Below are 57,671 nucleotides of genomic sequence, written 5' to 3' on the forward strand. Positions count from 1 at the left end.
GCGGCTCCCTGTCTGGAAATTGCAGCAGATCCGCTGGCTGCCTACAAATATACCGCGCGCGGCAATCTGGTCGCCGTGATCTCTAACGGAACGGCCGTGCTGGGCCTCGGCAATATCGGCGCACTGGCCGGTAAACCGGTGATGGAAGGCAAAGGCGTTCTGTTCAAAAAATTCTCCGGCATTGATGTTTTCGATATCGAAGTCGACGAGCTGGATCCAGACAAACTGATCGACGTGATCGCTGCACTGGAGCCGACGTTCGGCGGTATCAATCTGGAAGACATCAAGGCACCAGAGTGCTTCTACATCGAGAAAAAACTTCGTGAGCGCATGAAGATTCCCGTCTTCCATGACGATCAGCACGGCACAGCGATTATCTGTACTGCTGCGGTTCTGAACGGTCTGCGCGTAGTTGAAAAAAATATCTCTGATGTGCGTCTGGTAGTGTCCGGTGCTGGCGCGGCGTCTATTGCCTGTCTGAACCTGCTGGTGGCGCTGGGTCTCCAGAAGCACAACATCGTGGTGTGTGATTCGCGCGGCGTGATTTTCCATGGCCGTGACGAAAATATGGAAGAGACCAAAGCCGCTTACGCTATTGACGATAATGGCGCTCGCAAGCTGGCAGATGTCATTCCTGATGCGGACATCTTCCTCGGCTGTTCTGGTCCTGGCGTGCTGACGCCGGAAATGGTGAAAACCATGGCACCGCGTCCGCTGATCATGGCGCTGGCAAACCCGGAACCAGAAATTCTGCCGCCGCTGGCGAAGGAAGTGCGCCCAGATGCGATTATCTGTACCGGCCGTTCTGACTACCCGAATCAGGTGAACAACGTACTGTGCTTCCCGTTCATCTTCCGTGGTGCGCTGGATGTGGGCGCGACTACGATTAACGAAGAGATGAAGCTGGCTTGCGTGCATGCGATTGCCGATCTGGCGCTGGCGGAGCAGAGTGAAGTGGTGGCATCTGCCTACGGTGACCAAGAGCTGTCATTCGGCCCAGATTACCTGATCCCGAAACCGTTCGATCCGCGCCTGATCATCAAGATCGCACCGGCGGTGGCGAAGGCGGCAATGGATTCCGGCGTGGCGACGCGTCCGATCGAAGATTTCGATGCCTACATCGAAAAACTGACCCAGTTCGTTTATAAAACCAACCTGTTTATGAAGCCGATCTTCGCACAGGCGCGTCAGCAGCCGAAGCGCGTGGTATTCGCGGAAGGTGAAGATGCGCGCGTGCTGCACGCCACGCAGGAGCTGGTGACGCTGGGTCTGGCGTTCCCGATTCTGATTGGTCGTCCGAGCGTTATCGAAATGCGTCTGCAAAAGCTGGGGCTGCAACTGACCATCGGTAAAGATTTCGAAGTGGTCAATAACGAATCGGATCCGCGCTTTAAAGAATACTGGAGCGAGTATTTCGAGCTGATGAAGCGTCGCGGTGTGTCGCAGGAAAAAGCACAGCGTGCGGTGATCGGTAACCCAACACTGATCGGTGCCATCATGGTTCACCGTGGCGAAGCGGATGCGCTGATTTGCGGCACCATTGGCACGTATGAAGAACATTTCGATGTAGTTGAGAAAGTTTTCGGCTACCGTGAAGGCGTACAGGCTGCGGGCGCGATGAACGCGCTGATGCTGCCAAGCGGCAACACCTTTATTGCCGACACCTATGTTAACGCCGATCCGACGCCGGAACAGCTGGCAGAAATCACGCTGATGGCGGCAGAAAGCGTACGCCGTTTCGGTATCGAGCCGAAAGTCGCGTTGCTGTCGCACTCCAGCTTCGGCACCTCGGATTCTCCGACGGCGCAGAAGATGCGTGCAACGCTGGCGCTGGTCAACAAGCTGGCACCGGAGCTGGAGATCGACGGCGAGATGCACGGTGACGCCGCGCTGGTAGAAGCGATCCGCCGCGAGCAAATGCCGGACAGCCCGCTGAAAGGCTCGGCTAACATCTTGATCATGCCGAATATGGAGTCTGCGCGTATCAGCTATAACCTGCTGCGTGTGTCGTCTTCAGAAGGTGTGACGGTCGGCCCGGTACTGATGGGGATCTCGAAACCAGCACATATCCTGACACCGATTGCCTCGGTTCGCCGGATCGTGAACATGGTGGCGCTGGCGGTGGTAGAAGCACAAACTCAGCCGCTGTAAGTCATTTTCTGTGTTACAGAAAAACCCAGCCGATTTCTGGCTGGGTTTTTTATAAATATTGGTTGTGGTTTTTACGCGAAACTATAGATGATAACTCAGCAGAATTTTCGTAGCGTGCTTTAGTCGTTGCCAAAACGTTAGTTATGCTTTTGCCCGCGTCAGTGAGTAGCCACTGTAGATAGGCTGGGTTTGTGGCTCTGAGAAACCAGCTTCCGTTAGCATTGCTGCCAACTCTGAGGCGCGGAACTGTTTGCCTTTAGTAATATGCAACATAGTGACAGAGAACAATCCTGCGGTAAGAGGGCCAGCCTGATTTTCGTCGATTAACATTTCGTAAATCAGAATCTCACCACCTTTTTTAAGTGACTGTCGGGCATTTTGAAGTAAAAATTGGCACTGTGCCTTATCCCAATCGTGAAAGACATTGGCGGCAAATATCACGTCATATCCGACAGGCCACGGTTGCTTAAACATATCCAATGCGTGTGTTTTTATGTTTTTTTGCATACTGAAACGATTAATGTAGCCCTGTGTCACCATCACATACGATGGGAAGGTCGGCAACGGTAAAGGCGACGGATTTATTTTTTGCCGCCAATGCTATGGAGAAACAAGTAGAACCTCCCCCCAAATCCAAAACCTGACAATTTTCCGGCAATGTGAGTTGTTGCGCTAACCCGAGCGCACTGGCCAATGAGTGGCTGTGCATTGCTGAAGTAATGGTTTGGGCGCGCTCGGCGCTCATCGAGTTTTCCTCCCAACCCGTGGTGAGAGGGACGCCATCACCCATTGTTGCTGGTCTGCGTTGCCTGAGTATCTCTATCAAACTGTCATGGGTGGGTTGAACTTCCTTAAACCAGTTGATCATATGTGTAGTAGCCCCCAATAAAACGGGCTATCACGCAACAGATAACTTCGACCGATAGGTGTCAGTGAAAAGCTGTCAGTGTTGTTTTGTATCAAGCTCGCTCCGCCAAGTGTCGCAGTAAGGGCTTCGGTCGCGTCGCTATTAAGGCCTAACTATGTAGATAGTTCGTGTAAAGATAATGGTTTTAGTGCCAGTGGTTCAAACAAGCCTAGTTCAAGAGATACGGATATGACTGGAGTTAGCGCGTTAGAAAGCCAGATATGCCTAATTAAACTGTCGTCATATTGAGGAAGTTCGATATTTTTCATTGAATTCACCTGTCACTATTTTTCAATAAGGGATGTGCGCTACTATTACGCAATGCACGCTATTAGCACTTTTTTATTTAACTTAATATATACTCATAATATTTCAAGTTGCATGTGCGTTGGCTACGTTAAAATACTCGGCCCATTGTGGGCCTCGCCCTGAAGGGCCGCTGCAAGCAGCGTTCAAATCTGCTCCCGGCAGATTTTTCACCCGAATCACTTACTTGTGTAAGCTGAACGGGATGCCTTCTCTTGCCGTTATTCTGAAACTAGAATTATTTTTAGTATAATATCTTATTTTGTAAGGCATTTATTTTCATAGTGTTATTGGTTGTGACGATTTTCAGTACCTCGATTTACCCAAGATATCTCTTGTGTAGGGGCATGTAATTACTAAGGTTATTGTTTTTTATGTTCATTTTTTTCTTGGGGGTAAATAAGTAAGATATTAATGTATTAATATTTCTGTGTGTTTATTTCATTGGGTAATTATTTTCAAGCTAATTATATTTCAATTAATTCTTGCGAGAAGGGAGTTGTCATGTCGACATCAATATTCAAAATGAATAACGCTCGAGTGTTATTTGTTTCATTTTTATGTCTGTTACTCATATCTTGTTCTACCATATCGCCGTTCAATCAGCGAGCCTATGAGCAAGCAGTGACAATTAAAGTTGATGCATTGGCTTTAATGGATAAGGCTGCGACAGAACCATTTGGAGAAAATCAGCATGAGGTGATTTTACTTAAAATTCAGGTGGAAAAGGCTTATGAATACGCAAGAGGGTTGCCAAAAAATGAAATAGTAACTAAGCAATGGGAAATCATCAAAAACCCGAGTAGTAATTCATTAGGTGGCTTTTTAGTGTATTGGGAAAGGAATAACACGTTATCAAAAACCTTTGTGACAGAGGTGAAAGGGGTTATATCAAATGGATTTGATCAAGTGATCGAGTTGGAAAGCGGTAAAGTAAAACGGTCTAATTGATTATAGAGGAGTCATTATCATGTCTAATTTTGAAGAAATCGTTGGAGCGCTTGGTCAGGAAATAAGAAATTATGCACAGGATAGTTGGTTTTCATATAAAGAGGCTGCTATTAAAGACGGAATGGATTTTGTAGATAAATTAAAAAATGACTTAGAGCGATGGACAATACAGCTAGCGAATCAACAGATATCAAAAGATGAGTTCACTTTCCTTGTGAAAGCTAAAGCTGACCTTGTGACGTTGAACGCGTTAAAGCAGGCAGGTCTTGCCAAAACTCAATATGACAAGTTTATAAATGGACTGATTAGTGCGGTAATCTCTTCGGTATTTAAAATTATTTAGGTGCACTTGATAGCGTACCTGTTGATTTTAAGCTCTTGCTCGCTATACAACATGCTGCGCAACAGTTTTTCACTGCGTATTTTTCTCTTTGATCTGGCACGATGTTTTTCCCACTCTAAAAGAGGTAAATCAATGGAATAATTTTCGTTTTATGCCATGATTCCGCCTCGTTTTTAGGGGGCGATTCCCCGGACTTGATAAAAAACCAACGAGCGAATATCGGTTATGGCAACACGCGCAGTGAACGAAAATACAGTAGAAAAAAGCGGTACAGGAAAGCGTCTTCCTTCGCTGTTTGGCGGGTCGATGATTATTGCAGGGACGATTATTGGCGCTGGGATGTTTTCCCTGCCGGTGGTGATGTCGGGCGCCTGGTTTTCCTGGTCATTTGCCGTGTTGGTGTTTACCTGGTTTTGCATGTATCACTCGGGGTTAATGATACTGGAGGCGAACCTTAATTATCCGACCGGCTCCAGCTTCGATACGCTGACCAAAGATCTGTTGGGTAAGCGCTGGAATGTCATTAACGGCATATCGATTGCCTTTGTCCTCTATATCCTGACTTACGCCTATATTTCGGCGAGTGGTTCAATCATCCATCACACGCTTGCTGAGATGTCGATTGATTTCTCTGCACGCATCGGTGGCTGCCTGTTTGCGCTGTTTGTCGCATTGACCGTGTGGTGGAGCACCGCGGCAGTGAGCCGCATGACCGCTTTTTTTCTGGCGGCAAAAGTACTGACCTTTTTCATGACATTCGGCAGCCTGCTGTGGAATGTGAAGCCAACGGTGTTGTTGAATGTGGCGGAACCGGCACCCAGCTATCTTCCGTATGTACTGATGACACTGCCATTCTGCCTGGCGTCTTTCGGTTTTCACGGCAACGTCCCCAGTCTGGTGAAGCACTACGGCCGTGAACCGCAGATCATCAAGCGCTGTCTGTTTATTGGCAGTTTGCTGGCACTGGTGATGTATGCCATCTGGCTGATTGGCACAATGGGAAACATTGCTCGTCCTGACTTTATCGGGATTGCGGAGCAGGGCGGGAATATCGATGTGTTGGTGCAGGCGTTGGGTGGGGTGTTGAACAGCCCCTATCTGGACGTGCTGCTCACCGTCTTTTCCAACTTCGCCGTCGCCTGTTCATTTCTTGGGGTAACGCTGGGGCTGTTTGATTATCTGGCGGATTTATTGAAGTTTGACGATAGCCGACTGGGAAGAGCCAAGACAGCGCTGGTGACCTTTCTGCCGCCAATCATCGGCGGTCTGCTCTATCCGAACGGCTTTATTTATGCGATTGGGTTTGCCGGATTGGCAGCCACCGTATGGGCGGTGATTACGCCTGCGTTGTTGGCCCTTGCGTCGCGTCGCCGCTTTGGTAGCCCGCTGTTCCGCGTGCGGGGCGGCAATGCGATGGTTGCGCTGGTGCTGCTATTTGGCATTGGCACCGCGCTGATACATGTGCTCTCGAGTCTCGATCTGCTGCCAGTTTATCGCTAAGTCATATCGCCATCCTGCTTTGCTAAAACAGAAGGGATGAGATAGTTAATGTTGGTTGCTTGAGCCTGTTTTTAGGAAAAGCACGGGGATGAGGTTCCCGTAGGGATACCTCGCCCCACGATCGTTCCGTGTATCTCGATGTTTTGACGATCGGTGGTCTACGGAAGGGGAATCAGGCAGAGCGTTACGGCTTTTTCGACTGCTGCAACCACTTGTCCAGTTCATTAGCGAACTGCTGACGGTCCCGCTGGTTTAATGCGCTCGGGCCACCGGTTTGTATCCCGCTGGCGCGCATGGTATCCATAAAATCCCGCATGTTCAGCCGTTCCCGAATGGTATCCGGTGTATAGCGCTCTCCACGCGGATTCAACGCGATGCCGCCGTTTTCTATCACTTCCGATGCCAGCGGAATATCCGCAGTGATCACCAGATCGCCGACTTCAACGCGTTGCACAATCTCGTTGTCGGCGACGTCAAAACCCGCCGAGACGCGTAGCGTACGAATAAAGCGCGACGGCGGTACTTTTATGGTCTGGTTGGCAACCAGTGTGACCTGTGTTTGCGTGCGATCTGCCGCGCGAAATAGCACTTCTTTGATGACGTTAGGACAGGCGTCGGCATCGACCCAAATCTGCATGACTTATGCTTCCTTGTTGTGCGTGTGACTTTCTGCCAGCCAGTCTTTAGCTGGTAAAAAATCTTGATACAGCAGGGCTTCCGGGCTACTCGGTTCAGTCTGATGCTGGTATTCCCAGCGTGCTAGCGGTGGCATGGACATCAAAATTGACTCGGTGCGTCCACCGCTTTGCAGGCCAAACAGCGTCCCGCGATCCCAAATCAGGTTGAATTCTACATAGCGACCACGGCGATAGAGCTGGAATTCGCGCTCGCGTTCTCCCCACGGCAGATCTTTACGCCGTTCGACGATGGGCAGATAGCCATCGAGGAACCCGTTACCGACGGCACGGATGAAGGCGAAACTGGTAGCAAAATCTGGCTCGTTGAGATCGTCGAAGAAGAGTCCGCCGATACCACGCGCTTCGTTACGGTGCTTGAGGAAGAAGTAATCGTCGCACCACTTTTTATAGCGCGGGTACACATCGTCACCGAACGGCTGGCACAGGTCGTGTGCGGTCTGATGCCAATGCACCGCGTCCTCTTTGAAACCGTAATAGGGAGTGAGATCGAATCCGCCACCAAACCACCACACCGGCTCTTCTCCCGGTTTCTCGGCGATGAACAAGCGCACATTGGCATGGCTGGTGGGAATGTAAGGGCTAAGCGGATGAATCACCAGCGACACGCCCATTGCCTGAAAACTGCGGCCCGCCAGATCGGGGCGATGCGTGCTGGCTGAAGGTGGCAATGATTTGCCGGTCACGTGGGAAAAGTTGACTCCAGCTCGTTCAAAGATGCGCCCGCCGGACAGCACGCGACTGCACCCGCCGCCGCCTTCGGCACGCAGCCATTCATCTTTGGCGAAATCGGCTCCGCCATCAAGCGCTGCAAGCTGCTGGCAGATATCTTCCTGTAAGCTAAGCAAAAAATGTTTTACCGCATTGACGTCAGACATAGTGGGCATCTCGTTTCTCTGGCGATGAGGGCACAATAATAAAGGCGGCAGTATACCATCAATAAAATCGATCCCCGGTCACCTGTTGTGTGATTCCTGATAGCGGCGCGCAATTTGAGATTGCGTCTGATAAAAATCACGCGATAATCACGATTTACCTTATTGCAAAATGGCGACTGTGATGGAAATCCGCATATTCAGGCAGGATGACTTTGAAGCCGTGATCACCCTCTGGGAGCGCTGCGATTTGCTGCGCCCGTGGAACGATCCTGAGATGGACATCGAACGTAAGCTCAATCACGATCCCGATCTGTTTCTGGTCGCAGAGGTGAACGGCGAAATCGTAGGGTCGGTAATGGGCGGTTACGACGGCCACCGCGGATCGGCATACTACCTTGGCGTGCACCCGGATTTTCGCGGGCGCGGTATTGCGAATGCGTTGATTAGTCGGCTGGAGAAAAAACTGATTGCCCGCGGCTGTCCGAAAATCCACCTGATGGTGCGCGAAGACAACGATGCCGTGATCGGCATGTATGAAAAGCTCGACTATGAGATCGTTGACTGCATCACGCTGGGAAAACGCCTGATTGAAGACAGGGAATATTGATCGCTATTGTGCTGATGCTAAGCCCTATCCCTGCACCATTTCTCCCCCCAATTTCCCCTTTTAGTCAAAGTGCGCCTCTGTTAGCGCACTTTTTTCATTTAACCTCAATGCGTTACTGTGATTTGTAATGATATCGCATGCAATTTGTTAGACTTTGTGGGCAACAGTTTTCATTTGTAAAACGATTCTCATTTGTATTATTATTTATTAATGTTGTCCGATCGGTCTTGACATGTTTTTGCGTGTTCCGATCTTGTTTACATTTTATCGCCTGGAAGATTGTGATTGCACTACTGACACCAGGAAGTTGAAGTTTAAGAGATGGAGTTGGATAGTGAGTAGTGAAAATCTTCAGGGGGCTTTACTGGGTGCGAACCGCACTGGCCGCAGCGCATTGCTGGGCTCTCGTCCTCTTGCTCATCCCTATCCAAGTGCAGCGCTGACCGCCGATGTGCCTAACTGGCGTTCTTTGGCATTCTTTGTTTTGTCTGGTGTCGCGCATGCGGCGCTGGCGCTTTTCTTTCTATTGCACTATTCCCCGAAAGAAAGCATTGAAGACATGGCGGGAAATGCAGGCGGAAGCATGCAGGTAACGATGATGGCTGCGGCAATGTCACAGCAGGCTGATTCATCACCTCCAACCGCAGAATCTTCCGATCCTCCTGTTGTGGCGACGCAAACCGTTTCTTTAGAACAACCTATTTCCCCCCCGTTACCAGAACACCCCAACCCGGTTATTAAACAACCCGTCATTGAGCGCAAGCCCGCCACGCCCGTTGCGGAAAAGAGGCCGCCCGTACGTGAGAGAAAGCAGCCTGAAAAGAAGCCGGAGAACAAACCAAAAGAACAACAGCAGGCTACGCAGCAGCAGACAGAGAAAAAGAGTGAGTCTCCCGTAGCGACAAGCCAGACCGGTGATGCGCCTTCACCGATGCAAGCCTCTGCTGGCATGCCGGGGAGTGCAGCAACAGTTAAGGCTGGAGAAAGCGATAGCGGCCAGGCTGCGCGTGGTGCAGGGAAAAGCAATAGTCAAAATTTCAAAGCGCTGCATCGTCGCGTGAATTATCCATCTCGGGCAAAAGCGCTGGGTGTGGAAGGAAAAGTGCGCGTCAAATTCGATATTACCGGCAGTGGTACGGTCACTAACGTACAGGTTCTGTCTGAAACGCCAGACGGCGTATTTGGTGATGACGTGGTGAAAGACATGGCGCGCTGGCGCTATCGCACGGAGGCACCGGTGGAGAATCAGGTCGTTTCCATCGTTTTTAAACTGAATGGTCATATTCAGGTTGATGATTAGCAATACATGTTACATGCAGTAATTAAAAAAATAATTTTATTTTTCAAATGATAAGGTTCACTGGGGATTTTGAATAAATGAATAAAAACGTCTATTTAATGATGATTTTGTCATTATTATCAGCGCCTGCGCTCGCACAGCAAAACGACACCTCTGTTGATGAAAATCAGCAGAAAAACAAGGCAGAAACCGAAGAGGAACAGCAGGGTGATTCCGCTTCAGGAAACGGCGAAGATACGATTTTAGTCCGCTCAACCCCAACCAGTCAGTCAATGGGGACGCAGATTATTAATGCTGAGCAGATTAAAAAGATGCCAACTGGAAACGGTTCGATACCGGAGTTATTAAAAAATAACCCAAATGTACAGTTCTCCAATACGGCAAGTAGCAGCAACATTCCGGGTGAATTGGCGCCGGAAAACGTCTCGTTTCATGGTGAGAAGTTTTACAACAATAACTTTATGATCGATGGGTTATCGAATAATAACAATATCCACCCCGGTGCAAATAAGGGGGAATTAGGCTCAACTCCTGATGGATACAGCCCGACAGATTTACCGGCTGGTGGCACGCAATCGTTCTGGATTAACTCTGAGCTGATTGAATCATTGGAAGTTTTCGACAGTAACATCTCTGCTAAATATGGTGATTTCACCGGTGGCGTGGTGGATGCGAAAATGATGGACCCCAAACTGGATAAAGCCTCTGGTAAAGTTTCTTACCGTACGACTCGTGATAGTTGGACAAAGTATCATATTGATGATGTTATTAGCGAAGAGTTTTATTCTGGGACTAATTTATATTATCAACCAAAGTTTAAGAAACAATTTTACTCAGCTACGTTTAATCAACCGTTAAGTGATAAAGCGGGGTTTATTTTTGCCTATAACCGCCAGCAGTCAGATATTCCCTATTATCATGAGTATTTGCAGTTGTGGGACGATCAGGAACGAATTAGTGAAACCTATTTGCTAAAGGGAACTTATCTGACGGATAACGGTGATATTGTTCGTATGACGGGTATGTATTCTCCGCACGAGTCTAAATACTATAAAAAAGATGTGAAAAATGGTGCGTTTACTAACACCGGTGGTGGTTATCGCTTCAATATGGAATGGGAACATAACGCGAGTTGGGGCAAAATGACCAGCTTGGCTGGTTACCAGAGTGACGAGAATAAAATAGAGCATGAGTCTAATGAGTCTATTACTTGGACTTACTTTAATCGCAGACTAAATTTTATCTCTCAAGCACTGGATTGGCAAAGTTCGGCTAATAATGCGATCATTGGTGGGAGCGGGAGGACTGCCACAGAGAGAACGACAACTACGCTGAAACAGGACTATGAACTTAATCCGCTAGCGCTATATGGCATTAATCATCAAATCGATTTTGGCTGGGAAGTCGATTTCTACAGCACACAGTATCGTCGTTTTAGCGACGTTTATTCGGCAAGTGTAACTAGTGGTAATAATGCAGGACAATACATTAATCCTGGGGTGGTGTGCTTGCCTGGTGATTCAATGTGTATTGACGGCGAGCAATTTGCCGGTACTCGAACACTCTATCCGGCTCGTTCCGTGCATGCTAGCTATAATAGCTATGCTGCCTATCTGCAAGACAGTATGAGTTATGGTCGTCTTGAAGTAACTCCAGGTGTACGGGTTACTTATGACGATTTTCTGGAAAATCTGAATTTTGCTCCTCGTTTCGCCGCTTCTTATGATGTTTTCGGCGATCGTTCAACGCGCTTGTTTGGTGGTGCGAACCGCTATTATGCAGGAAATGTATTGGCGTATAAATTACGTGAAGGCATCGGTACGAATATCTCGCAAACTCGCACCTCACCTTCTATGCCATGGTCTTCTAGCCCGACAAGAATTACGGGGGGAAATTACACTGTCTCTGATTTAAATACGCCTTATAGCGATGAGTTATCACTGGGGTTATCGCAGCGTGTTATGAGTACCGTGTGGACGGCGAAGTGGGTTAGTCGCAAGGGGAAAGAGCAATTTGGCCAAGAAACGATAAGTACTGGCGGTCAAAGCTATCGTGTGATGAACAATAATGGCCGAACGGAAGGGAATACATTATCTCTCGAAGTGGAGCCAATTAGTCCCCATCGTTTTAGCTTTGCCGAGGTGAATTGGAAACTGGGTGCTAATATAGCGAAAAATAAAGCGAATTCTATTGCTTACTACGGGGATACGGATACCGATGAGAGTCGGGTTATTGTTGATGGTAAGTTGATGTATAAAGGCGATATGGATGCGATGGATTTCAATACGCCATGGCGTGCCTTCTTTAATGTAGATACTTACTTCCCTGCGGTTCGTCTCAACTGGGGGCAAAGCGTAGGCTATACTTCGGGCTATAAAGGGTATACTACTTTATCATCTGCGACCCAGTGTCCTGGAGGAAGCTCCGCATGCAACGCCGATCCTGGTTTTACAGGAAGTGCTATTGAATATATTTCAACCGAATATGATGACTTTATCTCCTATGATTGGCGATTCTCCTATTCACAACCCGTATACAAAACTCAGACACTAGATATTACGCTGGATGTACTGAACGTTTTAGATAACGTGGTCGAAACATCGAAAAAAACTGCCTCTGGTAGTGCCGTAATCTATAAACCCGGCCGTCAGTTCTGGCTTGGCGTCGCTTACACCTGGTAAATCCTATGCCCCGTCATTCGTCGCATGCTGACGAATGACGGGGCATTTTGCATTGATGCATTCAGAAATTGCCTTACAGGCAAAAATAAAAACGAAAAGGTTGTTATGAACTGGAAGAAATGTTGCTGGTTATCGCTAACGGCTGTCGGCCTGTTAGCTGGAAGTGTTGTGAGCCAGGCCGAAGAAGTTAAAAGTCCGTTGCCGGTTTTTAAAGAAGGGACGTTGGCAAATGGACTGCGTTACACCCTTGTGCCGCTGGAAGGGCAGAAGTCGCGGGTTGATATTCGTCTGATTGTTGATGTCGGTTCGATTGACGAGAAAGACAACGAATCTGGTGTGGCGCATATCGTGGAGCATATGGTGTTCCGCGCCAGCGAGGCGTTTCCTCAAGGCGTAAGTACCGAACTGCATAAGCAAGGGTGGGTACGCGGTCAGAGCTATAACGCCGTGACCAACTACGAGCGCACCATGTACATGATGAGCCCGCCGAAAGGGAATCGCGATCTGGGGACGACCTTGCAGGCGCTGAGCCAGATGACGGGCCATGCCAAATTGCTGCAAAGCGACCTTGATGATGAGCGCAAAATTATCATGGAAGAGTGGCGTGGCAAGCTGGGCGTAGCGGAACGCATGAACCAGCAGCGCGTACAGGCGATTCGCCATGACTCTCGTTATCCTTCCCGCCCAACGATTGGCACGGAAGCGTCGATTAACGACACGCCAGCCAGCGTACTACAGGATTTCTATCAACGCTGGTATCACCCGTCGAATATGCGTTTGATGATCATTGGTGATATCACGCCTGCGGATGCAGAACGCGAAATTCAACGCTATTTTGCACCGTTGCCCAATGTCGCTGTGCCAGCCCGTGATTACTACGAGCCGTTACTGAAACCGAGACTCAACGTTGCGCGTTTGCAGGATAGCCAGAGTGGCAGCAGCCAGGTGTCATTTGTCTACCGTTTCAATGACAAAGACACATTCGGCCAATCCGATTACCGTCATCGTTTGCTGACGCAAATCACACTGTCTGCGGTAACACGTCAGGTTCGTCGACAACAAGCGGAACTGCCGCAAGACGCCAGTAGTCTGGTGGTGCGTAAATCGGATATCGGTAAAACGACGGCTGCACTAGGCTTTTTCGCCAATGTGATGCCGGGTGGTCATGACGCTGCTATTTCCGCCGTACTGAAAGAAATTGAACGCTTCAAACGCTATCCGTTAAACGAACAGGACATCACGGAGATCACATCCGACATTCGTGAAGTCGCACAGCGTATGAGCGATACACCTGAAAAACGTGAGTTTTCAGACTGGGTTCAACAATTGACCATCGTCTGGCAGCAGGATCGCCCTTATGTCGGCAGCCAGCAGCGCGGTAAAGATGCACTGGAAGCGCTGGATACCATCACGGCGGAAGATGTGAACCGCCATTGGCAACGTTGGTTAGCGTCACCTGATACGTTGGTTCAGTTTAGCGTGCCGGGCGCGACGCCTTTCACCTTGCCTAAACCGGATGCGATTCGTAAGTTGCAGGCACAGTGGGCAGCCGCGACGCTGGCACCGCTGCAAGTAGAAAAAGAGAAAGTCATCCCTGAATTGCCTGCCGTAACGCAAAGTGGGAAACGTACGGCGGTGAAGACCTTTGCCGCGCAGAAGGTAGAGCAGTGGCAGTTGAGCAATGGTGACCGCGTGGTATGGCTGCGTGCGCCAGAAGCGGGTAAAAAAGTCTACCTGACGGCAGTGAGCGACGCGGGATATTTGTCAACCTCGACCAATCCGTGGCAGGTACAGCTGGCAAGCCAACTGGTAAACCAAAGCGGACCGGCAACATGGAGCGGTGAAGCGCTCAGTAACTGGAAAAAGGAAAAGACGCTGTCGCTGGGTATTGCTCAGGAAGCCGATCAACTCACCGTGAACGGAAGTGCGCCAACAGAGCAGTTGGCAAGTCTGCTGGGACTGTATCGTGAGCTGAATGTGGCTCCAAGTATCGATCCTGACGTGATGAAAGAAAGCATGATGGGTCTGGCGCGTCAAAAAGCCAATGACGATCAATCTGTTTCAGGAGTACGGGCCAGTGACATTGCCAAACTGCGTTTTGGTGAGCCAGCCTGGCAGCAACCTGAAATTGCGGAACTGAAGAAAATTTCAGCGCCAGCGCTGCTTTCACAGTGGCATAAAGCGGTGTTTGCCCCGGTAACCTACTATCTGGTGGCAGATATGCCTGCTGCACAGATTTTGCCGCAGGTTGAACGCTATTTAGCGACGATCCCGCGTCAGCCTGCTGGCGAGGTGAAATCACATCTGGCTCTGCCGGGTAAACGTGAAGCGACATCGGCTATCAGTATTGAACCGCGTGCCGATATCCGCGCCTGGAGCTTCACACCGCATGCGTGGACACCACAGGCCGCTGTGCAGGTGAGCGTTGCCCGTAATCTGGCGAATAAATATCTCAAAACCAGCCTGCGTGATGATGCGTTAGGTATTTATCGCATGCGTGTCGATAGCGAACTGGAAGATAAAAGACAGCGTATTGAGACAGAAGTGAGCTTTACCAGCGCGCCTGAACGTGCGCAGGAGCTATGGACATTGGCCGAGAAAGCCTTTGCTGAACTGCCGAAAAATATCACCCAGCAGGATGTGGATGAGCAGAAAGCACAGTTCATTCGTGCGGAAAAAGGGCGTCAGAGCGATCTCATGACGATACAGCGCCGTCTGCTCCTGAGCTACCGCCATTATGACGATCCGCGTTATCTGACTAGCGTAGCCAAACTGGCGGATAGCATCACGCTGGAAGACGTACGGGCGATGTCGGCGAAGCTGTATAACCCGGATAACCGCGTGCTTTACATCACCTTGCCGCAAGAGGTGAAAGAGTGAAAAAGATAGCGGCACAGTTTGTCGATCTCTGCCGCCCTTTTTGGCGGGGAAAACAAGGCTTATTAGCCCTGTTACTTCTTGTTGCTGCCATCAGTATGGGATGGACCATCGTCTATCTCAACGTATTGCTCAATGACTGGAGTAAAACGTTTTACGATGCGCTAGGGTCGTTTGATAGCAGCTTGCTGCTCTCTCTCATGAAAGAGTACGGCATCTATATCCTGATTTATATCGTGGTATTTGTGCATCAGGACTGGTTCACTCGCTGGCTGATCATTCGCTGGCGCAGTGCCATGACGGAAGAGTTAGTGAATAGCTGGTTGGCAAAGCGGGCGTTTTATCGGATGTCGATAGTGGGAAAAATCGATAACCCCGATCAACGTATCGCTGAGGATATCAGCTTATTTGTTGATAAAACGGTGAGTCTGGTGGCGTCATTTTTGGTTGTGACTGCCCAGTTGTCATCTTTCGTCATCATTCTCTGGGAACTGTCGGGAGTACAGCGTTTTATGCTATTTGGTGAGGAGTGGGTAATCAAAGGTTACCTGGTCTGGGCCGTCATTATTTATACCGTGTTCGGCACCTTGATTACGCATCTGATCGGTAAACGGCTGCACGGTATTAACTATGAGAAGCAACGTGCTGAAGCGAATTTTCGTGCGTCTTTGCTGCGTAAGCATGATAACGCGGAGCAAATTGCGCTATATGGTGGCGAACAGCAAGAAAAAAGCCATCTCAAGCGTCAATTTTCTGCGATTGTCTCTAACTGGTGGCGTTCAATGAATGCGGAACGTAATCTGGGTTTTTTCACTACGGGTTACATGCGTGTTAGCTTGATCGTCCCTATTTTTGCTGCATTACCGGCCTTTCTCAGCAAAACGGTGACGCTAGGTGGGTTGATGCAAATCCGCGGAGCGTTTGCTCAGGTGCATGGCGCGTTGAGCTGGTTTATTCGCATGTATCGGGAATTCATGGAGCTTTCCGCGAGCATGGAACGTTTGAGCCAGTTCAAACAGGAAATCAAACGCCATCAGTCTGAAGATGAAGTGGTTCCGGTCGGTGAGCGTCTGCAACTGGATCAGCTTTCTTTCACCACGCCGCAGGGCGCTCCACTGCTGCAAAAGGTGGATCTGAGCTGTGAAGCGGGTAGCTGGAGTAAGTTTTCTGGCCGTAGCGGGCTGGGGAAATCAACGCTACTGCGTACGTTAAGCGGCCTGTGGCCGTATTACGATGGCCGCTGGCAGTCGCTTGAAGGTCGCAGCTTGCTGTTACCGCAGCAAAGCTATTTGGGGCAGGGTACGCTGGCAGAGATCCTCTGCTATCCGCATCCGCCGCTGGCTGACAGTGAGATGCTGCGTCAGACGCTCGATAGCGTTGGGCTGGGCGCGTGGCGCGATCGTCTGGATGAGCAATTGAACTGGGATCGGGTGTTCTCCGGTGGCGAGCGGCAGCGTGTTGCTTTTGCCCGCGCGCTGATTGCTAAACCCGATACGCTTTATCTGGATGAAGCGACCAGCAATCTGGATCATGATGCCGCCAGACAGCTTTTGGCACTGGTCAAGCTGGCGTTGCCTGCGTGTACCGTGGTGGCGATTACGCACCAGACGGAGTTGGACGATCTGTTCACGCACCGTTATGACTTAACGGATTTTGCCTCACAGCGCAGTTGATGTTGTTCGCAGGCCTTCCGGCTCTCGGGAGGCCTGCGGTTCCGGTTTGCTTCTTTTCACATGCTTCCTATAATCCTCCGCAGGATTATCCCGTCTTTACGGCACTTTTCGTCGCTCGCAGACTCCAATCCCCATCTTACTAGGGTGGCTGATGACGAAAGCCGTTCAATCTTGAGGAGTACATGCCATGAATTTTCGCCCGCTGGGTTTATCGCTGGTGCTGGGTTTACCGCTGTTGCTGACCGGATGCAGCACGCTTTCTAATTTCTCCTGGTCCAGCCTGTCGCCGTTTAACTGGTTCGGCAGCTCGCTGGAGGTTACCGATGCAGGTGTCGGCGGCATCAATGCCGGTACGCCGCTGTCCGAAGGGGCGCTACAGAGCGCGCTGGATGGCAGTTATCAACTGCGTAGCGGAATGGGCACGTCCAACGGTCAACTGGTTGCGTTTTATCAGGCGCTGGATGGCAAAGACGTGAAGATGATCATCAGCGGGCAGCCGAAGGGCAGCGTGCGTAAAGTTGAGGTCATGGATCCGGCGGTTGGCAGCGCAGGTGGCGTAAAAATAGGGGATGTTTTTAGCAATACCTACAGTAAGGCGTTTGAATCCTGCCAGTTAGGGCAAGGTGATGATGCGCAGAGCGTGGAATGTGCCGCGCCGCAGAGTACGCATATCAGCTACGTCTATTCCGGCGAGTGGAGCGGCCCGGAAGGCTTGATGCCGCCCGATGATATCCTGAAAACCTGGAAAGTGAGCAAAATCGTGTGGCACGCGCAGGGGCGTAACACATCCGCTTTATAAAGGAGTGTCTCGTAAAGGCTGTAATTTGTCTTTACGCAAGGTAAAAGTCAGGCGGCTTCCGGTATGATAGCGGCGCTGTCTGGCATGTGCGGTGGCAGCCGCAATCTCTTATGACCGCAGTAATAAGCCATAACCACAGTAGTAAAAGCCATAACCACAGTAGTAAAAGCCATAACAACAAAGAAAAAACTGACGCTTGAGGAAGCAGAAATGACACCAATTCAAAGCGGTATTTTATTGGAACACCGCCGTTTTGCCATTTTTATGGAAGCGATGATTCAGGGAGAGTTTGATGCTATCCGGCAGGGATGCAAAAAATTCTGTCAGACGTTACAAGAGTTACAGCAGCAGTATCCCGATGCGGGATTGGGCGCGGTGCTGGCGTTTGGCAGCGATGTCTGGCGCGATCTGGACTGTAACCATAGTGCGGCGGAGCTGAAGCCGTTCACGCCGCTGGGTAAAGGGCTTGCCCCTGCTACGCAGCGCGATGTATTGATCCACATTCAATCGCTGCGCCATGATGTTAATTTCACACTAGCACAGGCAGCGCTGGCAGCGTTTGGTAGCGCGATTCGTATCGAAGAAGAAACGCACGGTTTCCGTTGGGTGGAAGATCGCGATTTAAGCGGCTTTATCGACGGCACGGAAAACCCGCAGGGCGATGCCCGTCACGCCGTGGCGATTATCCCTGAAGGCCAGCCAGATGCAGGCGGCAGCTATGTGTTTACCCAGCGTTGGGAACACAATCTGAAGCAGTTGCAGCGTTTTAGCGTGGAACAGCAGGAGCAGATGATTGGGCGTACCAAGCAGGACAACGAAGAGCTGTCTTCCGATGAACGCCCAGAGACCTCACACCTGAGCCGTGTGGATTTAAAGGAGGACGGCAAGGGGCTGAAAATTCTGCGCCAGAGCCTGCCTTATGGCACCGCGAGCGGGAAAAACGGCCTCTACTTTGTCGCCTACTGCGCACGTCTGCATAACATTGAGCAGCAGTTGCTGAGCATGTTCGGCGATCGTGACGGTAAACGTGACGACATGCTGCGCTTTACGCGTGCCGTCAGCGGCAGCTACTTCTTCGCGCCTTCTCTGGATCAGCTTTTGTCGCTGTAAGATCTGACGCATTTTCCTGATGCCTGCGCCTGTGCAGGCATCCATTCTCTCCGCTTTCAATGTTTCCACCTCTCTGCCTTGGGCTATCTGGCCGCGCCTTTGCTTTTTCAGCATGCTTTTTCTTCTCGTTTCGGGGTTATGTCCTTTAGCGCTTAAAAAGCCCGAAATGTTATATATAAAGGTTATATGTTAGCCACCACTTCCCCCTACACTGATTTGCGCTGACAAGCGTGTGCTATGCAAAAAACGGCTATGAAACGGCTCCTATAACAAGGCCTACCGAATAGGCTCTAACTCTGGCAGGACATAAGATGAATCAAGTACAGGTGAAAGGCTGGCTGGTGAAAGGTTCTCTGGCGCTGTCATTGCTGTTGGGCGGGCAGAGCGCTGTCTCTGCTACCGAGCTGCTGAACAGCTCTTATGATGTGTCGCGTGAGCTTTTTGTTGCGCTCAATCCCGGCTTTGAAAAGCAGTGGCTGTCGCAGCACCCTAACGATCCGCTGACGATCAAACAATCGCATGCCGGTTCGTCTAAACAGGCGTTGGCTATTCTGCAAGGCCTGAAGGCCGACGTTGTGACCTATAATCAGGTGACGGACGTTCAGATCCTGCACGATCGTGGTCAACTGATTCCGGCTGATTGGCAGGCGCGTTTACCGAATAACAGTTCTCCGTTTTACTCCACCATGGCTTTCCTGGTTCGCAAAGGCAATCCTAAAGGAATCCACGACTGGAACGATCTGGTGCGTGATGACGTTAAGTTGATTTTCCCGAATCCGAAAACCTCCGGCAATGCCCGTTATACCTACCTTGCAGCCTGGGGCGCGACTAGCAAAGCCAACGGTGGCGATGAGGCCAAAACACGCGCGTGGATAACGCGTTTTCTGGCGAACGTCGAAGTCTTTGATACCGGCGGTCGTGGCGCAACCACCACGTTTGTGGAACGCCAGTTGGGCGATGTGCTGATCAGTTTTGAATCCGAGGTGAATAACATCCGCAATCAGTATGGTGCCGAGAACTACGAGGTGATCGTTCCGAAGGTCAACGTGCTGGCGGAATTCCCTGTGGCGTGGATCGATAAGAATGTCGAGAAGAACGGCACTGAGCAGGCGGCAAAAGCCTATTTGAATTATCTCTATAGCCCAGAAGCACAGAAGGTCATCACCGATTTTTACTATCGAGTGAATAACCCTGAATTGACGCAAACGCTGAAGTCCCGCTTCCCAGAGACCACCTTATTCCGAGTGGAAGATCAGTTTGGGGCGTGGCCGCTGGTGATGAAAACCCACTTCGATACCGGTGGTGAACTAGATAAATTGCTGGCGGCTGGTCGTCAGTAATGTTTTTGAGGTCGGGTAATTTCTTTTCTGGTTCAGGTAAACGGGTACTGCCGGGATTCGCGCTGAGCCTGGGCAGCAGCCTGCTGTTCGTCTGTCTGATTCTGCTGCTGCCCTTAAGTGCGCTGGTCATGCAGCTCTCAGAAATGAGTCTGGCGCAGTACTGGGCGGTGATCGCTAACCCGCAGGTGGTGGCCGCCTACAAAGTAACGCTGTTGGCTGCGGGGCTGGCGACGGTATTTAATGCGGGATTCGGCCTGTTAATGGCGTGGATTTTGACGCGTTATCGCTTCCCCGGGCGAGCCCTGCTGGATGGGCTGATGGATTTACCCTTTGCGCTTCCCACCGCCGTGGCGGGGCTGACGCTGGCCGCGCTGTTTTCAACGACCGGCTGGTACGGCGCATGGCTGGCAGAGTACGGCATAAAGGTGTCCTATACCTGGCTGGGGATTACGATTGCAATGGCGTTCACCAGCATTCCTTTTGTGGTGCGCACCGTTCAACCGGTGTTGGAAGATCTGGGGCCGGAATATGAAGAGGCGGCGCAGACGCTGGGGGCGAATCGCTGGCAGTGTTTTCGCTACGTCATTTTACCGGAGTTAACTCCGGCATTATTAACGGGCACCGCGCTGTCGTTTGCCCGCAGTCTGGGCGAGTTTGGCGCGGTTATCTTTATTGCGGGGAACATTGCCTGGCAGACGGAAGTCGTTTCGCTGATGATTTTTATCCGCTTGCAGGAGTTCGATTTCCCTGCCGCCAGCGCGATTGCCTCCGTCGTATTAGCCGCGTCTTTATTGATACTGTTTGCCGTCAACGTGCTGCAAAGCCGTTTTGGTCAACGGACTCGGAGCGTGTAATGGCAGAGAGACCGACTGTGACGCCACGGCGTCAATCTCATCCGGTTCGGCAGGAACGTAACGGGGCGAGAGCGGCGTTGATTGCGCTGGGCGTGATATTATCGCTCATCATGCTGGTCATCCCCTTAGTGTCAATTTTTGCCGCTGCGCTGTCGCATGGGCTGGGGGGCGTCTGGCGTAACCTGAGCGACCCTGACATGCTGCATGCCATTGGCCTCACGCTGCTGGTGGTTGCGATCGTCGTACCGGTGAATCTGGTGTTTGGCACGCTGCTGGCGTGGCTGGTTACGCGCTTTCAGTTTCCGGGGCGGCAACTGCTGCTCACGCTGATCGACATTCCTTTTGCTGTTTCTCCGGTGGTCGCGGGTTTGCTGTATCTGCTCTTTTACAGCACCAACGGCCCGGTTGGCGGCTGGCTGGATGAGCAGGGGATACAGCTGATGTTTGCCTGGCCGGGCATTGCGCTGGTAACGATATTCGTGACTTGCCCGTTTATGGTCAGGGAGCTGGTTCCGGTGATGATGAGTCAGGGCAGTCAGGAAGAAGAAGCTGCGGTGCTGCTCGGTGCGTCGGGCTGGCAGGTGTTCTATCGGGTGACGCTCCCGAATATCCGCTGGGCGCTGCTGTATGGCGTAGTGCTGACCAATGCCCGAGCGATTGGCGAGTTTGGTGCCGTATCCGTGGTGTCGGGCTCGATTCGTGGTGAAACCTACACGCTGCCGCTACAGGTTGAATTGCTGCATCAGGATTATAACAGCGTGGGGGCGTTTACCGCAGCGGCGCTGTTAACCGTGATGGCGATACTGACGCTGTTCATCAAAAGCGCCTTGCAGTGGCGTGTGAAGCGGCAAATGAATAAACACTAACTTTTATCTTCTATCTTTTATCTTTTCTATCACTCGCGCCGCATGCGTGAGGTTTTTTAGGACTCAACTTGTGACAACGCTTGAGCATTGTATTGGCAATACCCCACTGGTGAAATTGCGGCGCCTGACGCAGGGGTTAAACAGTGAAATCTGGCTGAAGCTGGAAGGAAATAACCCCGCCGGATCGGTAAAGGATCGGGCCGCGCTCTCCATGATCCAGCAGGCGGAGAATCGCGGTGACATCGCCCCCGGTGACCGGCTCATTGAGGCGACCAGCGGGAACACCGGTATTGCGTTGGCGATGATTGCAGCGGTGAAAGGTTATCGGCTGCGCTTGCTGATGCCGGACAACATGAGTTATGAACGCCAGACCGCGATGCGCGCGTATGGCGCAGAGCTGGTGTTGGTGAGTCGCAAGTTGGGAATGGAAGGGGCGCGGGATCGGGCGAAACAGATGGTGCTGGCGGGAGAAGGGAAAACGCTCGATCAGTTCAATAACCCAGACAATTCGCTGGCGCACTTTCTGACTACTGGTCCGGAAATCTGGCAGCAGACGGCGGGAAAGCTGACTCATTTTATCTCCAGTATGGGAACGACCGGCACCATTTCCGGCGTCAGCCGTTATCTGAAACAGCAGAACCCGGCAATTTGTACGGTGGGATTACAACCTGCGGAAGGGAGCCACATTCCCGGTATTCGCCGCTGGACGCCAGACTATATGCCAGGAATTTTCCGTGCCGATCTGGTCGATCGCATTCTGGATATGACGCAGGTGGACGCCGAGAATACGCTACGACAGCTGGCGCGTCAGGAAGGTATCTTCTGCGGTGTCAGTTCCGGTGGTGCGGTGGCCGGCGCACTGAGGATCGCAGCGGAAAACCCCGGCAGCGTGATTGTGGCAATCGCCTGCGATCGTGGCGATCGCTACCTGTCCACCGGGGTATTTGATTAACGTGACTCGTCATACTTCAAGTTGCATGTGCGTTGGCTATTCCCGCTCCAGAGCGTGGATCGGTTCCATCTGTGCGGCACGACGGGCGGGGAAGAAGCCGAAGATAATGCCGATTAGGCTGGAGCACAGGAATGCGGCAATAATCGAAGAGCTGGAATAGATCATCGCGAAATTGCTGCTGAACTGGGCGAATAGCACGCCAATAGCCAGCGACAGCGCCACGCCGATGATGCCGCCGAACAGGCAAACCAGCACCGCTTCGATAAGAAACTGCTGCATGATATCGCTGGTGCGTGCGCCAACCGCCATACGAACGCCGATCTCTCGGGTTCGCTCCGTAACGGAAACCAGCATGATGTTCATCACGCCGATACCGCCGACTAGCAGCGAGATCAGAGCAATCATCGACACCAGCAGCGTGAGCGTGGTGGTGGTTTTCTCGATCATCTGACGGATGCTGTCGGTGTTCATGATAAAGAAATCTTTTGTACCATGCCGCTGCGTCAGCAGTGTGGTGATGCTTTTCTCGGCGACGTTCATATCCATATTGTCTTTCACCCGCACCGTGATGCTTTTCAGGTAGGATTGCCCGACCATGCGCTTCATCACCGTGGTGTACGGCACCCAGACGTTCAGATTTTCATCGCTGCCGAAGCCGCTCTGATTCTTGCTGACGACGCCGATAATCCGTACGGGCAGCGAGCCTAGCAAAATCACTTGTCCAATGGGATCTTCGCCGTGGGGAAAGAGCTTATCGCGCGTGTTTTTATCAATCACCGCGTCCTGTTTCAGTTCATCGACGCTGCTGCGAGGGAAAAGCACGCCGCGTTGTAAGGTATAGCCACGTACGGTGAAGAACTGCTCGCCAACCCCGGAAATGCTGGCGGAAACGGCAATGTTGCCGTAGCGCATCGTTACGCTGGTGGAGACGGACGGCGTCACGCTATGCACGTAAGGCTGCTGCGTCAGCGGCTGAATATCGCTGGCGCGTAACGTCTGGATGGCGCTGGCATCTATGTCGCCGAAGCCTTTACCGGGGAAGATTTCCAGCGTGCTGGTGCCCATCGAGTTGATGTCGGCCAGCACCTGTTCCTGTGAGCCTTTTCCCAGCGCGACGACCGAGACGACAGATGCAATGCCGATGATGATGCCGAGCATCGTCAGAAAGGTGCGCATTCGCTGGGCGTTCATCGCCAGCAGCGCCATTTTAAACGCGTCGATAAAGCGATCTTTGAACTGATTCAGAGCGGACGTCGCCGGAGAGCTGGTAGCTTCTGGTGACGGTACGGCGGCCTCTTCGGGGCGCGTTTGTCGGTCGGCAATCACTTCGCCATCGCGCAGTTCGATGATGCGCTGCGCGTGTTCGGCAATCGTCATGTCGTGGGTAACGATCACGACCGTATTGCCCTGTCTGTGCAGATCGCGAAGTATGCTCAGAACCTCGTTGCCGCTGTGGGTGTCGAGCGCACCGGTGGGTTCATCCGCCAGAATAATGCCGCCGCCGTTCATCAGCGCCCGCGCGATACTCACGCGCTGCTGCTGGCCGCCGGAAAGCTGGCTGGGCCGATAGTGGAGACGACTTTCCAGTCCTAGCCTGGTGAGTAGCTCTGCCGCCCGTTGACGGCGCGCCAGCCGACTTTTTCCGGCATAAATGGCGGGCACTTCAACATTACCCAGCGCGCTGAGGTCGCCGAGCAGGTGATAGCGCTGGAAAATAAAGCCGAAATGCTCGCGGCGCAGTTCCGCAAGCTGGTCGTTATCCAGTTCGCCAACGGCGCGTCCTGCCACCTGATAATCACCGGCAGACGGTTTATCCAGACAGCCGAGAATGTTCATCAGTGTGGATTTTCCCGACCCGGACGCCCCGACAATCGCCACCATCTCTCCCTGATTGATGGTCAGGTTGATGTCTTTGAGGACGGTGACGTCCTGTTCGCCGTTGGAAAAGCGGCGGGTAATACCAGTTAGCTTAAGTAAAGATGTGGACATGCGTTACATCCCCCTCGGTGGGCCGGGATGCGTAGACGCGACATCGCCGGATGATGGGCTGACAACGACCTGTTCCCCCACGCTGAGCCCCGAACGAATCTGGGTGCGCACGTTATCATTGAGGCCGAGCGTCACCAGACGCGATTCAACCTTCTTGTTCGCATTCACGACCTGTACGTACCACATGCCATCGCGCGAGGTTAACGCCGTCGCTGGAACGACAATGGCGTTTTTCACTGAAGACAGCAGAATATACACCTGTGCCGTCATGGAAATGCGCAATACGCCGTCAGGGTTTTTCACATCGAACAGACCGTTGTAATAGATCGCGGTGCTGGATGATGAACTGGAACTGCTGCTCGAACTGGATGAGGTTGTGGTCGAATCCGTGTTGATGGAGTCTGGCGCTGGCTCAATCGAGCTCAGCGTGGCTTCGTAACGGTTATTCGGCTCGCCCAGGATACTGAACCACACGGGCATGCCGGTTTTCACCTTGACGACGTCGGCTTCTGAGATTTTCACCTTGATGGTCATGGTGTCCAGATTGGCGACTTTGGCGATGGTCGGCGTCGTCTGAATCGCGTTGACCGTCTGCCCAGCTTCAACTGGAATGGCGACCACGGTGCCATCCATCGGTGAACGAATTTGGGTGTATCCCAGATTAACCTTGGCGGTGTTGACGGTAATCTGTGCCTGAATGATTTGGGCGTCCAGCGCGTCGATGTTGGCTTTGGTGGCATCTAGCGTCGCTTTTGCACTATCGTAATCAGCCTGTGCGCCAACGCCACGTTTCATCAACATTTGCTGACGCTGCCAGCTTAATTCGTTATTACGCAATTCCGCCAGTTTGGCCGCTCGCTGCGCCTGAATGTTTTTTAACGCGGCTTCACCGTTTTTTAGCGTGTCCTGCTGGGTGAGGTCATCAATCTCGGCGATCAATTGTCCCTTTTTCACCTTATCGCCAAGTTCGACGTGCAGCGCTTTGATTTGCCCCGAGGCCTGTGCACCGACGCTGACCTGCTTCTGCGCCTCAATTTTGCCGTCAGCAAGCACCGTTTGTTCGAGATCCGCAATCTCGGCGGCGGTGGTAAGCGCATTGGGCGCGGGTGATGGCTTGTTGAAAAACAGATGAAGAAGTACAGCAGCAGCGATAAGGCCAAGTGCGATCGTCGTGCGGCGTCGTGTAAAAAATCGTGATTGCATCAGGGGGAGTCGTCCTTAATGAATGCATCTGTATCCGTCATACTTCAAGTTGCAGGTGCGTTGGCTGCGCTCAATCACCCGAATCACTTACCTGAGTAAGCTCATCGGGATTCCCTCGCTTGCCGCCTGCCTGGAACTCGAATTATTTAGGGTATCAACGGGAATAAATAACGTAGGTGAGTAATTTACCCCGAGTCCGTAAAGGTAGCGGTAATCTTTGCTGAAAGAAATGGTAAGGATTAAGTAAATCTGGCTGCGAATATTCACGCCAGGCCTGAGAATACACCATCTATACCTATCATACTTCAAGCTGCCTGTGCGTTTCCTTCCCGCAGATCGAATACGTAGGGTATACCCGATTAATGAGGACAGGATATGAATATTTTACTGGTCGATGACGACGTAGAGCTGGGCGATATGCTCAGTGAGTACCTGAATGCGGAAGGGTTTTCGACCTCGCGGGTGCTGACGGGCAAAGAGGGCGTTGATGGCGCGATATCGGGGGATTACACCGCGATGATTCTGGATGTCATGCTGCCCGATATGAGCGGGATTGACGTGCTGCGCCAGATCAGAAAAACCCAGCAGTTGCCTGTCATTATGCTGACAGCGAGAGGCGACAACATCGACAGAGTCATCGGTCTGGAAATGGGCGCAGATGATTATATGCCTAAACCGTGCTATCCGCGTGAGCTGGTGGCAAGACTGCGGGCGGTGCTACGCCGCTATGACGAGCAGCCGAGCACAAAGCGCGACGAGAGCCTGGCTGCCAGCGGCGATCTGGTATTGAACCCCGCAACGCGCATCAGCGAATGGCGTGGGAAGCCGTTTGACCTGACGGCGTCTGAGTTTAATTTGCTGGAACTGCTGTTACGTTCCCCTGAACGGGTGGTGTCAAAAGATGAGCTGTCCGAAAAATGCCTGGGGCGTCGCCGTGAAGCGTATGACCGCAGCGTGGATGTGCACATCAGCAATATTCGTCAGAAGCTCGGTGCCTTGCTGGGCAACACGATGACGATTGAAACCGTGCGCAGCGTGGGATACCGGATTCGCTGATGATGATTCGTGGACGACTTTTCTGGAAGATACTGCTCGGGTTCTGGCTGACGTTTCTCGTCATGTCCCAGCTACTGTGGCTGGCTTTTTCTTTTTACGGCGAGCGCCATAAGCCGCTGGAAGAAATCGTGGTGTCGCGCATCGCGACGATGCAAACGGAGATGGTGGCTGCGGCGCTGCAACATGGCGGCTTGGGCGAATTGAACGATGTGATGTCGCTGCTGCCGCAGCAAGAGCAGCAATACATTTCCGTCACGGAATCGCCGTTGCCGATGTCGGAACAAGAGCTCGTCTCCGGCTCGCAGAATACGTTGCTCGATGAGGCTTTTGCGCCGGATAAACGTGGCGCGCAGCGTGCCACGCATATTATCAAGCAGGTCAACGGCCCTGCCGGGAAGTGGTATCAGATTCGTTATGACGCCGAGCTACTACGCAGCGAATTCCGTCCTCCTCGCCCGATTGAGTTTCTCAACGTGCCCGTGCCGTTTGTGATCATTGCGGGGTTTGGTGGTCTGTTGTTCAGCTCGGTATTGGCATGGAGTTTGGCACGTCCGCTAAGTCAGATCCGCGCTGGGTTTGATCAGGTTGCACAGGGCGATCTCAATGTGCGGCTGCTGCCTGTGATGCATAAACGTCATGATGAAATCAGCGATGTCGCGCGGGATTTCGATTCGATGGTCGAACGGCTGGATAGTCTGGCCAGCGCGCGTGAACAGCTGCTCCATGATGTCTCGCATGAGCTGCGCTCACCCCTGGCGCGTTTGCAGCTCGCTATCGGGTTGATAAGACAGAACCCCGACAATATAGAGAGTTCCTTGCAGCGTATTGAGCGTGAAGCCTTGCTGATGGATAAGATGATTGGCGAACTGTTGACGCTATCGCGCACGGAGCATTCCGGCATTGAGGAAGCCTATTTCGATTTGCTGGGGCTGGTGACGGCCGTGGTCAACGATACTCGCTATGAAGCGCAGGTCACCGATGTTGAAATCTTGCTGGCGGCGGATGAAGACGAAGACTACACGATTAAAGGCAACGCGGAGCTGATGCGCAGGGCGGTCGATAATGTGATGCGCAACGCGCTACGTTTTTCTGCTCCCACGCAGCAGGTTTCCGTATCGCTCATTGGCAATGAGCATGAGTGGACGATTCAGGTTGCCGATCAGGGCCCCGGCGTGGAGAAAAGTAAGCTCTCCAGCATCTTCGATCCTTTCATTCGTGTTGATTCGCCGCTGTCTGGCAAAGGCTCTGGGCTGGGGCTGGCGATTACTCGTAAAGTCGTGCTGGCGCACGGTGGGCATAGTGAGGCGGATAATGGTGAGCAGTGCGGGTTAGTGATTCGCCTGTGCGTGCCGCGCTGGAAAGCCTGAAACGAAAACGGCACCATCCGGGTGCCGTTTCGTGCAAACGTAGTAAACCATCCGTAGAAGGCGGCTTACTTTTTGATACGGATAACCGGCGTTTCACCGACAACAACCGTACCACTCAGTTTGGTCAATTCCTTGATTTCATCCATGTTGGAAATGACCACTGGTGTCAGAGTAGACTTCGCTTTTTCTTCCAGCAGAGCCAGGTCAAACTCGATAATGAGATCGCCTTTCTTCACGCGCTGGCCTTCTTCGGCGATGCGCTTGAAGCCTTCGCCTTTCAATTCAACGGTATCAATACCAAAGTGCACAAACAGCTCAATGCCGCTGTCAGACTCGATGGAAAACGCATGGTTGGTTTCAAAAATCTTACCGATGGTGCCGTCTACCGGTGCGACAATCTTGTTGCCAGTTGGCTTGATGGCAATACCGTCACCGACGATTTTCTCTGCAAATACGACATCAGGAACGTCTTCAATATTGACGATTTCACCGGACAGCGGGGCAATGATTTCGATGCTGCCAGTGTCTTTTTTGTCGTCAGAAACCAGAGACTTCAATTTATCGAACAAACCCATGATTCTCTCCTAAGCATTAATATTGGGCCAGCGTATACCCTAATCTTTCAAGTTGGTGTGGCATTGGTTTTCTTCGCTACCCCGACTGCGAATCTATCACCTGTCGGGGTGCTGATTGCCACCTTGAAACCTATTAGGTAAAGCAGAATCAGCAGAGCGTTTTTTCTTTAATAAAGCGGCTCACCAGATTGCTTAACTCTTGTGCTGTCGGTTGAGCGAGTGCTTGCTCCGCCAGCGCCTTCGCATCTTCGTAATTCGCATTACGGATGATTTTCTTGATGCTCGGGATAGAGATCGCACTCATGCTGAATTCGTCCAGACCCATTCCCAATAACAGTAGTGTAGCACGTTCGTCACCGGCGAGCTCACCACACATCCCTGTCCATTTGCCTTCGGCATGAGACGCGTCAATAACCTGTTTAATCAGGGTCAGGACGGCGGGGGACATCGGATTATAGAGATGAGAAATCAGCTCATTACCGCGATCAACTGCCAGAGTATACTGGGTTAAGTCATTTGTCCCAATACTAAAGAAGTCAACTTCTTTGGCTAAATGTGACGCAATGGCGGCGGCAGCAGGTGTTTCAACCATCACGCCGACTTCAATGCTTTCGTCGAAGGCTTTACCTTCTTCTCTCAGCTGTGCTTTCAGCATCTCCAATTCGGCTTTCAGCTCACGCACTTCTTCCACTGAAATAATCATCGGGAACATGATACGCAGCTTGCCAAATTTTGATGCGCGCAGAATGGCACGCAGCTGGGCATGCAGGATTTCTTTACGATCCAGACAGATACGGATAGCACGCCAGCCAAGGAACGGGTTCTCTTCCTTCGGCAGGTTCATGTAGGGCAGATCTTTGTCGCCACCGATATCCATGGTACGGACGATAACGGCCTGAGCGCCAACGGCTTCGGCAACTGCCTTATACGCCTGGAACTGCTCTTCTTCGGTAGGCAGCGAGTCACGATCCATGAACAGGAATTCGGTACGATACAGGCCAACACCTTCTGCGCCGTTACGCTCTGCACCGGCGACATCACGCACGGTACCGATGTTGGCACAGACTTCAACCTGATGACCGTCCAGCGTGATGGCCGGCAGATCTTTCAGCTTGGCCAGCTCATACTTTTCAGCGTGGTATTGCTGCTGAACGGCTTTTAATTCTTCAATTTTATCCGCGGTCGGATTCTGATAGATCTGGTTGTTTACGGCATCCAGAATCAGATAGTCGCCGTTTTTAACCTGCTGGGTCACATTTGTCGTGCCGACGATCGCAGGCAGTTCCAGCGAACGGGCCATAATGGACGTGTGAGACGTGCGGCCACCAAGGTCGGTGATGAAGCCCAGCACTTTGTCCAGATTCAACTGCGCGGTTTCTGACGGTGTCAGGTCTGTGGCAACCAGAATGGCTTCATCCTGAATATCGCCCAGATCGACGATGGTCATATTGAGAATGTTGCGTAGCAAACGCTTCCCGATATCACGCATATCTGCGGCGCGTTCTTTCAGATATTCATCATCAAGCTCTTCCAGTGCTTTAGCCTGGTTTTCGATGACGGAAAATGCAGCAGCGTCGGCGGAAGCATGCTCATCTTTAATCAGGGCTATGATTTCCTGCTCGAACTCTTCATCTTCCAGCAACATGATGTGGCCTTCGAAGATGGCTTCTTTCTCTGCGCCCAGCGTCTCGCCCGCTTTCTTCTTGATAGCTTCCAACTGTACGGATGCTTTGGAACGGCCAGTCAGAAAACGTTCAATTTCCTGCTCCACCTGATCCGCAGAGATTTTTTTCCGGTTGATGAGAATTTCATCTTCTTTCAGTAACAGTGCCTTACCAAAAGCAATACCCGGTGATACTAATATGCCTGAAATCATAACCCTACCTTACTCGATTCTGGTGTTCACTAAAAAACTCGTCGTTTACTCGAGCTCAGCCATCAGCTTGACCAGGTGTTCAACCGCTTTTTGTTCGTCTTCGCCTTCCGCAGCGATAGTAACCACAGTTCCTTGTGTTAAGCCGAGTGTTTGTAATTTGAACAGGCTCTTAGCGCTAGCGCTCTTGCCGTTAGACGTCACTGTGATTTCAGAGGTGAAGCCTTTGGCTTCTTTGACGAACTGAGCAGCAGGACGAGTGTGCAGGCCATTCGGTGCGGTGATAGTCACTTCTTGCTGGAACATGCTTTTTTCCCCAACTTATGGATTAGATTAATGTTGTGGAACTAAAGTTTAGTTGATTCACTGAACTTTAGCCTGTTTGGTTAGCGCCTGATTTATGTTACAGGGGCAGGCCACGATGCGACAAGAAAACCGTCAAACGTATTTCCTGAATAAAATACCATCAAATACCGCGGATTCCGTCACCCATTATCTTAACCTCAGTCGCAAAACGGCGATGTGGGCTATCGTGCGCAGGAAAAAAAACGGTCATGCGCAGGAAAAACATAATGTGATGAGGCGTGGTACTTGCCGGATATTAATTTCACGCATCAAAATAATTGTTCGGTTAAATACTAAACCTGATGTAGAAAAGCAATCCACATGTGGTAGAAAGTTTGAACTGTGCCACAAAAAAGCACCTAAATAGGTGCTTTTTTAACACATTGGTCACTTGTTGTTCGAGTGTGACCGGAAGGTTATTGTTGCAGTTCCTGCTCGGTGAACAGGTCGGCAAAGAGTGCTGTGCTGAGGTAGCGTTCGCCGGAAGAAGGCAGAATAACGACGATAGTTTTATCTTCAAATTCTTTTTCTTTGAGCAAGTTCAGCGCTGCGGCAACGGCTGCACCGGAAGAAATACCAGCCAGAATGCCTTCTTCTTCCATCAAACGGCGCGCGGTGCTGATCGCTTCTTCGTTCGTCACTTTCTCTACGCGGTCAATCAGTTTCAGATCCAGGTTACCCGGAATGAAACCCGCGCCGATGCCTTGAATCTTGTGCGGGCCCGGTTTCAGCTCTTGGCCTGCCAACGCCTGAGTGATCACGGGTGAATCGGTAGGTTCAACCGCCACGCTGATGATGGCCTTGCCTTTGGTGTTCTTGATGTAGCGGCTGACACCTGTCAGCGTACCGCCAGTACCGACGCCAGAGATAAAGACATCAACCTGACCATCGGTATCTTCCCAGATTTCAGGGCCGGTGGTTTTTTCGTGAATTTCTGGGTTAGCGGGGTTGCTGAACTGCTGTAGCAGCAGATAACGCTGCGGATCGCTGGCGACAATCTCTTCTGCCTTGGCGATGGCACCTTTCATGCCTTTCGCGCCTTCGGTCAGTACCAGATTAGCACCCAGCGCTTTCAGCAGCTTGCGGCGCTCGATGCTCATGGTTTCCGGCATGGTGAGCGTGAGTTTGTAACCGCGAGCTGCGGCAACATAGGCCAGGGCAATCCCTGTGTTTCCGCTGGTAGGTTCAACCAACTCAATGCCTGGTTTGAGAACGCCGCGTTTTTCTGCATCCCAAATCAGGTTGGAGCCGATACGGCATTTTACGCTGAAGCTCGGGTTGCGGGATTCCACTTTAACCAGAATGCGTCCGTTGCCGATACGGTTCAGGCGAACCAGCGGCGTATGGCCGATTGTGAAAGAATTGTCTTCGTAGATCTTGCTCATAGCCTGTCCTTATAACTGTATGAAATTTTTGCGAACGTAGAGAGAATACCCGTTCACACTTTTCAGTGAAGTAAAGAATTGCTATATCGTTATGTTCTTAAGAAATATCTTTTCATTACAATAGAAAGCACCGGCTGTTATCAGCCAGTGCTTGCGGTCTTTTTATGGCGCTTTTTTCGGCAGGGTTGCTGATAGATCGCGATAACGATCTACCCACAGCTGCGTTGCACCGCATACCGCAACAGGCATGATGACCAAATTCAAAAAAGGCACCAGCGTAAACAGGCTGACCAACGCGCCAAACTGCATATTGGCGACTTTATGGCGGCGTAATGCCTGACGCATTGTGGCAAATCCCACTTTGTGGTTATCAAAAGGATAATCGCAATATTGAATCGCCAGCATCCACGCGCTGAACAGGAACCACAGTACCGGAGCGACAGTTTGCCCAATGCCGGGGATGAAATAGAGAAGAAATAGCACAATGGCGCGTGGCAGGTAATACGCCAGTTTTTGGACTTCACGTTTCATGATGCGCGGGACGTCTTTAGCGATGTCAAGTATGCCGCTGTCCGGCAACGTTTGGCCGGTTAGTTTTGCTTCCAGCTGCTCGGCTAACAAGCCGTTAAACGGTGCGGCGATAAAATTGGCGATCGTGCTAAATAGGTAGCTGAATACCAGCAAAATGGAGATCACCGCAAGTGGCCAAATGAGGTAGCTGAGCCATTGCAGCCAGCTCGGAATGTGGCTCATGATCTGCGGAATCCAGTCATTCAACTGGGTAAAAAGCCACCAGAAAGCCCCGCCCATCAGTACGATGTTCATCAGTAAGGGCAGAATAACGAAACGTCGGATGCCCGGCAGTGAGATCAGGCGCCATCCAGCAAGAAAATAGTGTATGCCGCTGCGAACCTGGTCAGGGGGATTGCCGTAAGACAATTTTTCGGAAGATAATGGTTTTTCTGAAGACGATTGTTTTTCTGAAGACATAGTGCCGATAGACTCAGTCATTTGTTTGTTAAGGCATCATATCGGGATGATCTTATGCTGACTAGCCCGTGTTTGGATGAAAAAACAGCAAAAAAGTGCGTTGTATCTATCTTTATTGTCATAAAGTACCGTGCAGGCTTGCACTTGTGCACTCAGGCAAATAGAGTTAGTAGTATAAGTATTTGCCGTGGTGGCAATGTTTTTTTGGAACAATTGGGATAGCAATGATGCAGGACTTGCGTCTGATATTAATCGTTGTTGGCGCGATCGCTATAATAGCGCTGTTACTGCACGGCTTGTGGACTAGCCGTAAAGAGCGCTCGTCCCTTTTTCGTGACCGCCCGGTTAAACGTGGAAAAAAAGCGCGTGATGAAACGCCGCTTGACGATCTGTATGAAGGCGTTGGCGAAGTTCGCGTGAAGGGCGCTCGGCCGCAGCAGAGTGAACCTTCATTTGGCAGCGCTTCACTCGATAACTCATCATTTGATAACGCGTCATTTGATCATCCTTCACTTAATAATAACAGTGCACGTGAAGACGTTCGTTCAGAGGCGAAATCGCCGTTCGAGCATCTGTCTCCCGTCTCTTCTTATGACCCTCTACTGGATGAAGCCACGCCGGTAGATTCTCCGCGTGCGCAGGTACGTGGTGAGACTAACCCGCAGGTTGTCACCCCTAGAGAAACCCCGATTTCTGAACCGAGCATTAACGCTCCGCGTGAGCCGTTTGCGTATGATGCACCGGAATCTGCTCCACAGCAGCCTGTTGCACATTCGCTGCATGAGAAAGTTCAGCCCGCGCCTGCTGAGCCAGTTGAACCTGCAGCGGCAAAAGAAGCGGTTCTGGTGCTGCACGTTGTGGCGCATCAGGGCGGTGTCATTGGCGGCGAAGTGCTGTTGCAAAGTCTGCTTCAGGCCGGTTTCCAGTTTGGTGAAATGAACATTTTCCATCGCCATGTGAACCCCGCTGGCGCAGGCCCAGTGTTGTTCAGCCTGGCGAATATGGTTAAACCCGGTTCGTTTAATGTCGATGCCATGTCCGAGTTCTCGACGCCCGGCGTGTCCATTTTCATGATGGTGCCGTCTTATGGCGATGCCAGCCAAAACTTTAAACTGATGTTACAGTCTGCACAGCGTATTGCTGATGATGTTGGCGGTGTGGTGCAGGATGACGAACGTCGTATGATGACGCCGCAGAAAGTTGAATCCTACAAAGCCCGCATTCGCGATGTGCTGAAAGCCAACACCTGATATAACGTTTGCGAATGCAGTGGGTGAGAGAAGCCTCCGTTAGTGGAGGCTTTTTTTATTCTTCGATCCGGTAGTGCTGTGGTGTAAAAAAGCAAGAAAAGGTGAAACGTAGTGAGTGAAGCAAAAGGATTAAAACAAGAGCTTGGGCTGATTCAGGGCGTGGGGTTGCTGTCTACTTCTCTGCTGGGGACTGGGGTGTTTGCCGTTCCCGCGCTGGCCGCACAGCTAGCACAGCAAGACAGCCTATGGGCGTGGCCGATCTTGATCCTGCTTGTTTTTCCTATCGCCATTGGCTTTGCCGCGCTGGGGCAACATTTTCCTAATGCGGGTGGGGCCGCGCACTTTGTTAACCTCGCTTTTGGGCCGCGTATGGCACGGGTGACTGGCTGGCTATTCCTGTCCGTTATTCCGCTGGGCCTGCCTGCTGCTTTGCAGATTGCCGCCGGATTCTGGCAGGCGGCGTTTGGCTGGAGCGATCTGGGGCTACTCTGCGTACAGCTGCTGACGCTCGGTGGTATCTGGCTGCTTGGCCTGCGCAGTGCGGGATCCAGCGCCAACATTCAGATCGTCATTGCAATGCTAGTGGTGGGGCTGGTCGCCGCAATCTGGTGGCAGGGCGATATCACGCCTGCGCATATTCCCTGGCCGTCGGTGAGTGAATTGTCATGGTCTAACACTTTCGGCGCGCTGGCTGTGATGTTCTGGTGCTTCGTTGGCCTTGAGGCTTTTGCCCATATGGCGACGGAGTTTCGGGTGCCGGAGCGTGATTTTCCACGGGCTTTACTGATCGGTATGCTGGTTGCTGGCGCGGTTTATTGGGGATGTACGGTGGCCGTGCTGCATTTTAAGGCCTACGGTGAAGGGATTGCCGCAACGGCCTCATTGCCGGGTATCGTCGTGCAGCTATTTGGCGAACACGCGCTGTGGATTGCCTGCTTTGTTGGGTATCTGGCCTGCTTTGCCAGCGTGAATATCTACACGCAGGGTTTCGCCCGTTTAGTCTGGTCGCAGGCATCGAAAGGAAGTGCATTAGCGAAGCTTTCTGCAGGGCAGGCACCGGTGAATGCGCTGTCGGTTGTGGTGGCCTGCTGTCTGGTGTGCAGCCTGTTGATTTACTGGCTTAGGTTGCCGCTGGATATGCTGATTGTGTACGCGAACGGCATTTTTGTGCTGATTTATCTGTTGTGTATGCTGGCAGGATGGCGTTTGCTGAAAGGGCGGGCGCGCGTGATGGCGGCAATAGGCGGAATGCTTTGCTGTGCGCTGTTGCTGATGATCGGCTGGAAATCGCTGTATGCGTTAATCATGCTGGCCGTGCTGTGGCTGTTCCTGCCGCGCAAGCAGGTCGAACTGGTTTCCCACTGAGTCGTTTATTCTGAATTCCGTGACGTGAAACCTGTGTTTCTGAAGGCTGTCGCTGGTGCGGGGTAGGGAATCGAGCAACGCCCTGACTAGGGCGCTGCATCGCGATGATAACGCGTTGTTGTGATGAGACGAGTTATTGTGATGACTGGTCGTTTTCCGGCGCTGCGGCGGGCTTTTCTTCCGTAGACAGTTTCGCTTCCAGCTCGGTCATACGCTGTTCCAGACGAGCAATCTTCTCGCGCGTGCGGAGCAGAACCTGCGTCTGAATATCGAACTCTTCACGGTTCACCAAATCCAATCGGGTCAGCTGTGCCTGCAAGACCTGACGAATCTTTTTCTCCACATTATCACCCAATTCCCGGATACCTTTTGGCATAGATTCATGCACTTGACGGGCGATTTGCTCAATCTTCTTTGGGTCAATCATGTCGCTTTCCTGATTAGGTTATGTAAGTTATTACTATAGCAAGTGTAATGGGTATAAATAAAATCTGACATCTGCTTTGCACATATTCAGCATAATTTTACTGTAATCCAGCATACGTTTTGCCCTATTTCCTGTGGCGGATCAATTGCCCTATCGAGGTATTAGCGTTATAGTAAACCCGCTTATTCTCAGGGCGGGGTGTAATTCCCCACCGGCGGTAAACCAGTACACATACTGGAAGCCCGCGAGCGCTCTCGCTGTGTTTTCCGATTTAATTATCGATTTCGCAGCGTGGGGTCAGCAGATCCGGTGTAATTCCGGAGCCGACGGTTAAAGTCCGGATGGGAGAGAGTAACGGTATCTGTCGGGCTATATGCCCGCCCGCGTTATTTTTGTTAACTATTACTATGCAACCAGTAGTAGTGGTTACTCCTCAAGCTCGCCCTGATTCTGGTAATCCATAATAACATTGAGGTTTTTTACCATGAATCAGACATTACTTTCTGAATTTGGCAATCCTACCGAACGCGTAGAACGCGCACTTGATGCATTGCGTCATGGCCGCGGCGTGCTGGTGTTGGATGATGAAGATCGTGAAAACGAAGGTGACATGATCTTTTCCGCTGAAAATATGACCGTTGAACAAATGGCGCTGACGATTCGTCACGGCAGTGGCATTGTGTGCCTGTGCCTAACGGAAGAGCGTCGCCAGCAGTTGGAATTGCCGATGATGGTGGAGAAGAACTCCAGCCATTACCAAACGGCATTCACCGTGACGATCGAAGCCGCCGAAGGCGTGACGACGGGCGTTTCTGCCACCGACCGCCTGACCACCATTCGTGCCGCGATTGCGGATAACGCCAAGCCGAGCGATCTGAATCGCCCTGGTCACGTATTCCCGCTGCGCGCCCAACCGGGTGGCGTGTTAACGCGCGGTGGTCATACTGAAGCGACGGTTGATCTGATGAAGCTGGCAGGCCTGAAGCCGTCTGGTGTTCTGTGTGAACTGACGAACGATGATGGTTCAATGGCGCACGCGCCTGAAGTAATCACATTTGCCAAACAGCACGATATGCCGGTACTGACGATTGAAGATCTGGTGGCTTACCGCATCGCGGCAGCGCGCAAAGCCAGTTGATTCACGCAGCGTATAGCGAAATAAGAATGGCCGATTACTCGGCCCTTTTGTATTTTATGTCTTATTTTTTAATTAGTTAGATTTTTTAGCGGCTAACCCGTGCTTACGGCTTTCTTGCCAGCAGCGTGGCGAAGCGCAGTTTGATGCGGTTACCCTGCGCATCGGTCTTGTGTAGCTCACCCATATCCTCGTTGTATTTGAGGATCTCCCAATCGGCGTAATAGTCCTTCAGCTCGTTTTCTTTAAAGGTGAACGAGAAAGGCATTGGACACGGGCAATCTTCCGTCGACATCGCTGCGATAATCAGGTTATAGCCGCCGTTAACGGTGCTGTCCTGCATATTGCTGATGATGTGCGGAATACGATCGCGTTCCAGGAACATCAGCACGACAGTCGACAGGATGAAGTCGTACTGTTCTTTGATTTCCGCCAGATTGATGTTGTAAACGCCCGCACGAATGTTTTCCAGCGCTTCGCTCTTGATGATATTATTCAGCGAATCAATGCTTTGCTCGTGCTTATCACAGGCCGTGACGTCAAACCCGCGCAGGTTCAGGTACAGCGAGTTGCGCCCGCCGCCGCAGCCTAAATCCAGCGTTTTGCCCGGTTTGATGTGCTGCACGGCGTTGATCACTTCGGAATGGGTACGCGTCAGGCCGTATTTTTTATGATAGAAATCTTCCGCCGAGCAGAAAAAGCTGAGCTGACATTCCAGATCGTCAGAGAACGAGACGATGCGGTGCCACGCCTGTGGTTCAACAAACGGCGGCTGGTTCTGTTCGGAGAACTGGAACGTCTCCAACGTCTCGCCGTCTTCGGTCAGCATGGAGAAGGTCATTTCCCCTTTCAACACGGTCAGTTTCGCCCAGGTGCCTTCCTGCGTGTTGTGCTTTTCCTGAAACGCGGCAGGCAGCGTCTGGCTGTTCCACTGCGGCATCTTCTTATAACAAATGAGATCTTGCATCTTTACCTCGGTCTGTAAATTCTAAAAGCGATAGCCGTATTCTATTAATCCGCACGCAGGCTGACCAGAAAATATGTATTTTAAATGCATTATTTATTTTGCTGTCTCAGGCCGTGGTTGAAGGCACTGTGGAAAGCTGTCGCAGCAGCGGAAATGCCTCTTTCATCCGCTCACCGCCGACCACAAAAGCGCGTAGCACCTGCTGACTATCCAGCGCTTTAGCCACCATCCCCTGTTCGTTCCATTCCTGCTGCCAGTGCAGCTCACCGCTGGTGGTATCGCCGGCCATCTGTAAGGGAAACAGCGGCGTCTTGATTTTTACCAGCATCGGCGGCAGCGTTAGCATCTCGTTGGCACCCAGCAGGTTTTTCGCCAGCGTAATCGCGCTGAGCTGAATCGGCTGCAGGAAAGGCAGGAGCTTGCCGCCAATCTCCGCGCAGTCGCCCAGCGCATAAATCTGTGGATCGGTGGTCTGTAACCGCGCATTGGTCTGGATGCCTTTTTGCACCGCCAAACCTGCTGCTTTCGCTAACTGCGTGTTGGCCTGTAAACCGATAGCGGAGAGGACTTCGTCCACCTCGGCAGAACGACCATCGGTAAATGTGGCTTGTATGCCAGTTTCGGTTTTCTCCAACTGTTGCAGAGTCGTGTTCAGCAACAGCGAAACGCCCTGCTGCGTTAGCTTGAACTGTAGGCGCGCGCTGACTTCGGGCGGCATCAAAGCGGGCAGAATGCTGCTGGCACAGTCAACCAGCGTGACCCGTTTTCCAGCGCGACCCAAATCCATCGCCAGCTCAGTCCCGATGAGTCCGGCACCTAGCACCAGTAGGCGTTCGGCCTGCCAGAGTCGGTTTTCGTGGGTGCGATATTCCTGCTGACTATTGAGCGTCAGCATATATTCGCGTCCCGGAATCGGCGGAACCATCGCGCTGGCACCCGTTGCGAACACCAGTTTGTGGTAATCGTAACGATCCGTGCCGCAGACGACCTGTTGCGTATGGCGGTCAATGGCAGTGACGCGCGTATTAGCCAGCAGCGCAATGCGGTTTTCTTCAGCAAACGCGGTTGCCGATATCTTGGTCAGATCGTCGACGTGCTGTTTCAGGCTCATCACATGGCTTAAATCCGGCTTGTTGTACTCATCGCCGCTGTCGGCGGTAATCAGACGGATAGGGCTGTGGGCATCCAGCTTGCGCAGCTGTCGGATGAGCTGGCGGGCGGCAAAGCCCGCGCCAATAATCACGATATCTTTCATCATCCTCTCCTTAGCGAATCGGATTGAAAACGTCTTTGCCCAGCCCACATTCCGGGCAGAGGAAGCTGTCTGGTACGTCCGACCATAGGGTGCCAGGGGTGACATCCTGCATCGGTTCGCCGAGTGCCGGATCGTAGATCCACTGGCAGACGCTGCACACCATACAACCGTTTTCTGACTGTGCCGCTGGCTGTGCGGTTGCCTGTGGCGCAGCGACTTCATTGCATCCGCAGGCGCTCTCGGCTGGGGCGCTCACATTCTGCGGTGCCGCGGCGGTCTGTTTTGCGGGCGAGATGACGCGACGGGCAGGCGTATCATCCAGCGGATGCAGTGCCCACTGACGGGCGATTTCGCGGCCGTGATTGCGGCAAATTTCCAGCGCTGAACCATCAGGACGCCACTTGGTTTTCAGCGCCAGCGTGGTTTCAAAACCGGCATCCATCAGACGGGTTTGAACGCGGTCTACCGCACCGCCGTTCCAGCCGTAGCTACCGAACGCCGAGGCTTTCTTGTTTTGGAAACGCAGGCCAGTGATCTCTTCCAGCATGGCGGCGACCTTCGGCATCATCACGTTGTTCATGGTGGATGAACCGACTAATACGCCTTTCGAGCGGAAGACCTGCGTCAGGATTTCGTTCTTGTCGTGACGGGCGACGTTATAGATTTTTACCGCTACGCCGGGATCGACATCGTTGATGCCTTGCGCAATGGCGTCGGCCATCATGCGGGTGTTATTGGACATGGTGTCATAAAACAGCGTGATGCGATCTTCCTGATAGCTGTCCGCCCACTTCAGATACAGGTGAATGATCTGGGCCGGATCGTCACGCCATACTACGCCGTGCGAGGTCGCCACCATCGACAGCGGCAGGTTGAAGCCCAGCACTTCGTGGATCTTGGCGGTCACCAAGCGGCTGAACGGCGTCAGAATATTGGCGAAATAGCGCTGGCACTGTTCAAACAGTTCAGTTTGATCGACTTCGTCATTGAACAGGTGCTCATCGCAATAGTGCTGACCGAACGCATCGTTACTGAACAGCACGGCATCCTCGGTCATGTAGGTCATCATGCTGTCCGGCCAGTGCAGCATGGGTGTTTCGATAAAGATCAGCTGCTTGCCGTTGCCGATATCCAGCGTATCGCCAGTTTTGACCGTGTGGAAATTCCACTCAGGGTGGTGGTGGTGCCCAGTAATGGAATCGATCGCATTGTAAGTACAATAAATTGGCGTGTTGGGAATACGCGCCATCAGTTCGCTCAGCGCCCCGGCGTGATCCTCTTCGGCGTGGTTAATCACGATGTAGTCAATCGTGTTCAGATCCACTTCTGCCATCAGATTCTGCACAAACTCACGGCTGAATTTGTGATCGACGGTATCGATCAGCACGGTTTTCTCTTCGCGGATCAGGTAGCTGTTGTAGCTGCTGCCTTGCAGCGTTTTGTATTCGGTGCCGTGAAAATCACGGACTTCCCAGTCGCGTTGTCCAACCCAGTGGATATTGTTCTTAACGTGAATTGTCATGTTCTGAAACCTCAGTAGTCATAGTCGGGAATATGCTGTAGAGATTGCAGGAAGTGTGCCAATTTTTAATGCATTGATTTATAAAGTTTTAATAAATTCCGATTGTCAAAATGACATACCTCATCTATTGTCCTAATGACACAGGCTCTGTCATTAGGACACACCATGACACTCTCTATTAACGCCCTTGCCCGCATTGCCATCGAGCTGCAAATGGGGCTATCGAATCAGGATCGCTTCCAACGCTTAATCAACAGCCTGCGCCAACTGCTGGGCTGTGATGCCTCGGCGCTGCTGCGTTACGAGAATCAGCTGTTCCGTCCGTTGGCGATCGACGGTCTGGCGCCGGACGTGCTGGGGCGGCGCTTTCGCCTGTCCGATCATCCGCGTCTGGAGGCGATTGCCCGCGCGGGCGACGTCGTGCGCTTTCCGGCGGACAGCCAGCTTCCCGATCCCTATGATGGTCTGATCCCCAGTCAGGAGGATCTTAAGGTGCATGCCTGCGTCGGCTTGCCGCTGTTTGCCAATCAGAACCTGATCGGGGCGCTGACGGTGGACGGCATGGATCCCTGCCAGTTCGACCATTTTAGCGATGAAGAACTGCGGCTGGTAGGAGCGATGGCGGCGGCGGCGCTGAGCAACGCGCTGCTGATGGAGCGTCTTGAGCGGCAGTTACCCGCGCCGGTTCGTGCTGAAAGTCCGGCGGCTGAAAGCGTTGAGGAAATGGTAGGGCTATCGGAACCGATGCAGCGGTTGAAGAAAGAGGTCGATATCGTCGCAGGTTCCGACCTTAACGTATTGATTATGGGGGAAACCGGCGTTGGTAAAGAGCTGGTGGCGCGGGCGATTCATCGCGGTTCCAGCCGGGCAAGTCATCCTCTGGTGTACCTGAACTGTGCCGCGCTGCCGGAGTCGGTCGCGGAGAGCGAGCTGTTTGGTCATGTGAAGGGCGCGTTTACCGGTGCGATCCATCATCGAACCGGCAAGTTTGAAATGGCGGATAACGGCACGCTGTTTCTGGATGAGATTGGCGAACTGTCGCTGACGCTACAGGCGAAGCTGCTGCGCGTATTGCAGTATGGCGATCTCCAGCGGGTGGGTGATGACAGCAGCCTGAAAGTGAACGTGCGCGTGCTGGCGGCGACTAATCGCGATCTGCGGCAGGCGGTGTTGGATGGGGCTTTCCGTGCCGATCTGTTTCACCGTCTGAGCGTGTTCCCGCTGTCTGTACCACCATTGCGCGAGCGTCGTCAGGATGTGGCGCTGTTGGCGGGATTCTTCTGTGAACGTAGCCGTGCGCAACTGGGACTGGCACGTTTGGCGTTGACGGCAGACGCGGGAGCGCTATTGGAACAGTACGACTGGCCGGGGAATGTGCGTGAGCTGGAACACGCTATTTATCGTGCGACTGTGCTGGCGAGAGCGGGGCAGGAATCGGGCGAGGTGCTGTTAGGTCCCGAGCATTTCAATCTCGAACTTCCCTCCCAGCCAATTCATACGACTACTGGCTCATCGAGCGCTATCGACACTGAGCTGGCGTATTTCATCAACGGCGGCCTGCGAGAGGCAACGGATGACTATCAGCGTCGGATCATCCAACAAACGCTGGCGCGCCATGAGGGCAACTGGTCATCCTGCGCAAGGGAACTGGAAATGGACAGCGGCAACCTGCACCGTTTGGCAAAGCGGTTAGGCATCAAATAAAAAACGCCCCGAAAATCGGGGCGTTGAGGTTGCTGACAAAGCCCGCAGAGCGGGGTAACGGATAGATCGTAAAGACGCTGCAAGTACGTCCATGTAAGCTCGGATTACGCCATCCCTGGCGCAAACGCTTTACTCTTCTATTCCGTTACTCCCGTTTTCATTCGGCAAATAGGTTTGTCAACGGTCTGAAAGCGCCCCGACAATAGGGGCGTTGGCACACGAAATATCGCCTAACTTCTAATCACGTAAAAATTTCTTTAACCGCATTTCACGCACTTGGCGCTCTGAATCACCTGGAAGAAATCGTTGCCTTTATCATCGACCAAAATAAAGGCTGGGAAATCTTCGACTTCGATTTTCCAGATCGCTTCCATGCCCAGTTCTGGGTATTCCACGCAGGTCAGGCTCTTGATGCTGTTTTGCGCCAGAATCGCGGCCGGGCCGCCGATGCTGCCGAGGTAAAAGCCGCCGTGTTTATGACACGCGTCGGTCACCTGCTGACTGCGGTTGCCTTTCGCCAGCATGATCATGCTGCCGCCGTTGGCTTGCAGTAAATCAACGTAGGAATCCATACGGCCAGCGGTGGTTGGGCCTAACGAGCCGGACGGGTAGCCTTCTGGCGTTTTCGCCGGGCCCGCATAGTAAATCGGGTGATCTTTGATGTACTGCGGCAGGCCTTCGCCGTTATCCAGACGCTCCTTCAGCTTGGCGTGAGCAATGTCACGACCCACGATGATGGTGCCGGTCAGCGAAAGGCGGGTGGATACCGGATACTGTGACAGCGTCTTCAGGATCTCAGACATCGGACGGTTCAGGTCGATTTTAACCGCATCGCCTTCACCCGTTTCACGCAGATGTTCAGGAATATATTTACCCGGATTCTGCTCTAACTGCTCCAGCCAGACGCCCATGCGGTTGATCTTGCCTTTGATGTTACGGTCAGCGGAACAGGACACGCCCATACCGACCGGACAAGATGCGCCGTGGCGCGGCAGGCGGATAATCCGCACGTCGTGCGCAAAGTATTTACCGCCAAACTGTGCGCCCAGACCCAGGTCGCGCGCAGCTTCCAGAATCTCTTGTTCCAGCGCGACATCGCGGAATGCCTGACCGTGCTCGTTGCCTTCGGTCGGCAGCTCGTCGTAGTACTTGGTTGACGCCAGCTTAACGGTTTTCAGCGTAGTTTCTGCTGAGGTGCCGCCAATGACAAATGCGATGTGGTACGGCGGGCAAGCCGCGGTACCCAGCGAGCGCATTTTCTCGATCAGGAAGCTTTTCAGTTTACCTGGCGTCAGCAGCGCTTTGGTTTCCTGATACAGGTAGGTTTTGTTGGCTGAACCGCCACCTTTGGTGACGAACAGGAATTTATAGTCTTTGCCTTCGGTGCTGTAGAGGTCAATCTGCGCGGGCAGGTTGGTGCCGGTGTTGACCTCTTGATACATATCCAACGCGGCGTTCTGCGAGTAGCGCAGGTTGTCTTCAATGAACGTGTTGTACACACCTTTGGACAGCGCTTCGGCATCATTACCGCCAGTCCAGACGTTCTGGCCTTTTTTACCGACGATGATCGCCGTACCGGTATCCTGACAGGTCGGCAGAATGCCCTTGGCGGAAATTTCTGAGTTGCGCAGGAATTGTAGAGCAACGTATTTATCGTTTTCGCTGGCTTCTGGGTCGTGAAGAATATCGGCAACTTGCTGCTGGTGAGCGGGGCGGAGCATGAAAGAGGCATCGTGGAAGGCTTGCTGCGCCAGAAGGGTCAACGCGGCTGGATCGATCTTCAGGATGTCCTGACCTTCAAATTGCGCGACAGAGACAAAGTCGGTGCTCAACAGGCGATATTCGGTGTCATCTTTACTGAGTGGAAACGGATCTTGGTAATAGAAGGGTTTATTCGACATTTTTTTCTCACTTGCAATTGCATCAATTAGTAAATTTTCACCTTATAGGATTCAGCATCTTATTATTAAGGCGTATTACTGCAGCACTACAGGGATGTCTCGAATACAAAAGTAGTAATCACCATAATAGTATGGTTTTTTGTCGGGAAGTACTACTTTGGTACATCACAATAATAATGATGTCGTGCATTATTCTCTCTGTGACTGACGAGCGAAACCGCCGCACGGCTCGGGTTTCCGCGGACAGGCAACTCAGGAAAATGCGTGTGGTTTAGCGTGAAAATATTTCTCTTTTAATTGGCTTAATTAAGTAAAGTAAATGGTGGAATTAAAAACAATAACCATTTCATCTTTAATGTTATTCGTTGGCGATATAAAGAAACCGTTATTGGCTTTTTATCGCTTAATGAAAAAACAGGCCGACCACCAAAGCCACGGCGCAGTGACAGAGGTGATGACGGATGTGATGTTGCCAATACAGTGACGGCGTTATGGCGGCGTAGTCTCTTGTTGGGCAAGGAGATTGTCGATCATCCACAGCCCTGCCGGACCGGGCGGATGTGGTTTGGACCAGACAACGTCCACGTCAATCCACTGCGGCCAGCCCGTGACAGGCAGCTCCACCAGTTTCCGCTGGTCGTATTGCGCCACCAGCCAGCGTGGCAGAATGCTCCAGCCGTGCCCCTGCTGCGCCATTTCCAACAGCATCAAGTAGGACGGCGCAGACCAGACGATCCCTTCTGGTTGCAGCCGATCGCTGCGTTTATAGGTATTGAGATAGAGCTGGCGGATTGTCGCCAACTGGCTGCGCGTCACGATTTTTTCCGTTGCGAGCGGGTGCGCTGCCGACACAAAGATGGCCATGTCGGTTTTGACCTGCAAACGCGCGGCGGCAATGTCGGTCGGGTAATCCGCCTGAGTGCGCACTAGCCCGACATGCGCACGGTTTGTTTGCAGCAGATCGATCACGTCATCACCTTCCGCAATCAGGCATTCAAATTCAATATCGGGAAAGTGATGGGCGAAACGCTGAAGCACGGGTTCGTAGTGGGGCGCTTGCCAGATATCGGACAGCACAAACGTCAGGCGGGGTTCGATATGGTCTGCCAGACGGATCGCCAGCCCATCCAGTTCTTCGCTGGCGGATAAGATCGCCTGTACGTGGGAAAGTACTTTTCTGCCTGCCAGCGTGAGCACCGGCTGGTGACCGGATCGATCAAACAGCGTCAGCCCCAGATCGGCTTCCAGATTGGCGATGGCCGCACTGATCGTGGACTGGCTTTTATGCAAGCGCCGTGCGGCGGCCGAAAATGAGCCCGCATCAACGGCGGTCACAAAAGCCAGCAGGGATTCCGGTGAATATCGCATTTTTATCTATACCCTAAATAATTCGAGTTTCAGGAAGGCGGCGACGCAATGAATCCCCAGGAGCTTACTTCAGTAAGTGACTGGGGTGAGCGAGGAAAGCCAACGCACATGCAACTTGAAGTATGACGAGTATATCGTTTTTATCGATGGAATCTAACTGTACTCTACCACCTTATGCGATGAAAATAGCCGCAGTCAGAACCAAACAATGAATAAAAGTGAATGTGCTATGCAAAACAAAACCAACAAAACGTTACGTGAACGTGTGTACCATGCGGTGGGCTTTGAGCTAATCGCGTTGACGATCTGTGCGCCAGCGGGTGCCTGGCTGCTGAATAAGCCGCTGTTCGATATGGGCGCACTGGCGATCATGCTGTCCAGCGTCGCGATGATCTGGAATATGATCTACAACTCGATATTCGATCGCCTATGGCCTGCGGATCGCGTTAAGCGCCGACTGCCGATTCGTATTGCTCATGCGCTGGGGTTTGAAGGCGGTTTTATCCTGATTGGTCTGCCGCTGGCGGCGTGGATGCTGAACGTTACGCTGTGGCAGGCGCTGATGGTGGAGATCGGCTTCTTCCTGTTCTTCCTGCCGTACACCGTGGTGTATAACTGGGTCTACGATACGTTGCGGGAGCGCATTATGAATCGCCGTCGCCACGTTCGTCAGGTGTCGGCTCGCTCCCGTTTACGCTGATTTCGCGCTTTACCGGTGTGTCAGTTTGAAGCTTTGATACGCCGGTAGCTCAAGCGATCGCCATAAATACCATGAGGTAAGCATAGGGTAAAGTTCTCGGTGTGGCGCTGTCTGATGGCGACAATCGCCGATCTTTTCGAACTGGCTGGCTCAGCGGGTATGACATACTGTTGCCATCACAATGAGTTTTTTTGTTTTTTACTCATTTATTTTGCTCCCTCTTCGATTGTGCACAAAGCGTTGTTCCCATACAGGCAGCGGTAATTGCCAGTATGCCGCTACATTGAGCAAGGCTGAGTTTTTCGCCTAATATAAAAAATCCAGATAACGCACTGACAGCGGGCGATGCGCTCATCAGAATTCCAAAGGTGTTGCTGGATAAGCGGCGCAGCGCATAAATATCCAGTAAAAACGGTAGTGCACTCGACATAATGGCAATTAAAAAACCGAGCATGAAAATATCGGGAATTAAAAGTGCAAAACCGCCCTGGTAAATACCGTTGGGTACGATAAAAAGCGACGCAAAGACTGTGCCAGCTGCAACGCCACGACTACCAAATTCTGCCGCCTTGCCACCAACCCGGACATAAATTCCCCAGCAAAAAGCAGCGGCGATGACGTAGGCAATTCCGCGTGGATCGAGGGGGCCGTTCTGACCGCCTAGCGGCAGCAGTAGAAGTCCAAGAAGAGCAAAGCCGCTCCATGCCAAATCTGATTTTTGGCGTGAGGCTAGCACTGCGACGGTGAGTGGCCCCAATACTTCAATTGAAATGGCAATGCCCACGGGAATGTATTGGAATGACATATAGATGAGGATGTTCATTGCCCCCATCATCACGCCGTAGGTGGCGAGGGTACTCCACCCCTTTTTGTCAGTCCGTAATGTCCAAGGTTTAAATACAACAGCGAGCAACAGCATGGCGATACCCACTCTTAGTGCCGACATGCCAAGTGGCCCCACCACGGAAAAGGCGCTTTTGGCAAAAGCCGCGCCAGTCTGGATCGAAATAAGCGAAACAAAAACCGCCAGTAGCGGCAGGTGAGTAGATTTATTCATTATGGTGTCGCTATTTTAGCTAAAAAAGAAATAAAGCGGCACATACGCAAAAAAACGTCTATCGTTTTTGCCGCCATCATAGGGATCGTTGACGCGTAAATTTTACCAATGACAGGGTGAGGAATGTGTGCAAACATCTTCATAGAAACCATTAAAATTGGCGTAAAGCGGCAAATTAGATTTTTTTTTGAAGGAAACGGCCAAGCATGAAATTAGACGCTATCGACCGCCGTATCCTTGCGGCCTTGGTCAACAATGGCAGAATGACGACGGCAGAGGTGGCAGAACGCATCGGGCTTTCGCCTACGCCCTGTGGAAGGCGTATACGGCAGATGGAAATGGCTGGGGTGATTGAGGGGTATTCCGTAAAGCTGAATCCCGGCGCACTGGGTCTGGGGATTTGCGTTCTCATTTCGGTTAAATTGTCACGTCCAAATCCCGAAGCGCATCGCGAGTTTGTGAGCGCGGTATCAGGCATGAAGGAAGTAACCGAATGCATGCTTGTGACTGGAGAGAGTGATTACATGCTGAGGGTATGGGTAAAGGATATGAACACGCTGGCGGACTTTGTCCCTACCGTGCTTCAGGGGATACCCTGTGTCGCAGAAACCTCCACGACCCTAGTGATGAAACATATTGGCGGAACGCCGCTGATACCCTAGTGATATGAGCGAAAACCCAACAAGACGCACGCGGTAGGCATAAATTTATAAGGGGATACTTTCAGGTATCCTCTCCACTGTGGAGACTAACGATGCACGGCTTCAGGTTGCGTATTCACCCAAGGATTCGTCACCGTGAATTTTGATTTATTTGCCGATGAAGCGCCGCGCCGCTGGACGGAAACGCTGGCACCGGGTGCTGTCATCCTGCGTGGTCGCGCCTATGACGATGCTCCGGAGTTGATGACAGCGCTGAAAGCCGTCACTGCGCGTGCACCGCTGCGTAACATGGTTACGCCGGGTGGGTTCGTGATGTCGGTGGCGATGAGCAATTGCGGTCAACTTGGCTGGGTGACGGATGAGCACGGCTACCGTTACACCCCATACGATCCGCTGAATGGAGAGGTGTGGCCTGCTATGCCGGACATCTTTTCCCGGCTGGCGAGGCAGGCGGCGAGCGACGCTGGTTTTGCTGATTTCGAACCGGATGCCTGCCTAATCAACCGCTATGCTGTTGGCACGCGTATGTCTTTGCATCAGGATAAAAACGAACGGGATTTCCGCCAGCCGATTGTGTCTGTGTCGCTGGGGCTCAGCGCGACGTTCCTGTTTGGTGGCATGGCGCGTAGCGATAAAGCACAGCGCGTTCCGCTGACACACGGCGATGTGGTGGTCTGGGGCGGTGAATCGAGGCTCTATTTCCACGGCATCCTGCCGTTGAAAAGCGGCAACGTACCGGAAGGGATGCTCGACGAATGCCGTTTTAACCTGACGTTTCGTAAAGCCGGATGAGCAGAATGCTATGCCGCTCGCAGTGAATCCCGCTTGAATCCATTCCTCTCAAATAAACTCCTCGTAAATAAGAAAGTCAGCCCGCATCGGCATACAGGCTGGCTTATGTATCATTTAAGCCCGTTATTAGGGGAAACACAGGGGGAGGTTCCCGCAGAGAGGCCTCACCCCTGTGGTCGCCCCGTGTATCTCGATATTCAAACGATCTTAGGTTTAAGCGCTAGCGCTTATTTCTTGCTGAACTTCATATAATCGAGGGCGCTTTCTGCCGCGATACGACCGGAGTTGAGCGCAAAGCCAAACGTGCCGCCGCCTAACAGCAGGTCATAGGTGTCGCCATACATGCCAGCAGCATCATTACCCGTGACGTACAGGCCCGGAATGACTTCTCCGGATTTATCTATCGCCTGCATTTTCTCGTCGATCTTCACGCCGCCTAATGTGCCCAGCGCGGCCGGTTGCATTCTCACCGCATAGAACGGGCCGGTTTTGACCGGACGCAGGTAATCCATGTTTTTGTTAAACACGTCATCCCGCTTTTGCGTCGCAAATTTGTTGTTTTCTTCCAGCGTATTCTTCAGCACGCTCGCATCAACACCCATCTCTTTTGCCAGTCCGTCAATGGTGGCTGATTTGAAGACGAAGCCGCGATTTTTCTGACTTTCCTTCGTAAATTCGCTATCAAATTTCGTCAGCTTGGTATTGGCGATCACCCATTCACCAATCGGCACATCAATGCCGTCTTCGACGTAATGCTTACGGGATGTCTCGTCAAAAATGGAGTACATGATGCCGCCCGCTTTTGACAGCGCATTACCGGAGTGTGGCCAGATGATGACGTTGGATTCATCCGTAAAGCGGCGGCCATGTTGGTCAACCCACAGATAGGGCTGACGCGCGGCGGCCAGCAGGTGAGAGTTCGGGGCGTAGTCTGGCAGGCCAGGACGATAGGCTTGCAGCAGGCCCAAGCCGTCCGGTTTGGCGCCCGCTTTCCAGGCCATATTAATCCCGTCGCCGTCTTTACCGACGTTGCCGACCATGATGGTATCGGGGAAGGCAGCATATTTTTGCAGCATCTCTTTATTGTTGGCATAGCCGCCAGTCGCGATGATGACCGCCTTGGCGTCTATCTGTATAGTGTTACCTTCGCTATCTTGCGCGATAACGCCGGTGACTTTGCCGTCTTTCACGACCAGATCTTTACCCGCCATTTTCACCAGCGTGGTGACATCCATGCTTTTAAACTGCTCGTGGAATGTCTTGATCAGGTGGCGTCCGTGGCCGGGGCCATCGATTACATGCCAGGTCAGCATGCCGCCAGGGCCGCCGGGGCCGATATATTCAAACTTGATGCCTTTCGATTTCACCCATTCAATCGTATCCGCAGAACGGTTGACGAAAGCGCGAACCACGAAAGGATTAGCCATCCAATGGCTGTAATCCATGATGGTCTTAAAGGCCATATCAGGCGTGACCACAATCCCCTGACGTTTCTGCAGGCTGCTGTTGGCGGCGAAGATGCCTTCGGCAAAGTTACCCGTGCCGCCAACTATCGGTTGTTTTTCTAGTAAGACGATTTTCGCCCCTTTCTCTGCGGCGGCCATCGTTGCCGACGTGCCTGCCGCACCCGCGCCGATAATAACGATATCCGCGCTTTTCGGGATTTCCGGTTTTGCCGCGTCCGCCGCCTGTGCGGTAGACCAGCTCATCATCGAGAGGCAGAGCGTCGCGAGTACACTTTTTCTGAAGCGTTTCATGATGTTTTCCTTAATGTTATTCGTATTCTTACAATGCAGTCGTGCTGCGTGTGGAGAACCAACGGGATTAATTCGCTTTAGCCTGTGAGTACGCGTCTTCCGACGCTTCTTTCACCGCTTCGCTGGTCATCGTGGCGCCGGACACCCCACCAACCTGAATGCTCTGCTTTTCGGTCATGGTTTTTGCGAGTTCTATGGCGGCTTCCCCGCCGACTTCCGGCGTTTCTTCTGGGGCATCAATCGTCGATTTAAGGACTTTCCCCTGCGCATCGATATCGAGCGTAACGGTGACGTCCCCGCCGATACCCTGTCTCGCGGCGGAATAGGTACCAGCTTTAAAATTCCCTTCTTGCGCGGCCGCGGTTCCCATTGCGAATAACAGGCAGAGTGGAAGGATTCCTGAGCAGATTTTCATATCAATAGTTCCAGTAGTTTTTGAATGAATACGGTGAGTCACAAATCTATTTCCCATAAATCACGTTATCGCCCACAAATAACGCTATCTCCCATGAATAAAGTGATAGCCGTCGTCGTTATTGAGGGGCTTGAATATCAGGCAGCAAATGGGTAAGCCAATGCCGAGTAATAAAAACAACAGGCTGAAAGCGTTAAGGTTGAAGAGAATTTCAAACTGAGAAAGAAAACGTAATATCGGAAACGTCAGCGTCATACTGAGCATGACGGCAAGTAATTGGCTAATGGTCAGCAGATTATTACCGCTGTGGTACGTGCTGTTATTCAGGTTGCTAAAGGCCAGCGTGCTTGCTGCTGAATATAAGGTTGAAATCAGCACGCCTAACAGTATGGCGATAATGCCGATGAGCAGCATCGATTTCTCTTGCACGGCAACGCTCAGGGCGAGGATACACAGCGACGTGACGCTGGTTGTCAGCATCAACAGCCGACGGTAGCCAATACGCTTGACCAATGGCTCGAACAGCAGTTTTGACAGCAGTGCCCCGCTGGAAAAGAGCAGTAAAATCAGGCTGGTTTCCGCGGGTTTACAGGCCAGCGTCGTTTGCAGCATTAATGAAAGCACGACGGGTGTTGATGCCAGTAATGTTCGCGTCACGATGCCGCCAATAACGCCGACAGAAAAGGTCCTGATGCCAAACAGGGCGCGAGGGAATAATGCCGTTTCTGCAATGAGATGCTGCCGGTAGTAAATAAAGACCAAGCCCAGCGTGCTGCAAGACAGAAATAGCATGACGAACGTTGGCAATATATTTTTCGTGGCGGTGGTTAACATGAAGGCCACGAGAAATAACATCAAAATGGGAAAGGCGACTTCATAGGCACCCGTGCGGGTCGTCTCTTTTATTGTCGCAACAGGAATATATTTTGTTGCCAGAAAAAAGCAGAGTAAAGCTAGCGGGATATTAACGAGGAATATAGCCTGCCACGAGAGAAAGCTAACCAGAATATTGCCGAAAACGGGGCCGATCAGGGTGCCTAGTAATCCCAATAAGGTTACCCGATTCAGGAAGCGTAATTTCAGCTTCTGCGGCGCGGTGCGCAATATCACGGTTCTGATGATGGGCAGCATGAGCGCCCCGCCGATGCCCTGAATAAAGCGGAAAACGCTTAAGCTACCGAGTGTGGTTGCCGTCATGCACAGCAGCGAGCCGAGCATGAAAATGGCAATCGCGATCTGGTAGGTTTTCCGTTCCCCTAGCCGTTCCGCCAGCCAGCTATTGGCCGGCGTAAACGCGACGACCGTGACAATGTAGGCGATCACAATCGCTTCCATATGCAACACCGGCTGGTGTAGCGACTGCGCGATGGCAGGAATGGCGACATACACCATGGTGGTATCCAGGGATTGCATGAAAAAGGTAGCCGACGCAATCCAGAATAAGACCCATGACGTATTCATTCAGGCCACCGTCATTTGTCCGGCATAAAGCACGAACAGTCGTAGCAGGAACACGCCGAACAGGCTCATGGCGGCTAACGTAATCAGCTGGCCTTTGCCGGAATGCGCGGAAGGCTTGCGCACCTGATTGGCAATGAATGGGATCACAATGCCGATGCCGATAATGCCAATCCAGAATACACCCCCCCAGAAATCCGACAGTGCGGTCTGTGCGGCGACAACCTTTTGCCCGCCGCCAAGCAGCAGCCCGATAAAGAACGCAAACAGCAGGAACAGTTCGGCGTACACCACTGGCGTTTCCACGCGGTGGATGAAATGCAGAGAGCGTGGATGCCCTGACGTATTGCGGCTCGATGCACTGGCCAGCAGCATGACAGCAATGCCGGAGGTGGTGCCGGATACCAGAAACAGGACGGGCAGAACGGGGTTATTCAACAGCGGGAATGATTTCAGCGCAGACAGCAGAAAGCCGGTATAGCAACCGAGTAGGATCGCCAGCACCAGCAGCAGGTTCTCAATCACCGCTGCTTTTTTGACGATCATCGCCGTTAACTTACGCGCTCGCGCAGCCAGCACGGGCCGGTGCCAGGCAGTCTCAAGGTGCGTTAGCCATCCTTCGTGATAAAGCGTGATGATCCATAACAGCATCACGACGAAATACACCTGAAAGAGTATCACGCCAAGCGACATGATGGAGGTCGGGTTGTAAAAAACCATCAAATACCAGAAGGCTAGCGGTCGAGTCAGGTGAAAAATCAGAATCACCAGCCCGAGAATCACGGCGAGCGGTGCCACGATAGCCGTGGCTTTGATGACAAGGTTACTGCCGCGATATTCGCTGGGAACGTAGTGCCTGAGGAGTATGGAGAGCGACACCATTCCCGCTGAAATGCCGACCAGAAGCAGATAAACGGCGATGGGCCAATCCCATATCAGCGTGTCGAACGTGAAGGCATTATGCATTGTCGATTTCTCCTCGTTTCCCCGGCATACGGTAGAGCTGGGGTTCGGTGCCCAGATAGACCTTGGAACGGTAGGTCGCGTTGCTCGCGATCATCTTGGCAATGTTGCTTTCAGGATCGTTGAGATCGCCAAATACCAAGGCTTTAGTGGGGCAGATTTCGACGCAGGCGGGCTGCTTTCCGGCGGCTAGATTGGTTTCCCGACAAAAGTTACATTTGTCTGCCGTCTTCGTGACTGGGTTGATGAAACGCACATGGTAAGGACACGCAGCAATGCAGTAGCGGCAGCCCACGCAGCGTTTATCGTTGACGTCGACGATACCGGTGAGCGCGTCTTTGAAGGAGGCTCCCGTTGGGCAGACTGCAACACAGGGCGGATTCTCACAGTGCTGACAGGATTTACGGAAAAATTGCTTAATGGCGCGCGTCTTCTCGACGGCAGGAATATCGACGGTTTGCAGTATATCTAGCCGAGTTACACCATCGGGCACGTTATTGGTCTCTTTACAGGCCTTGATACAGGCTTTGCAACCGATACAGCGCATTTCGTTATGCAATAAGCCATATTTAACGGCTAATTTATCCTGCGTTTTTTCGGGCTCATTTTGCGCTTGTGCGAGACCGATATGCCCACTAATAGCAATCGTACCTCCCATATAAGAAATAAAACGACGGCGAGATAAGTCTTCCATATTATAAATCTTCACATTGGGGTGATAGCCGCGCGAACGCTAGATAGTAGTAATCCAGCAATAGCGTTAATATTTTGCAGTGTGGCGCTAATAGGGAGTAATGCTTCATTATTACGATGAAAATAATAAGTAGGCCACGTTGTTATTGTGGTTTTATTGGAACATGGGAATTAAAGGTTAAGTGTGCGTTTGGTCACGTTTATTTTTTTGTAGATCCGTATATAACAAATGTCGATTTGTTATAAATGCATTGTTATTTTTCTCGTTCGTTTAAGAAATTGTATTTCTATTATATGGATGCGGATTGCTGTTTTTATTTTTGTGATAAAAACGAATAATTGATGTGTATCAGATTATCGATTTTTTATGTGAGTAATAAAATGGGGTAAAATGGATAATGACTTTTTTTGTAACAAATAAAAAACGTTAGTGCATATTTAGCACTAACGTTTGTTTAACAAAATAATAGGGGATATACTAAAAACCGTAAACTGGTATTAAGGTTTTAGGTGCTTATCAAGAAAACGGACGGTAATCTGCATGATTTCCGGTTGCAGCCAATGCGGCCCACCGTGCTCAGCACCTTTGACGCTGTAGTAGGTGGATTCAATATTTTTCGCCGTCAGAGCCTGATGCAGTCTCTCGGTCTGGCGTGGAGAAACCGAGGTATCGTTTGTGCCGTGCATAATCAGGAACGGAGGTGTGGCGCTGCTGATAAAGTTAATCGGGTTGGCCGCTGCTGCTTTGTCGGGATAGCGAGTAATCGCGCCCCCTTCATCAAATACTGCGGTGCCGTTGACCCAGATAGCTTCTGTCGCGGAAGGTGATGCGTGTTTCTGAACGACATCGTCAGGGAAGCCTTCGCCGACGAGTGTCAGGTCGGATAGGCCATAAAAATCAATCACCGCTTGAACATCGCTGCTTTGATCGAGGTGATCGCCTTTATCGTAGGCTTTTGAGCCATTTGTCGTCCCGGCAAAGGCGGCCAGATAGCCCCCGGCAGAGGCGCCAAAAACCGCAGCGTGTTGGCCGTCGATACCAAATTTTTTCGCATTAGCGCGTAGATAGCGTATGGCGGATTTTACATCTTCCAGTGGCGAGGGGAAAAGCACGGTAGGCGCGACACGGTATTCCATACTGGCAACCACATAGCCCGCTTCGGCAATGTTGAGGCGTTGTTGCAGGTAATTATCTTTATTGGCATTAACGAATCCGCCGCCGGTAATGAATAATACGACGGGAAGTGCGGTTTTCGCTTCAGGCTGAAGGATATCCATTTTTAATGCGACGTTAGGATAGCCGCGCACCGATACCTGAGAATAAACAACGTCAGAGATTAATTTCACCGAGGTGGTTTCTTGCTTTACGGTGATTTCATGTTGGTTCTGTGCCGCATTGATTGCGCTGGAACTCATCATCGTGAGTGAGGCTAATACTATTTTGGCTGTTTTCGGATAGTGCATACTTTCAGTCCTTTGTTAGAAGCATGTAAATCAGAGAGGTTTGTGAAGAATGATGTTGTGTTTGTAAAAACAATATTAAAAAATCTTTAATAATATGGGGGTGAGCTGTCTTAAGCTAATGAATTATTTCCTCCTTGATAATAAGTTGACTATATCTACCATTAACGCTATTTCTCATGAATTAAATGTGTATCTAATCACATTTGATTATTTACAATCCCTTATAATTGTTATTATAGCTGGTTATACTCGTCATACTTCAAGTTGCATGTGCGTTGGCTGCACTCAGTCACCCGAATCACTTATTTGAGTAAGCTCATCGGGATTCCTTCATTTGCCGCCTGCCTGAAACTCGAATTATTTAGAGTATATAAATGAGGCAGTTGATGCGTAATATAAAACAATGTTCAGCATAAAGCGTGTGATTTATTATCAGGAACTCATCCGGGTCGGGAGTTTCACTAAAGCGGCGAAGGCGCTGAATATCTCTCAGGCTTTCTTGTCGCAGGAGATCGCGCGGCTGGAGCTTGAAACGGAAAGAAAACTGATTAACCGCACCACCCGGCAGTTTTCTCTGACGCCCTTCGGGAAGATCTTTGCTGACAAAATTCAGGGGATGATTAAAGAACATTATGAGCTGGAACAGTTCGTCAGCAGCTATGAGGAAAGCACGGATGGCGCGCTGCTGGTTGGCGTGATCCCGATTTTTAATCGTCTGGCTCACTACAATATGTTTAACCTGTTTCAGAAAGCCTATCCCAATATCGATATCTCTTTCATTGACGGCGTCAGCACTGATTTGCTGGAAAGGGTGCGCAATGGTGAGATCCACCTGTCTTTCTCGACGCCTTTTGATGAATACCTGAACGATCCGTTGTTTCATCACACCATTTGTCAGATCGATGACATTGTTGCGGTGATGGCAAGGTCGCACCCGCTTGCCGATAGCAAGACGCTCAGCTTGCCGCAGATGGTCAAAGAAAAGCTGATCGTGCCGCAGAAAGGGACGGGGGAGCATGCCGCGGTTTCCAAATCCTTCACTCAACAGGGCATCAATCCCAGCTACTTCCGCGAATGCAGCAATATGGACATCATTATGGATCTGGTGATCAACCTGTCCGGCGTGGTCTTCCTCTGTTCGTCTGTCGCCAAAAGCCTGACTGCTTACGACGTCGCGGTTATTCCGCTGGAAGAGCAACTGAAAAGGACTTTCGCCATTAGCTACCTAAAGCGCAGCACGAAC

At 51.7% G+C, this 57,671-nt stretch carries 51 protein-coding genes and 1 riboswitch (2 of these 52 only partly in view); of the genes, 27 read left to right on the forward strand and 24 right to left on the reverse strand.

The features are described 5' to 3' along the window. Positions 1-2,151: the 3' portion of an NADP-dependent oxaloacetate-decarboxylating malate dehydrogenase gene (gene maeB, locus LOZ86_RS05150; protein WP_039485048.1), read on the forward strand. The gene continues 129 nt to the left of window position 1, outside the view; only the last 2,151 of its 2,280 coding nucleotides appear in the window; its start codon lies beyond the left edge, outside the window; its stop codon occupies positions 2,149-2,151. Between the two features lie 141 nt (positions 2,152-2,292). Here the strand turns inward: maeB and LOZ86_RS05155 are convergent, their stop codons facing one another. Beyond that, complete coding sequence (locus tag LOZ86_RS05155; RefSeq protein ID WP_039513199.1) at positions 2,293-2,658, reverse strand: methyltransferase; 366 nt, start codon at positions 2,656-2,658, stop codon at positions 2,293-2,295. A 10-nt stretch (positions 2,659-2,668) separates the two neighbouring features. Then, the gene (locus LOZ86_RS05160) at positions 2,669-3,019 is read right to left on the reverse strand and encodes a hypothetical protein (protein WP_039485041.1); all 351 of its coding nucleotides are present in this window, start codon (positions 3,017-3,019) and stop codon (positions 2,669-2,671) included. 849 nt (positions 3,020-3,868) lie between these two features. On the opposite strand from LOZ86_RS05160, the gene LOZ86_RS05165 reads away from it, so the two are divergent. The 3 genes from LOZ86_RS05165 to mtr all read left to right on the forward strand — a co-directional run bounded on the left by LOZ86_RS05165 (position 3,869) and on the right by mtr (position 6,158). Next, positions 3,869-4,315 carry a hypothetical protein gene (locus LOZ86_RS05165; protein ID WP_207784096.1) on the forward strand — a complete coding sequence of 149 codons (447 nt, stop codon included), beginning with the start codon at positions 3,869-3,871 and terminating at the stop codon, positions 4,313-4,315. Positions 4,316-4,334: 19 nt separating this feature from the next. Then, the gene (locus tag LOZ86_RS05170; RefSeq protein WP_039485038.1) at positions 4,335-4,658 is read left to right on the forward strand and encodes a hypothetical protein; all 324 of its coding nucleotides are present in this window, start codon (positions 4,335-4,337) and stop codon (positions 4,656-4,658) included. A gap of 225 nt (positions 4,659-4,883) precedes the next feature. Then, positions 4,884-6,158 carry a tryptophan permease gene (gene mtr, locus LOZ86_RS05175; RefSeq protein WP_230242929.1) on the forward strand — a complete coding sequence of 425 codons (1,275 nt, stop codon included), beginning with the start codon at positions 4,884-4,886 and terminating at the stop codon, positions 6,156-6,158. Between the two features lie 184 nt (positions 6,159-6,342). Here the strand turns inward: mtr and LOZ86_RS05180 are convergent, their stop codons facing one another. Both LOZ86_RS05180 and hemF read right to left on the reverse strand, forming a co-directional pair. Next, positions 6,343-6,795 carry a YaiI/YqxD family protein gene (locus LOZ86_RS05180; RefSeq protein WP_039485032.1) on the reverse strand — a complete coding sequence of 151 codons (453 nt, stop codon included), beginning with the start codon at positions 6,793-6,795 and terminating at the stop codon, positions 6,343-6,345. Between the two features lie 3 nt (positions 6,796-6,798). Continuing rightward, complete coding sequence (gene hemF / locus LOZ86_RS05185) at positions 6,799-7,731, reverse strand: oxygen-dependent coproporphyrinogen oxidase (protein WP_039485030.1); 933 nt, start codon at positions 7,729-7,731, stop codon at positions 6,799-6,801. 181 nt (positions 7,732-7,912) lie between these two features. On the opposite strand from hemF, the gene LOZ86_RS05190 reads away from it, so the two are divergent. The 11 genes from LOZ86_RS05190 to cysM all read left to right on the forward strand — a co-directional run bounded on the left by LOZ86_RS05190 (position 7,913) and on the right by cysM (position 22,790). Next, a complete protein-coding gene (locus LOZ86_RS05190; RefSeq protein WP_010284320.1) occupies positions 7,913-8,338 on the forward strand; it encodes a GNAT family acetyltransferase in 426 nt (141 codons plus the stop codon). A 334-nt stretch (positions 8,339-8,672) separates the two neighbouring features. Further along, complete coding sequence (locus tag LOZ86_RS05195) at positions 8,673-9,638, forward strand: TonB family protein (protein WP_230242930.1); 966 nt, start codon at positions 8,673-8,675, stop codon at positions 9,636-9,638. A 77-nt stretch (positions 9,639-9,715) separates the two neighbouring features. Then, positions 9,716-12,319: a TonB-dependent receptor plug domain-containing protein gene (locus LOZ86_RS05200; RefSeq protein ID WP_230242931.1), complete on the forward strand. Its 2,604-nt coding sequence runs from the start codon at positions 9,716-9,718 to the stop codon at positions 12,317-12,319. Positions 12,320-12,424: 105 nt separating this feature from the next. Continuing rightward, positions 12,425-15,199, forward strand: coding sequence for a M16 family metallopeptidase (locus tag LOZ86_RS05205; protein ID WP_230242932.1), 2,775 nt, complete (start codon positions 12,425-12,427; stop codon positions 15,197-15,199). Then, complete coding sequence (locus LOZ86_RS05210; protein ID WP_230242934.1) at positions 15,196-16,869, forward strand: ABC transporter ATP-binding protein/permease; 1,674 nt, start codon at positions 15,196-15,198, stop codon at positions 16,867-16,869. Before LOZ86_RS05205 ends, LOZ86_RS05210 begins: the two co-directional genes overlap by 4 nt. A 187-nt stretch (positions 16,870-17,056) precedes the next feature. Next, entirely contained in the window at positions 17,057-17,668 is a 612-nt protein-coding gene (locus LOZ86_RS05215) for an RpoE-regulated lipoprotein (RefSeq protein WP_230242936.1), read from the forward strand. A gap of 210 nt (positions 17,669-17,878) precedes the next feature. After that, positions 17,879-18,778 carry a Dyp-type peroxidase gene (locus LOZ86_RS05220; RefSeq protein ID WP_039485015.1) on the forward strand — a complete coding sequence of 300 codons (900 nt, stop codon included), beginning with the start codon at positions 17,879-17,881 and terminating at the stop codon, positions 18,776-18,778. A gap of 311 nt (positions 18,779-19,089) precedes the next feature. Further along, positions 19,090-20,118 (forward strand): sulfate ABC transporter substrate-binding protein, encoded by a 1,029-nt coding sequence (locus tag LOZ86_RS05225; protein WP_039485013.1) that lies wholly within the window; start codon positions 19,090-19,092, stop codon positions 20,116-20,118. After that, positions 20,118-20,972: a sulfate/thiosulfate ABC transporter permease CysT gene (cysT, locus tag LOZ86_RS05230; RefSeq protein ID WP_039485011.1), complete on the forward strand. Its 855-nt coding sequence runs from the start codon at positions 20,118-20,120 to the stop codon at positions 20,970-20,972. The genes LOZ86_RS05225 and cysT overlap by 1 nt, the downstream gene beginning before the upstream one ends. Beyond that, entirely contained in the window at positions 20,972-21,838 is an 867-nt protein-coding gene (gene cysW / locus LOZ86_RS05235; protein ID WP_039485009.1) for a sulfate/thiosulfate ABC transporter permease CysW, read from the forward strand. Before cysT ends, cysW begins: the two co-directional genes overlap by 1 nt. Positions 21,839-21,908: 70 nt before the next feature. After that, positions 21,909-22,790 carry a cysteine synthase CysM gene (gene cysM, locus LOZ86_RS05240; protein WP_039485006.1) on the forward strand — a complete coding sequence of 294 codons (882 nt, stop codon included), beginning with the start codon at positions 21,909-21,911 and terminating at the stop codon, positions 22,788-22,790. Positions 22,791-22,826: 36 nt separating this feature from the next. Here the strand turns inward: cysM and LOZ86_RS05245 are convergent, their stop codons facing one another. Then, on the reverse strand, positions 22,827-24,779 hold the full coding sequence (locus LOZ86_RS05245) for a MacB family efflux pump subunit (RefSeq protein WP_039513184.1): 1,953 nt from the start codon (positions 24,777-24,779) through the stop codon (positions 22,827-22,829). A 3-nt stretch (positions 24,780-24,782) separates the two neighbouring features. Next, on the reverse strand, positions 24,783-25,982 hold the full coding sequence (locus LOZ86_RS05250; protein ID WP_230242937.1) for an efflux RND transporter periplasmic adaptor subunit: 1,200 nt from the start codon (positions 25,980-25,982) through the stop codon (positions 24,783-24,785). Positions 25,983-26,357: 375 nt separating this feature from the next. On the opposite strand from LOZ86_RS05250, the gene LOZ86_RS05255 reads away from it, so the two are divergent. Next, the gene (locus tag LOZ86_RS05255) at positions 26,358-27,038 is read left to right on the forward strand and encodes a response regulator transcription factor (protein ID WP_039484998.1); all 681 of its coding nucleotides are present in this window, start codon (positions 26,358-26,360) and stop codon (positions 27,036-27,038) included. Next, positions 27,038-28,405 (forward strand): ATP-binding protein, encoded by a 1,368-nt coding sequence (locus tag LOZ86_RS05260; protein ID WP_230242939.1) that lies wholly within the window; start codon positions 27,038-27,040, stop codon positions 28,403-28,405. The genes LOZ86_RS05255 and LOZ86_RS05260 overlap by 1 nt, the downstream gene beginning before the upstream one ends. Before the next feature lie 65 nt (positions 28,406-28,470). On the opposite strand, the gene crr is transcribed toward LOZ86_RS05260, so the two are convergent. From crr to ptsH, 3 genes are all read right to left on the reverse strand, one after another. Then, positions 28,471-28,980: a PTS glucose transporter subunit IIA gene (gene crr / locus LOZ86_RS05265; RefSeq protein ID WP_010301392.1), complete on the reverse strand. Its 510-nt coding sequence runs from the start codon at positions 28,978-28,980 to the stop codon at positions 28,471-28,473. Between the two features lie 148 nt (positions 28,981-29,128). Further along, positions 29,129-30,856 carry a phosphoenolpyruvate-protein phosphotransferase PtsI gene (gene ptsI, locus LOZ86_RS05270; RefSeq protein WP_039513182.1) on the reverse strand — a complete coding sequence of 576 codons (1,728 nt, stop codon included), beginning with the start codon at positions 30,854-30,856 and terminating at the stop codon, positions 29,129-29,131. Positions 30,857-30,901: 45 nt separating this feature from the next. Continuing rightward, the gene (ptsH, locus tag LOZ86_RS05275; protein ID WP_005971891.1) at positions 30,902-31,159 is read right to left on the reverse strand and encodes a phosphocarrier protein Hpr; all 258 of its coding nucleotides are present in this window, start codon (positions 31,157-31,159) and stop codon (positions 30,902-30,904) included. Between the two features lie 115 nt (positions 31,160-31,274). Between ptsH and LOZ86_RS05280 the strand changes: the two genes are divergently transcribed. After that, entirely contained in the window at positions 31,275-31,565 is a 291-nt protein-coding gene (locus LOZ86_RS05280) for a hypothetical protein (RefSeq protein ID WP_039484991.1), read from the forward strand. Between the two features lie 49 nt (positions 31,566-31,614). Here the strand turns inward: LOZ86_RS05280 and cysK are convergent, their stop codons facing one another. After that, on the reverse strand, positions 31,615-32,583 hold the full coding sequence (gene cysK / locus LOZ86_RS05285; RefSeq protein WP_039484988.1) for a cysteine synthase A: 969 nt from the start codon (positions 32,581-32,583) through the stop codon (positions 31,615-31,617). A 162-nt stretch (positions 32,584-32,745) separates the two neighbouring features. Next, a complete protein-coding gene (gene cysZ, locus LOZ86_RS05290; protein WP_225969806.1) occupies positions 32,746-33,573 on the reverse strand; it encodes a sulfate transporter CysZ in 828 nt (275 codons plus the stop codon). Positions 33,574-33,797: 224 nt separating this feature from the next. On the opposite strand from cysZ, the gene zipA reads away from it, so the two are divergent. Both zipA and yjeH read left to right on the forward strand, forming a co-directional pair. Beyond that, positions 33,798-34,823, forward strand: coding sequence for a cell division protein ZipA (gene zipA / locus LOZ86_RS05295; protein ID WP_192828428.1), 1,026 nt, complete (start codon positions 33,798-33,800; stop codon positions 34,821-34,823). 111 nt (positions 34,824-34,934) lie between these two features. Beyond that, a complete protein-coding gene (gene yjeH, locus LOZ86_RS05300) occupies positions 34,935-36,188 on the forward strand; it encodes an L-methionine/branched-chain amino acid transporter (protein WP_039484985.1) in 1,254 nt (417 codons plus the stop codon). 133 nt (positions 36,189-36,321) lie between these two features. On the opposite strand, the gene ubiK is transcribed toward yjeH, so the two are convergent. Continuing rightward, positions 36,322-36,615, reverse strand: coding sequence for a ubiquinone biosynthesis accessory factor UbiK (gene ubiK / locus LOZ86_RS05305; protein WP_230242941.1), 294 nt, complete (start codon positions 36,613-36,615; stop codon positions 36,322-36,324). 180 nt (positions 36,616-36,795) lie between these two features. Further along, positions 36,796-36,972: riboswitch (FMN riboswitch) on the forward strand. Between the two features lie 127 nt (positions 36,973-37,099). On the opposite strand from ubiK, the gene ribB reads away from it, so the two are divergent. Then, the gene (gene ribB / locus LOZ86_RS05310) at positions 37,100-37,753 is read left to right on the forward strand and encodes a 3,4-dihydroxy-2-butanone-4-phosphate synthase (protein ID WP_039484980.1); all 654 of its coding nucleotides are present in this window, start codon (positions 37,100-37,102) and stop codon (positions 37,751-37,753) included. A gap of 103 nt (positions 37,754-37,856) precedes the next feature. Here the strand turns inward: ribB and tehB are convergent, their stop codons facing one another. The 3 genes from tehB to norV form a co-directional block, all read right to left on the reverse strand. Further along, positions 37,857-38,717 (reverse strand): SAM-dependent methyltransferase TehB, encoded by an 861-nt coding sequence (gene tehB / locus LOZ86_RS05315; protein ID WP_039484977.1) that lies wholly within the window; start codon positions 38,715-38,717, stop codon positions 37,857-37,859. Between the two features lie 106 nt (positions 38,718-38,823). Beyond that, positions 38,824-39,972 (reverse strand): NADH:flavorubredoxin reductase NorW, encoded by a 1,149-nt coding sequence (gene norW, locus LOZ86_RS05320; protein WP_161547154.1) that lies wholly within the window; start codon positions 39,970-39,972, stop codon positions 38,824-38,826. A 10-nt stretch (positions 39,973-39,982) separates the two neighbouring features. Further along, the gene (gene norV / locus LOZ86_RS05325; protein WP_039484973.1) at positions 39,983-41,494 is read right to left on the reverse strand and encodes an anaerobic nitric oxide reductase flavorubredoxin; all 1,512 of its coding nucleotides are present in this window, start codon (positions 41,492-41,494) and stop codon (positions 39,983-39,985) included. Between the two features lie 165 nt (positions 41,495-41,659). On the opposite strand from norV, the gene norR reads away from it, so the two are divergent. Then, complete coding sequence (norR, locus tag LOZ86_RS05330) at positions 41,660-43,198, forward strand: nitric oxide reductase transcriptional regulator NorR (protein ID WP_039484970.1); 1,539 nt, start codon at positions 41,660-41,662, stop codon at positions 43,196-43,198. Between the two features lie 257 nt (positions 43,199-43,455). Here the strand turns inward: norR and fumA are convergent, their stop codons facing one another. Then, on the reverse strand, positions 43,456-45,099 hold the full coding sequence (fumA, locus tag LOZ86_RS05335; RefSeq protein ID WP_039484968.1) for a class I fumarate hydratase FumA: 1,644 nt from the start codon (positions 45,097-45,099) through the stop codon (positions 43,456-43,458). A 319-nt stretch (positions 45,100-45,418) separates the two neighbouring features. On the opposite strand from fumA, the gene LOZ86_RS05340 reads away from it, so the two are divergent. Further along, positions 45,419-45,583: a hypothetical protein gene (locus LOZ86_RS05340; protein ID WP_156890165.1), complete on the forward strand. Its 165-nt coding sequence runs from the start codon at positions 45,419-45,421 to the stop codon at positions 45,581-45,583. Between the two features lie 5 nt (positions 45,584-45,588). On the opposite strand, the gene LOZ86_RS05345 is transcribed toward LOZ86_RS05340, so the two are convergent. After that, positions 45,589-46,467, reverse strand: a complete 879-nt coding sequence (locus LOZ86_RS05345; RefSeq protein ID WP_039484966.1) for a LysR family transcriptional regulator — start codon at positions 46,465-46,467, stop codon at positions 45,589-45,591. Between the two features lie 229 nt (positions 46,468-46,696). Here LOZ86_RS05345 and LOZ86_RS05350 point away from each other — a divergent pair, with 229 nt between their 5' ends. Further along, positions 46,697-47,167 (forward strand): multidrug/biocide efflux PACE transporter, encoded by a 471-nt coding sequence (locus LOZ86_RS05350; protein ID WP_039513287.1) that lies wholly within the window; start codon positions 46,697-46,699, stop codon positions 47,165-47,167. A gap of 202 nt (positions 47,168-47,369) precedes the next feature. On the opposite strand, the gene LOZ86_RS05355 is transcribed toward LOZ86_RS05350, so the two are convergent. Then, positions 47,370-48,224 carry an EamA family transporter gene (locus LOZ86_RS05355; protein WP_230242942.1) on the reverse strand — a complete coding sequence of 285 codons (855 nt, stop codon included), beginning with the start codon at positions 48,222-48,224 and terminating at the stop codon, positions 47,370-47,372. Between the two features lie 206 nt (positions 48,225-48,430). On the opposite strand from LOZ86_RS05355, the gene LOZ86_RS05360 reads away from it, so the two are divergent. Next, positions 48,431-48,886 carry an Lrp/AsnC family transcriptional regulator gene (locus LOZ86_RS05360; protein WP_039484962.1) on the forward strand — a complete coding sequence of 152 codons (456 nt, stop codon included), beginning with the start codon at positions 48,431-48,433 and terminating at the stop codon, positions 48,884-48,886. Positions 48,887-49,021: 135 nt separating this feature from the next. Beyond that, positions 49,022-49,678: a DNA oxidative demethylase AlkB gene (gene alkB / locus LOZ86_RS05365; protein ID WP_039513178.1), complete on the forward strand. Its 657-nt coding sequence runs from the start codon at positions 49,022-49,024 to the stop codon at positions 49,676-49,678. A 227-nt stretch (positions 49,679-49,905) separates the two neighbouring features. Here alkB and LOZ86_RS05370 read toward each other — a convergent pair whose 3' ends face one another. The 6 genes from LOZ86_RS05370 to LOZ86_RS05395 form a co-directional block, all read right to left on the reverse strand. Continuing rightward, complete coding sequence (locus LOZ86_RS05370) at positions 49,906-51,435, reverse strand: FAD-dependent oxidoreductase (protein ID WP_039513176.1); 1,530 nt, start codon at positions 51,433-51,435, stop codon at positions 49,906-49,908. A 67-nt stretch (positions 51,436-51,502) separates the two neighbouring features. Then, entirely contained in the window at positions 51,503-51,850 is a 348-nt protein-coding gene (locus LOZ86_RS05375) for an FMN-binding protein (RefSeq protein ID WP_230242944.1), read from the reverse strand. An 84-nt stretch (positions 51,851-51,934) separates the two neighbouring features. After that, positions 51,935-53,311 (reverse strand): MFS transporter, encoded by a 1,377-nt coding sequence (locus LOZ86_RS05380; RefSeq protein ID WP_039484951.1) that lies wholly within the window; start codon positions 53,309-53,311, stop codon positions 51,935-51,937. After that, complete coding sequence (gene nrfD, locus LOZ86_RS05385) at positions 53,312-54,274, reverse strand: cytochrome c nitrite reductase subunit NrfD (protein WP_039484948.1); 963 nt, start codon at positions 54,272-54,274, stop codon at positions 53,312-53,314. Continuing rightward, on the reverse strand, positions 54,267-54,965 hold the full coding sequence (locus LOZ86_RS05390; protein WP_230242946.1) for a 4Fe-4S dicluster domain-containing protein: 699 nt from the start codon (positions 54,963-54,965) through the stop codon (positions 54,267-54,269). Before LOZ86_RS05390 ends, nrfD begins: the two co-directional genes overlap by 8 nt. A gap of 497 nt (positions 54,966-55,462) precedes the next feature. After that, a complete protein-coding gene (locus LOZ86_RS05395; protein WP_039484943.1) occupies positions 55,463-56,428 on the reverse strand; it encodes an alpha/beta hydrolase in 966 nt (321 codons plus the stop codon). 403 nt (positions 56,429-56,831) lie between these two features. Between LOZ86_RS05395 and LOZ86_RS05400 the strand changes: the two genes are divergently transcribed. After that, on the forward strand, positions 56,832-57,671 hold the 5' portion of the coding sequence (locus tag LOZ86_RS05400) for a LysR family transcriptional regulator (RefSeq protein WP_039484941.1). Its footprint extends 60 nt past the window's final position; only the first 840 of its 900 coding nucleotides appear in the window; it begins with the start codon at positions 56,832-56,834; the stop codon falls past the right edge of the window.

The sequence above is a fragment of the Pectobacterium parvum genome (assembly GCF_020971565.1).
Lineage (GTDB): Bacteria > Pseudomonadota > Gammaproteobacteria > Enterobacterales > Enterobacteriaceae > Pectobacterium > Pectobacterium polare.

Bases quoted from the DNA above. Each gene is read 5' to 3' on its own strand.
- LOZ86_RS05215 (WP_230242936.1), top strand. From the start codon at position 17,057: ATGAATTTTCGCCCGCTGGGTTTATCGCTGGTGCTGGGTTTACCGCTG.
- LOZ86_RS05225 (WP_039485013.1), top strand. From the start codon at position 19,090: ATGAATCAAGTACAGGTGAAAGGCTGGCTGGTGAAAGGTTCTCTGGCG.
- norW (WP_161547154.1), bottom strand. From the start codon at position 39,972: ATGAAAGATATCGTGATTATTGGCGCGGGCTTTGCCGCCCGCCAGCTC.
- LOZ86_RS05395 (WP_039484943.1), bottom strand. From the start codon at position 56,428: ATGCACTATCCGAAAACAGCCAAAATAGTATTAGCCTCACTCACGATG.
- LOZ86_RS05170 (WP_039485038.1), top strand. From the start codon at position 4,335: ATGTCTAATTTTGAAGAAATCGTTGGAGCGCTTGGTCAGGAAATAAGA.
- LOZ86_RS05380 (WP_039484951.1), bottom strand. From the start codon at position 53,311: ATGAATACGTCATGGGTCTTATTCTGGATTGCGTCGGCTACCTTTTTC.
- ribB (WP_039484980.1), top strand. From the start codon at position 37,100: ATGAATCAGACATTACTTTCTGAATTTGGCAATCCTACCGAACGCGTA.
- LOZ86_RS05205 (WP_230242932.1), top strand. From the start codon at position 12,425: ATGAACTGGAAGAAATGTTGCTGGTTATCGCTAACGGCTGTCGGCCTG.
- LOZ86_RS05180 (WP_039485032.1), bottom strand. From the start codon at position 6,795: ATGCAGATTTGGGTCGATGCCGACGCCTGTCCTAACGTCATCAAAGAA.
- nrfD (WP_039484948.1), bottom strand. From the start codon at position 54,274: ATGCATAATGCCTTCACGTTCGACACGCTGATATGGGATTGGCCCATC.
- ptsI (WP_039513182.1), bottom strand. From the start codon at position 30,856: ATGATTTCAGGCATATTAGTATCACCGGGTATTGCTTTTGGTAAGGCA.
- cysT (WP_039485011.1), top strand. From the start codon at position 20,118: ATGTTTTTGAGGTCGGGTAATTTCTTTTCTGGTTCAGGTAAACGGGTA.
- cysK (WP_039484988.1), bottom strand. From the start codon at position 32,583: ATGAGCAAGATCTACGAAGACAATTCTTTCACAATCGGCCATACGCCG.
- LOZ86_RS05260 (WP_230242939.1), top strand. From the start codon at position 27,038: ATGATGATTCGTGGACGACTTTTCTGGAAGATACTGCTCGGGTTCTGG.
- norR (WP_039484970.1), top strand. From the start codon at position 41,660: ATGACACTCTCTATTAACGCCCTTGCCCGCATTGCCATCGAGCTGCAA.
- LOZ86_RS05165 (WP_207784096.1), top strand. From the start codon at position 3,869: ATGTCGACATCAATATTCAAAATGAATAACGCTCGAGTGTTATTTGTT.
- hemF (WP_039485030.1), bottom strand. From the start codon at position 7,731: ATGTCTGACGTCAATGCGGTAAAACATTTTTTGCTTAGCTTACAGGAA.
- cysZ (WP_225969806.1), bottom strand. From the start codon at position 33,573: ATGTCTTCAGAAAAACAATCGTCTTCAGAAAAACCATTATCTTCCGAA.
- LOZ86_RS05245 (WP_039513184.1), bottom strand. From the start codon at position 24,779: ATGTCCACATCTTTACTTAAGCTAACTGGTATTACCCGCCGCTTTTCC.
- cysW (WP_039485009.1), top strand. From the start codon at position 20,972: ATGGCAGAGAGACCGACTGTGACGCCACGGCGTCAATCTCATCCGGTT.
- LOZ86_RS05375 (WP_230242944.1), bottom strand. From the start codon at position 51,850: ATGAAAATCTGCTCAGGAATCCTTCCACTCTGCCTGTTATTCGCAATG.
- LOZ86_RS05345 (WP_039484966.1), bottom strand. From the start codon at position 46,467: ATGCGATATTCACCGGAATCCCTGCTGGCTTTTGTGACCGCCGTTGAT.
- LOZ86_RS05160 (WP_039485041.1), bottom strand. From the start codon at position 3,019: ATGATCAACTGGTTTAAGGAAGTTCAACCCACCCATGACAGTTTGATA.
- ptsH (WP_005971891.1), bottom strand. From the start codon at position 31,159: ATGTTCCAGCAAGAAGTGACTATCACCGCACCGAATGGCCTGCACACT.
- zipA (WP_192828428.1), top strand. From the start codon at position 33,798: ATGATGCAGGACTTGCGTCTGATATTAATCGTTGTTGGCGCGATCGCT.
- LOZ86_RS05390 (WP_230242946.1), bottom strand. From the start codon at position 54,965: ATGGAAGACTTATCTCGCCGTCGTTTTATTTCTTATATGGGAGGTACG.
- LOZ86_RS05350 (WP_039513287.1), top strand. From the start codon at position 46,697: ATGCAAAACAAAACCAACAAAACGTTACGTGAACGTGTGTACCATGCG.
- LOZ86_RS05340 (WP_156890165.1), top strand. From the start codon at position 45,419: ATGGTGGAATTAAAAACAATAACCATTTCATCTTTAATGTTATTCGTT.
- LOZ86_RS05355 (WP_230242942.1), bottom strand. From the start codon at position 48,224: ATGAATAAATCTACTCACCTGCCGCTACTGGCGGTTTTTGTTTCGCTT.
- crr (WP_010301392.1), bottom strand. From the start codon at position 28,980: ATGGGTTTGTTCGATAAATTGAAGTCTCTGGTTTCTGACGACAAAAAA.
- norV (WP_039484973.1), bottom strand. From the start codon at position 41,494: ATGACAATTCACGTTAAGAACAATATCCACTGGGTTGGACAACGCGAC.
- fumA (WP_039484968.1), bottom strand. From the start codon at position 45,099: ATGTCGAATAAACCCTTCTATTACCAAGATCCGTTTCCACTCAGTAAA.
- mtr (WP_230242929.1), top strand. From the start codon at position 4,884: ATGGCAACACGCGCAGTGAACGAAAATACAGTAGAAAAAAGCGGTACA.
- LOZ86_RS05155 (WP_039513199.1), bottom strand. From the start codon at position 2,658: ATGCAAAAAAACATAAAAACACACGCATTGGATATGTTTAAGCAACCG.
- LOZ86_RS05370 (WP_039513176.1), bottom strand. From the start codon at position 51,435: ATGAAACGCTTCAGAAAAAGTGTACTCGCGACGCTCTGCCTCTCGATG.
- LOZ86_RS05250 (WP_230242937.1), bottom strand. From the start codon at position 25,982: ATGCAATCACGATTTTTTACACGACGCCGCACGACGATCGCACTTGGC.
- LOZ86_RS05255 (WP_039484998.1), top strand. From the start codon at position 26,358: ATGAATATTTTACTGGTCGATGACGACGTAGAGCTGGGCGATATGCTC.
- LOZ86_RS05220 (WP_039485015.1), top strand. From the start codon at position 17,879: ATGACACCAATTCAAAGCGGTATTTTATTGGAACACCGCCGTTTTGCC.
- LOZ86_RS05280 (WP_039484991.1), top strand. From the start codon at position 31,275: ATGCGACAAGAAAACCGTCAAACGTATTTCCTGAATAAAATACCATCA.
- tehB (WP_039484977.1), bottom strand. From the start codon at position 38,717: ATGCAAGATCTCATTTGTTATAAGAAGATGCCGCAGTGGAACAGCCAG.
- LOZ86_RS05190 (WP_010284320.1), top strand. From the start codon at position 7,913: ATGGAAATCCGCATATTCAGGCAGGATGACTTTGAAGCCGTGATCACC.
- LOZ86_RS05360 (WP_039484962.1), top strand. From the start codon at position 48,431: ATGAAATTAGACGCTATCGACCGCCGTATCCTTGCGGCCTTGGTCAAC.
- ubiK (WP_230242941.1), bottom strand. From the start codon at position 36,615: ATGATTGACCCAAAGAAGATTGAGCAAATCGCCCGTCAAGTGCATGAA.
- LOZ86_RS05200 (WP_230242931.1), top strand. From the start codon at position 9,716: ATGAATAAAAACGTCTATTTAATGATGATTTTGTCATTATTATCAGCG.